The sequence below is a fragment of the Rhodococcus sp. NPDC003348 genome, assembly GCF_053589375.1.
The window spans coordinates 1-57,671 of record NZ_JBSFRT010000035.1 but is presented as its reverse complement, the minus strand read 5'-3'; the positions used below and the strand labels follow the sequence as shown (position 1 = coordinate 57,671).

The window sequence follows — 57,671 nt, the reverse complement described above, 5'->3', positions numbered from 1 at the left end:
CGACCGGCGTCACGCCGAGCGAGAGCAGGATGTCGGCGTCCTGCGGGGACAGCGGCACGGCACGGGTGGGCGCCGCCTCGACGGTCGAGTCACCGAACTTGCCGGACACCGTCACCGGGAACTGCGCGGCATCGGAGGCACCGGTCGTCGTGGTGTCGGTGGTGTCGGAGTCCGAACCGCACGCGGCCACACCGAGCATGACGGTCGCGGCCGCGAGCGCGGCGCCGATCCGTCGGGTCCATCGAGTGTTCATCTTCTTTCCCTTCGTCCTGCCCTTGATCGTGTGGTGACACGGGTTCGTGTGGTGACACGGGTTCGTGTGGTGATACGGGGTCGTGCAGTCGTTCACGAGTGAATTCCGGTCTGGTCCAGGTCGGCAGCGAGATCACCGAGCGACGCCGCCGCGAACACCTGTGCCGCCTCGGCGTCGATACCCACCGCCCGCAGGCGGCTCAGCAGTGCCATCACGCCGATACTGTCGCAGCCGAGCGCGAACAGGTCGTCATCGACGCCCACCCGCTCGACACCGAGCTGCTCGGCGACGAGGCGGCACAGCAGCTTCTCCGTCGCGGTGCTCGGTGCGCGGTGGTCACCGGCCGACCGGATCTCCGGGCGCGGCAACGCGGACCGGTCGAGCTTGCCGTTCGGGAGGGTGGGCAGTGCGGGCAGCACCACGAACGCGGACGGCACCATGTAGTCCGGCAGCACCGCGCTCACGCGGCGCCGCAGGGCCGCCACGTCGAGGTCCGGTCCCGCCGCGACCAGGTAGGCGACCAGCACCGCCGATCCGGTGTCGGTCCGGGCCTGCACCACGGCGTCGGCGACGGCCGGATCCGCGAGCAACGCGGCCTCAACCTCCGCCGGTTCGATGCGGTACCCGCGCACCTTGACCTGATCGTCGCTGCGGCCCCGGTACTGGATCGAACCGGCAAGGCCGTGCTCCTCGTCACCGGCCAGCCACCGTGCCCGGTCGCCGGTGCGGTACATCCGGGCGCCCGGCGCACCGAACGGGTCGGCGACGAAACGCTCGGCAGTGCGGCCGGATTCGCCCCCGTAACCGCGTGCCAGGCCGTCCCCGGAGAGGTACAGCTCGCCCTCCACGCCGATCGGAACCGGCCGCAGCCACGCGTCCAGGATGTGGGCACGGGTGTTGCCGACGGGCCGGCCGGCGACCGGGACGGCACTGTCGGACGATCGCGCCACGAGCGCGTCGACGGTGCTCTCGCTGGGTCCGTACAGGTTGTACGACTCGGTACCCCCGAGTGCGCGCAGGCGATCCCACAGCGGCTGGGCGACGGCCTCGCCGCCGAAGCCGAGCGAGGCGGGCACCCGGTCGCCGTCGAGCAGACCGGCGTCGATCAGCTGGGCCAGGTGCGAGGGGGTGACCTCGACGAAGTCCCATTCCTGGGTCTGCGCCTGCAGCAACATCTTCCGCGGGTCCCGCTGGGTCACCTCGTCGACGAGGCACAGCGCATGTCCGTCGAGCAGCCACAGTTGCGGCTGCCAGGACGCGTCGAACGCGAACGACCAGGCGTGTCCGACCCGCAGCCGCTCCCGCCCGGACCGGCGCTGGGTCGGCCGGTACAGGTCGGTGCGGTGGCTGTGGAACAAGGTCACCAGGCCGCGGTGCAGCGCGACGACGGCCTTCGGCACGCCGGTGGAACCGGAGGTGTGCACGACGTACGCGGGGTGCTCCGCGCGCAGCGGCGCGATCCGGTCACGGTCACTGACCGGCGCCGGGTCCTGCTCCGCCACTCTCGCAACAAGATCGGCGTCGTCGAGTTCCAGCACCGCGGCGCCGGTGGCCGGAACCTGCGCGGCCAGCGCCGCGGTCGTCAGCACCAGCACGGGTGTGCTCGTCGCGAAGATCGCCGCGGTCCGCGCGGCCGGGGCCTGCGGGTCGCACGCGAGGTACGCACCGCCCGCGGTGAGCACCGCCAGCATCGCGGTCAACGCATCATCGGTGCGCGGAAGCATCAGCGCCACCGGCACTTCCGGTCCGACACCGTGCGCGATCAGCAGGCGGGCGAGCCGGTACACCCGCTGCGCGAGCTCCCCGAACGTCCACTCGTCGCCTCCGGCGAACAGGGCCGCCTCGGCGTGGTACCGCTGGGCGGCGTCGGCGAACAGGGCGGGCACGGTGGTGGCCGGTACGTCCATCGGGTTGGTGTTCCACCGCCGGGTCGTCGCCTCCCGGTCCGCGGCCGGGATCGCGTCGATCTGCGCGAGCCGGTGATCGGCGGGCCGGGTGGCCAGCTCCCGCAGCACCTGCGCGAGTCCGGCGGCGAGCCTTTCCGCGGTGCTCCGGTCGAACAGGTCAGAGCTGTACTCGACCATGCCGACGACGGTGTCGGTGCCTGCGTACTCCACGAAGTCGAAGGACAGGTCGAACTTCGCGGTGGTGACCTCGATCGGCTCCGGCGTCAGGCCGGCGTCCCCGCCGAATCCCTCTCCGGGGTTCGGCTCGGTGAGGTAGACGACCATGGTCTGGAACAGCGGATGCATCGACCGCGAGCGGGCACCCGCGCCGAGAACCGCGTCGGCGACCTGCTCGAACGGCAGGTCCTGGTTCTCGAACGCCTCCAGGTCGGTCTCGCGGATCCGCCCGAGCAACTCGCCCACGGTGGGGTCGCCGGACAGGTCGGTGCGCAGCACGAGGGTGTTGAGGAAGAAGCCGACCAGATCCTCGAGCCGGCTGTCCCCGCGACCCGACACCGGCGTGCCGATCGGAATGTCCGTGCCCGCACCGGACTTGTGCAGCAGCACCGCGACCGCGGCCTGCACGAGCATGAACATGCTCACCCCGTGGGCACGGGCGACCTCACGGAGTCCGGTGACCACATCGGGCTCCAGCGCGAGGTACACCGCACCGCCCCGATAGCCGAATCGCGCGGGCCGGGTGCGGTCGGTGGGCAGGGTCAGTTCCTCGGGCAGCCCGGCGAGGGTCTGCCGCCAGTACCCGGCCTGGCGGGCGGCGACGCTCTCCTCATCGGCGCCGTCACCGAGCAGGTCCCGCTGCCACAGGGTGAAGTCGGCGTACTGCACCGGCAGCGGTTCCCATTGCGGGGCGCGACCGGCCTGCCGCAGCGCATACGCGGTCATCAGGTCGGTCAGCAGCGCCCGGGTGGACCACTCGTCGGTCGCGATGTGGTGGATCACCAGCACCACAACGGTGGCCTCGTCGGTCTCGAGCACCGAGACCCGCACCGGTGCCTGCGTTTCCAGGTCGAATCGGTACCGGGCGGCCTCCGCGGTCGCGGCGGCGACGTCCTCGGCGCGGACGCTGCGCCGCTCCAGGTCCACCTCGACGTCGTCGGCGGGCAGGATCACCTGCTGCGGCTGTCCGGCGACCTCCGGGAAGACGGTGCGCAGCGGTTCGTGGCGGATCATCAGGTCCCGCACCGCTTCCGCCAGCGCGACGCCGTCCACCGATCCGGACACCCGCCACGAGATCGGGACGTTGTAGGCGCCGCCGTCGGCGCCGAGACGGTCCAGGATCCACATGCGCTGCTGCGCGTACGACAGCGGCAGCACCGCGGGTCGCTCGCCGACGACCAGTTCCGGACGTCCGCCGCCCTGCGCGCGCTGCGCGAGCGGCGCCAGCCGGGCCACGGTCGGCGCCTCGAACACTGCCCGCACGGGCAGATCCACCCCGAGCTCGGAGCGCAGTGCGTTCACCAGACGGATCGCGGTCAGCGAGTGCCCGCCGAGCGCGAAGAAGTCGTCGTCGATGCCGACGGACTCCACACCAAGCGCCTCGGCGAACAGCGCGCACACCCGTTCCTCGAGCTCCGTGCGCGGGGCCCGCGACTCGGCGACGGCATCGAAGGCGGGCCGCGGCAGCGCCTTCCGGTCGAGCTTGCCGTTGAAGCTGACGGGGACGCTGTCGATCGCCACGATCACCGCCGGGACCAGGTGGTCCGGGATCACTCCGACGAGCTCGCCGCGCAGCGCGGCGGGATCGAGGGCGGCGCCGGTCGCGGGCACCACGTACCCGACGAGGACGGGCGCACCGCCTGAGTTCTCCGCCACCGCCGCGACGGCACGCGCCACCGACGGACGCGCCTCGAGTGCCGTCTCGACCTCGCCGAGTTCGATGCGCAGGCCGCGAATCTTGACTTGGTCGTCGATCCGGCCGAGGTACTCGAGCTCACCGGATGCCGCCCAGCGCACCAGGTCGCCGGTGCGGTACAGCCGGGTACCCGGCTTTCCGTACGGGTCTGCAACAAAGCGATCGGCCGTCAGCGCGGGCCGGCCGAGGTAGCCGTCGGCGACCTGCACGCCGCCGAGGTACAGCTCGCCGGACACCCCGGACGGAACCGGTCGCAGCCGCGAGTCCAGCACGTAGAGCGCGACATTGGTGCCCGGTCCACCGATCTCGCAGGCGCCGACGGCGCCGGCGCGCGAGGACAGGTCCGGGGCGAGGGTGACCTCGACGGCCGCCTCGGTGGGGCCGTACAGGTTGTCGATCGTGGCGGCGGGCAGCGCGGCCGCGAACCGCTCGACGGTCCGGTACTGCAGCGCCTCACCTGAGCACACCACGCGGCGCAGGTTCGTCCCGGCGAAGCCGGATTCGGAGAGCACCTCCTCGAGCATCGACGGCACGAAGTGCGCGACGGTCACCGACTGCTCCTGCAGCAACCGCACCAGGGCGGCGGGATCACGGTGGTCGTCGGGCCCGGCCACCACCGTGGTGGCGCCGGTGACGGTGGGCCAGAACAGTTCCCACACCGACACGTCGAACGTCGCCGGCGTCTTGAGCACCACCCGGTCGGTGACCTCGAGCGGCAGCCGGTCCTCGACCCAGCGCAGCCGGTTCACCACCGACCGGTGGGCGACCACGACGCCCTTCGGGTTTCCCGTGGAACCGGACGTATAGATGACGTACACCGGATGTGCGGGGGTGAGCGGTCCGCGCCGGTCGGCGTCGGTCACCGGCGCATCCGACAGGTCCGCGAGGCGCGCCCGCACCGCCGGGTCGCCCAGGTCGGTGCGCGCGGACGCACCGGGCAACGTCGTGGCCGCGGTGGCCAGCACCCGCACCGGGTTCGCATCACCGAGGAGGTACTCGATCCGCGCGGCGGGCAGGCCGGTGTCGATCGGCAGGTACGCCGCACCGGACTTGACGACCGCGTGGATCGCGACGACCTGGTCGATCGAGCGGGGTACCGCGACCGCGACGAGCTCACCGGGGCCGGCGCCGTCGGCGATCAGCAGCCGGGCCAGGCGATTGGAGCGGGTGTCGAGGTCGGCGTGGGTCACCGCCTCGTCCCCGGACGTCAGGGCCATCGCGGTGGGGTCGAGTTCGGCTCCCCGCGACAGCATCTCGGCGAGGGTGACGTCCTCGTACGCCGCGGTCTCCCCGACGCCCTGCGTCAGCCTGCGCCGCTGCTGGTCCGCGTCGAGCAGGGACAGGTCGGCGAGCCGCACCGCCGGATCCGCAGCGACGTCGGCGGCGGCGCGCTGCAGCACCGACAGGATCATCTCGACCACCGGGTGGTCGAACAGGTCGGTCGCGTACTCCGCGACGACCGTGACGTCCCCGGTGTCGGGTGCCTCGACGAACGTGACGTTCAGATCGAACTTGGCCCGGACGTTGGACAGCTGCTCCCAGGTCGTGGGCACCCCGAGCAGGTCGGGCAGCACCGCCGGACGCTGGAGGTAGCTGACCATCACCTGGAACAGCGGGTTGCGGCCCTCCACGCGGGCCGGGGCGAACTCCTCCACGAGTCGCTGGAACGGCACGTCCTGATGCGACATCGCCGCGAGGTCGGCCTCCCGCACCCGGTCCACCAGGTCGCCGAAGCTCGGGTCGCCGGACAGGTCGGTGCGCAGCACGACGGTGCCGACGAAGAAGCCGACGAGGTCGTCGAGCGCGCTGTCGGACCGGCCGGACACGGGGCTGCCGACCACGACGTCGTCGCCGGCGCCGAGCCTCGACAGCACCGCCGCGGTGACCGCGTGCAGTGCCATGAACATGGTGCCGCCGTGGGATTCGGCGATCTCCCGCAACCGGCGCGCCACATCCGCCCCGAGGACGGCCGTGGCGTTGCCGGCCCGACCGGTCGGTGCCACCGGCCGCGGGCGGCTGGTGGGCAGCGTGATCTCCTCGGGCAGGCCCGCCAGCGCCGTGCGCCAGTACACGAGCTGTCCCTCGACCCCCTTCTCGCCGAGCACGTCCCGCTGCCACAGCGCGTAATCGGCGTACTGCACCGGCAACGGGGTCCAGTCCGGCGCCGCACCGCGGGTGCGGGCGAGGTAGGCCCGGGTGAGGTCGCCGAGCAGCGGCGCGTCGGACCACTCGTCGGTGGCGATGTGGTGCAGCACCACCACGATCACGGACCGCTCCGGCCCCTCCCTCAGCAGGCCGACCCGCAGCGGCACGTCGGTGCGCAGGTCGAAGTTCGCGGTCAGCCGCTCGAATGCGACGGCGTCGACCGTGTCGGCGGTGACGTCCACGACCTCGAGGTCACCACCCGCGGGCAGGATCACCTGGTGCGGCTCGCCGTCGGTGACGGCGACGACGGTGCGCAGGCTCTCGTGCCGGGCGGTCAGGTCGCGCACCGCGGCGGCGAGTGCGTCTGTGTCCACCGCGCCGTCCAGGCGTGCGACGTGCGCGTAGTGGTAGGCCAGGCTCTCGGAGACACCCCCCGTCGCTCCGCTCGCCCCACCGGAGACCTGCGCCAGCATCCAGAGTCGTTCCTGCGCCGCGGACAGCGGGATTCGGTCGGGGCGCGGGCCTGCGGTGATCGCGGGCAGCGCGCTCGCCGCGGCCGGGAGCAGGCGGGCGATCTGGGCGGGGGTCCGGGCGTCGAACAGGTCCCGAATGGTCAGCTGCACGTCGAACTCCGCCCGCACCCGGCTCACCACGCGCATCGCGATCATCGAGTGGCCGCCGAGCTCGAAGAAGTCGTCGTCGGCACCGACCTTCTCCAGGCCGAGCAGTTCGGCGAACAGGGCGCACAGCACCCGCTCCGCCTCGGTCTCCGGTTCGCGGCTGCCGGCGGTGGCCCGCATCTCCGGGGCCGGGAGCGCCTTCGCGTCCAGCTTGCCGTTGACGGTCATCGGGATCGCGTCGATCGCCTGCAGGCTGGCCGGCACCATGTAGTCGGGCAGCTGCGCACGCAGGTGGTCGAGCAGCACACCGGCGACGTCGCCGTCGCCGGATGCCGGAACCACGTATGCGGCAAGCCGTTTCATTCCCGACACCAGCGGGTCGTCGACCGCGACCACGGCCGCGGAGGCCGCCGCCGGGTGCGCCTCGATCACCGACTCGATCTCGTGCAGTTCGACGCGGTAGCCGCGGATCTTGACCTGGTCGTCGATGCGGCCGAGGTAGTCGATGACTCCGCCGAATCCCCCCGTCGCTCCGCTCGCATGGTCCGCGCGGCGGCGCACGAAGTCCCCGGTCCGGTACATCCGCTTGCCGGGCTCGAACGGGTTCGCGACGAACCGGTCCGAGGTGATGTCCACGCGACCGAGGTAGCCGCGCGCCAGTCCGGCACCGGAGATGTACAGCTCACCGGCGACGCCGTCGACGACGGGCCGGAGCCACGGGTCGAGGATGTGGCCGTGGGTGGCCCGGATCGGGGTCCCGACGGTGGGGGTGGCGCTGTCGTCGGTGCCGGCACCGAGGGTGTTGATGGTGTACTCGGTCGGCCCGTACAGGTTGTAACCGAGGGTTCCGTCGGTGTCGCGCAACCGGTTCCACACCGAGTCCGGTACTGCCTCGCCACCGAGCAGCACCAGCGGCGGCCGGTGCGCGGCGGCGCCGTCCGGACCGGGGCCCTCGTCGAGCAGGCCCTCCGCGAACAGTGCGGTGGCGTAGGTCGGTGTCACGTTGACGACGTCGATCCGCTCACGGTCGCAGTACCGCACCAGGGCCTGCGCGTCGCGGCGCAGGTCCTCGTCGCAGATGTGCACCTCGTGGCCCTCGACGAGCCAGAGCAGCTCCTCCCAGGACATGTCGAACGCGAAGGAGACTGTGTGCGCGACCCGCATCCGGCGGCCGTCGACGCTCGCGACGACCGGGTCGAAGATCTCGTCCTGGTGGTTGCGCTGCATGTTGGTCAGGCCCCGGTACGGGGTGACCACGCCCTTCGGCTTCCCGGTGGACCCGGAGGTGTAGATGACGTACGCCGGGTGATCGAGCCGGTGCGGCTTGCCGGGCGCGAACGCGCCGAGTTCGGCGTCCGTGAGCCCCTTCTCGTCCCAGTCGCGCGGCTCGTCGAGCCGGATCGCGGTGTCGGGGTCGAGGTCGAGCCGCACCGCGACCGCGGTGGTGGTGACGGCGAGGGCCGGCCGGGCGTCCGCGAGCACCACCTTCAACCGCTCGTCGGGCTGGTCCAGTTCGAGCGGCAGGTAGGCGGCGCCGGCGCGGAGCACCGCGAACAGGGCGACCACCATGTCGACGGTGCGCGGCAGCCCGAGTGCCACCACGACCTCCGGCCCGGCGCCGCGCCCGATCAGGTGCCGGGCCAGGCCCTCGACCCGGCGGGCCAACTGTCCGTAAGTGACCTGCTCCCCCTCGAACACGAGCGCGGTCTCGTCCGGGATCTGTGCCGCCTTCGCGATCAGCATCTCGGCGATCGTGGCGTCCTCGACGGCGGGCAGCGGCGTGGCCCACGCGGTCCGGGCCGCGGCCGTCTCCCCGGCGCTGCGGGCCGGGACCGACGCGACGAGCCGCTCACCTTCGCGGGCAACGATTTCCAGCAGGTTCACGAACCGGTCGTGCAGGCCGTGGGCCCGAACGGCGTCGACCACGTCGTGGCGGTAGTCGATCTTGACGTGCAGTCGCTCGCCCGGGGAGACCACCACCGCCAGCGGGTAGTGGGTGTGGTCGAGGCTGTCCTCGGCGACGATGTCGTGCTTGGCGGACTGCGCGGCCATCTCGGACGCGTTCTTGAAGTTCTGCAGCACGAACAGCGTGTCGAACAGTTCCGCGTGCCCGGTTGCGCGCTGGATCTCGCCGAGGCCCAGGTACTCGTGCTCCATCCGATCGACGTACTCGTCCTGCATCCGCCGCAGCAGCTCGGCGAGGGTCTCGTCCGGCCGCAGGGCGACCCGCACGGGCACGGTGTTCAGGAACATGCCGAGCACCCGGTCGAGGCCGACGATCTCGGTGGGCCTGCCGGCCACGGTCGAACCGAACACCACGTCGGTGCGACCGGATTCGGCCGACAGCAGCAGACCCATCACCGCATTCATCAACGCGTTCAACGTGACTCCGCTGGTGCGCGCTCGTTCGCGCAGCGCAGCGGTCAGGTCCTCGTCGACGTACGACTCGATCCGCGTCGGCACCACCGGGGACCGGCCCTTGGTCGATCCGGCGACCAGGGTGGGGGTGTCGAAGCCGGCGAAGGCGGCGCGCCAGGCGGCGGCCGCGGCGTCGGGCTCCCGGGCGGCCAGCCAGGTGAGGTAGTCGGTGAAACCGGCCTCGGGTGCGGTCACCTGCTCCCCCGCGTACCGGGCGAGCAGCTGGTCCACGAACAGGGCACCGGACCAGCCGTCCCACAGGATGAACTCCCGGTTGACCACCAGGCGGTCGACACCGCCGCCCAGGTGGATCAGCAGCATCCGCCACAGCGGCGGCGCCGCCAGGTCGAACGGCCGGGCGCGGTCGGCGGCCATCAGTTCCTGGGCGCGGGCCTCCTGCGCATCGGCCGGCAGGTCGGACAGGTCCGCCTCCGTGAACGGGACCTCGACGCCGGTGCCGATGAACTGCACCGGCTCCGCCAGCCCGTCGTTGGTGAAACCTGCTCGTACCGTGGGGTTCTCGTCCAGCAGTGCGGCGGCGGCAGCACGCATCCGGGAGATGTCGATGCGGTGCCCGAAATCGAGGGAGAACTGCGCGGTGTAGATGTCCTGGGCGGCGTCGAAGACGGACTGGAAGAACAGACCCCGCTGCAGCGGGGACAGCGGCCAGATGTCCTCGACCAGCACGGGACTGACGGCCTCGATGCGGTCGATCTCGTCCTGACTCAGGTCGATGTGCCGCAGGTCGGACGGGGTCAGCCGGGCGGAACCGGTGCCGCCCTCGGCGAGCGCGACGAGGTCGGCCACCGCCTCGCCCCACAGCTCCGCCAGCCGCTCGAGTGCCGCGTCGCCGAGTCCGCGATCGGACTCGAAACGCACACGCGCCCCGCCGTTCCCGTCGGGCCGGATGCACACGTCGAGGACGCCACCGGCGATCCGGTCTCCTCCGGTGCGGATCGACACCTGTGGCGCGGGCAGCGCGGCCAGGGCGGGTCCGGCCTGGACGTTGGCGTACCGCAGCATCGGCCAACCGACCGAGCCGGCGGAGCGGATCCGTTCCTTCGCCGCCCGTAGGGCACCGAGCGGGTCGTCCTCGAGCACGAGGCGCGCGGGTGCGGTCCAGTCCAGCGGTCCGACGGTGCGGCTGAGGTCGTCGCCCTCACGTCCGTCGTGCCAGAGGTCGACGGACAGTTCCGTGGCGCCGGCGGCGCGCTCGTCCCAGCGGGCGACGGCCAGTGCGACGGCCGCGGCCCACACGTCGGCGGCGGCCCCCTTCACGAGGGCGGGCACCGCCGCGGTGGCGGCGGCGAACTCGGCGGCCGAGAGTGTCACGTCGACACCGGAAGCCGCGCCCGTCGCGGTCGTGGACACTGCCGTCGGGGACACCAGGTCGGCGCCGGGCGCGAGGACCGACATCCAGGTCGTCAGCTCGGCGAGCCGGGTCGGCGCAGCGGCCTCGGCGGCGAATCGCTGAGCGTGGGTCTTGAGCGAGACCGCGACGGCGGGCAGGGTCACCGGGCGGCCCCGGTGCATTGCCCGCAGTGCGGTGGCGACGTCCTCGGCGACGACGTCCCAGGATCGTTCGTCGATCAGGCCGGCGGGTGCGAGCAGCACCAGTTCGCCGGCCCCGCCGGTCGCCCAGGCCACGCTCAGGACGCGGCCGGCCGCCGGGTCGGGCACAACCCCGTCGAGCGCGGTCAGTTCGTCGATCGCCGCGCCGGGGTCCAGGTCGCAGGTGTGGACGAGCGATGCGGCGTCGACGGTGTCGGGCACCGCGAGCAGCCACAGGATCGGGGCCGGGGCGGTGAGCGTGGCGCGCAGGGCGTGGTGGTGGGTGACGACGGCGTCGACCGCCGCCACCAGCTGGTCGCGGGTCAGGTTCTCGGGCGCCGGGATCCGCAGGCTGCGCAGCGTCGCGGTGACCGGCACCTGCGCGTCGCGTCGCTTGGCGAGCGCGGTCGGCAGCGCCAGCGGTCCGGTGCCGTCCTCGTCGTGGGGTGTGGTGGAGACGGGCGCGCCTGCGGGCAGCGACCACACCGGCTCGTCGACGTCGGAGAGAAATGCGTCGACGAAATCGCTGAGCGCGTCGGCGATCTCGGCGCATCGCTCCGCGTTGCCGGGGTGGCTGCGGAGGCCGATCTCGATCGGCTGCCCGGACTTGTGCAGCAGCACGATGAACTCGAGCTCGCCGACCGGGCCGGAAGCGAGCATGTGGGCATCGGACTCGCGACCGATCACGTGCCGCGAGGTCGAGGTGGGCATGATGTTCACGCCGACGGCCGGCGGACGCCAGTGCGGATCACGGGCCGCGAGGGCCGCGCCGATGTGCTCGCCGCGGTAGCGGCCGTGCTTGAGCAGCGCCCAGGTCTTGGTGTCGACGGCGGCCGCGACGTCGGCGATGCGGGCGTGCGCGGGGACGTCGAACCGCATCGGCAGCACGCTGGCGACCATGCCGGGGATCGTCCGCAGGTCCCGGCTTCCGCGTGCCGTGGTTGGCATCGACAGCACCACGTCGGAGGTGTTCGTGGCGCGGGCGACGTAGGCGCCGAGCAGGCCGATCATCAGGACGGGCAGGCGCAGTCCGTGCGCCTTGGCGTAGGCGTCCAGGCGGGCGCGCTGGTCGGTGTCGACGGTGACGGTGGTGTGGGTGACGCCGGGGGCAGGCGGATGCTCGGCCTCGATCAGCCGCGGGACGGGCGGCAGGTCGCCGAGTTCGGTGAGCCAGTGCTCGCGGTCGGCGTCGATCTGCTGCCCGCCGGTGTACTCGAGGTCGGCCTGCACGAAACGCTCGAGCGCCCACTCGACGGACAGGTCCGGGACCGCCCCCTCCGAGTAGGCGCGGGCGATCCGGGCGAGGACCAGCGCGATACCGATGCCGTCGTTCACGATGTGGTGGTACTGCTGGTAGATCCGCATCTTCTCGTCGCCGAGCAGGTGCACGGCGAACGTGAACAGCAGATCCGTGGCGAGATCGACGGGGGTCGCCATCGCCGACTGCATCCATGCCGCCGACGCTGCCTCCGGGTCGGCCTCGGCGCGCAGGTCGAGCACCTCGACCTGCCAGTCCCGATCGGCGCGCGGGATCTGCACCAGGACGCCGTCGGGGTCCACGTCGAAGTTCACGTGCAGCGTTTCGGCCTGGTCGAGCACCCCCTTGATCGACGTCAGGACGCGATCGAGGTCGAACTCCCCGACCGTCTCGGTGTACATGCCGGTGTTGTAGAGGTGGCCGACGGAATCCAGCTGGTGGCCGAAATAGATGCTGCGCTGGGCCGCTGTCACCGGATACGCCGACTGCACTGTATTTCTCTCCACCATCTCGCGCCGCGCCGGACAGGTCGACCGGCCACAAATTCTGGTTAGCCTATCCAAACTAGTGGACGGTACTCAATCCCACCCGGTCGATCGCCCCGATTGCCGACGCCACCGCGTCTGCAATCGTGCGAGCGTCCACCTCGGTCACCTGGGCGGTGTCGTGGTCGACCCGCACCGTCGCGGTCGATTCGCCGAAGGTGACGACAACGTCCAGCACGCGGGGATCGACCACGGCCGGCGCCGGATCGGCGGCATCGACCACCCGCAGGCTCACCTCGGGGCGGGCCAGGGCCGCGAACACGGGCGCGGTCTGCGCATTGAGGTAGCGGAGCAGGGCGTACCCGGCGGCCGACGGCACTGCGGCGAGCGCGGCCCGCACGGATTCAGTTGCCGCATCCGCGACGCGCACCGGCACCCCGACCTCGAACGGGCCGACGGTACGCGCGCTGTCGGGCTCCTCCGCGCCGTCTGCGAGTGCCTCCCGCGGCAGCTCCACGGTCAGCTCTGCGCCTGCCCCGCGCCAGGACTCGACCGCGACGGTCAGGGCCGTCAGAGCGAGCGCCTCCCGATCGGGGTCCGGCACCGTCGTCGCCTCCGCGGCGACCACGACCGTCACCCGGGCGCCCATCGGTGGCAGCGCGGGCGCACCGATGCGCAACGAGCCGCCCGGTGCGAGCACCTGGGCCCAGTGCGTGAGCTCGCCCATCAACGCGGGGTCCTGGGCCCGTTCGTTGATCCGGTGCGCGAGTCCGAGCGCGGTCGCCGCCGGACGCGCCACCGTGCCGCCGCGCAATGCGGCCTCGAGGTCCTCGCGCAGCACGGCCAGCGATCGACCGTCCGCGGCGAAGGCGTGCACCGCGACCACCAGCGTGCCGGTGCCGGCACCGCTGTCGAGCCACGCGGCCGCGAGCACCCGTCCGGCCTCCGGGTCCAGCCCGGCCACCAACTCCGTTCCGGCCGTGGCGATTCGCTGCTCCAGATCGTCGGCCGAGACCTCGTGGTGGCGCACCTCGACATCGGCCGCCGGGGCCGTGTCGAGCGACCACAGCACCGACGCCACCCGGGTCAGCCGCAGCCGCAGCGCGTCGTGTGCCGAGATCAGTGCGGCGACCGCGGCCCGCACGTCGTCGTGGCCGACGCCGGCCGGGGTGGCCACGGACAGGACGGCACCGATCCCCGTGGGCTCGGCCCCGGTCTCACGCGCCCGGTGCACCAGCGCGGTCACCGGGAGCGGCCCGACGTCGGCGGGGTCCCGGGGACCGCTCCCGGCCCCGTCGACGCCCGATCCGCCCGCCTCGAACGCGGCGACACGGGCCAGCGCCGCGGGCGTGCGCCACTGGAAGATCTCCCGTGGCCCGAAGGTGACGCCCCGCCGGGCGGCCGCGTTCACCACCTGGATGGAGATGATGCTGTCGCCGCCGAGCAGGAAGAAGTCGTCGTCGGCACCGACCTCGTCGAGACGCAGCGCCTCCGCGAACAGCTCGCACATCACCGTCTCGGCGGGGCCGTCCGGCGCGCGGCGCTCCGCAGCTTCGGGCAGGGCGGGTTCCGGCAGCGCCTTGCGGTCCAGCTTGCCGTTGGCGGACAGCGGCAGCGCGTCGAGCACCACGACCGCGGCCGGGATCATGTGGTCCGGCAACGAGATCGACGCCGCCGCGAGCAGATCCGGGACCGCCACCGCGGCGCCCGCTGCCGGCACCACGTAGGCGTACAGCCGGCCGGAGCGGGCCACGACGGCGGCCTGCCCGACGGAGTCGTGAGAAAGCAGGACCGACTCGATCTCCCCGAGTTCGACGCGCTGGCCGCGCAGCTTGACCTGCCCGTCGGCGCGGCCCAGATAGTCGAGGGCCGAGCCGTCGGGGGTGGCACGCCAACGCACCAGGTCTCCGGTGCGGTACAGCCGCTCCCCCGCCGGGCCGTGCGGGTCGGCGACGAACCGGTCGGCGGTCAGCGCCGGACGGTCGTGGTAGCCGCGGGCCAGTTGCACGCCACCGAGGTACAGCTCGCCGACGACGCCGGGCGGGACCCGGCGCAGCCGCTCGTCGAGGACGAGCACCCGGGTGTTCCACACGGGGCGCCCGATCGGCACCCACCCCGGCCCGTCCTCGTGACGCGCCTCGATCGACGCGGCGGTGACGTCGACCGCCGCCTCGGTCGGGCCGTACAGGTTGTGCAGCTGCGCGTCGATCAGGGCGTGGAAGCGGTCGCGGTGCTCGGGGGTGAGCGCCTCACCGCTGCACAGCACTCGCGTCGGCTTCGGGCGCGGACCGCCGGCCTCGGCGACGGCGTCGAGGAACGCCGCGAGCATCGACGGCACGAAGTGCACCGTGCTCACCGCGTGCCGGTCGATCACCTCCCGCAGGTACTGCGGATCGCGGTGGCCGTCGGGCCGCGCCATCACCAGGGTGGCGCCGGTGATCAACGGCCAGAAGAACTCCCACACCGACACGTCGAATCCGGACGGGGTCTTCTGCAGCACCCGGTCGGCGGGGGTCAGACCGTACTCGGCCTGCGTCCACGCCAGCCGGTTCGCGATGGCCCGGTGCGACACCAGCACGCCCTTCGGGCGGCCGGTGGAGCCGGAGGTGTAGAGCAGGTAGGCGGCCGCGTCGGGACGCACCGCCGGACGGGACCGGGCCGGCGCCGGGTCGCGCAACGCGCGACCGTCGGCGTCGATCTCGAGTACCGGCGCGGCGTACTCGACGGGCGCCACCCCCGGGCCGAGCAGCACCAGCGCGGGCTGGGCGTCGGCGACCATGTATGCGAGCCGTTCCGCCGGGTAGCTGTCGTCGAGCGGCAGGTACGCCGCCCCGGCCCGGTGAATCGCGAGCAGCGCCACGACCAGTGCGGCGCTGCGACGCACCGCCACGGCGACCACGCCACCGGCCGCCCCGGACAGCTGTGCCGCGAGCGCGTCGACCGCGGCGTCGAGCTGCGCGTACGTCAGCTCCTGCCCGGTCTCGTCGACGATCACCGCAATCGCGTCGGGTGTCGTCGCTGCCTGCCGCGAGAACAGCTCCGGCAGGGTCGAGTCGTCCAGGGCGACGGTCCGCCCCGACTCGGCCGCGAGGAGTGCCGCGCGATCGGCGGCGGTCAGCGGGTCGAGGGCCGACAGGTGCGCATCGGGGCGGGCGGCGATCTGCCGCAGCAGCGCGGCGAGCCGCTCCGCGAACGATTCGACGGTCGCGTGGTCGAACAGGTCGCTCGCGTACTCGATCCGCCCGCGGAAGCCTCCTGCTTCGGATGCGGCGAGCTCGAAGGTGAGGTCGAACTTGGAGGTACCCGTCTCCACGAACACCGGCGACGCGTCGAGACCCGCCATCGCGATCGGGTCGATCGCGTCGCGGTACTGCACCAGCACCTGGAACAGCGGCTGCCGCGACAACGACCGGGCCGGCGCCATCCGCTCCACCAGCTGCTCGAACGGAACGTCCTGGTGCGCATAGGCGTCCAGGTCCGCCGCCCGGATGCGACCGAGCAGTTCGGCGAACGTCGGGTCGCCCCCGAGGTCGGTGCGCAGGACCAGGGTGTTGACGAAGAAGCCGACGACCCGCTCCAGCGCGGAGTCGGAGCGGCCCGCGACCGGAGAGCCGACGACCACGTCGTCGCCTGCGCCGAGTTCGCGCAGCAGCACCGCGACCACGGCGTGGGTGAGCATGAACCGGGTGACCCCGGCCGCAGCGGCCACGGCGTCGAGCGCGCGCACGGTGTCCGGCCCCACCTCGAACGCGACCGCGGAGCCGCGGTAGCTGGACACCGCGGGCCGGGACCGGTCGTACGGCAGCGTCAGTTCCTCCGGCTGCCCGGCGAGCACCGACGCCCAGTGGTCGAGTTGGGTGGCCAGCGGAGACGTCGGGTCGGCCGGGTCGCCGAGCACCTCGGGCTGCCATGCACTGAAGTCCCGGTACTGCACCGGAAGCGGCCCGGGCAGTGCGACGTCCGCACCGGACAGGTGCGAGTAGGCGGCGGCGAGGTCGGCGATCAGGGGCCTCGCCGACCACTCGTCGGCGGCGATGTGGTGCACCAGCAGCATCAGGTGCGCGTCATCGGGCGAGGTGCGCAACAGCACCGCCCGCAACGGCAGGTCGGTGGCGATGTCGAACGCGTACCCGGTCGCGTCGGCCAGGCGGGCGGGCACGTCTGCCACGTCCACGTCGGTCACCGTCAGCGGCACCTCGAGATCGGCCACCGGCAGCACCCGCTGACATCCGATGTGGCCCTCGCCTGAGGTGAAGACGGTGCGCAGGCCCTCGTGCAGGGTCAGCAGCAGCGTCAGCGCGCCGCGCAGCGCGTCCACATCCACCCGGCCACGCAGTCGCATCGTGAACGGGATGTTGTAGGTCGCGCTCGGTCCCTCCAGCTGGAACAGGAACCACAACCGGCCCTGCGCCGCCGACATCGGGGACAACTCCTCGTGGTCGCGGCGGACCAGCGGAGCCCGAGTACCTGCCGCCGATGTCTCCGCGGCCAGGCGCGCCGGGGTGCGCAGGTCGAAGACCTCCCGGATACTCACCTCCCGGCCGATCCGGGTGCGGATCGCCGACGAGAGCCGGGTCGCGAGCAGCGAATTGCCGCCGAGCGCGAAGAAGTCCTCGTCCGGACCGACGGACGGCAGGTCGAGCAGGTCCGCCACCGCTGCGCAGAACGCCCGCTCGGTCTCGGTGGCCGGTTCCCGGCGCTGCTCGGACCGGGTCGGCGCGGGCAGCGCGTCCCGGTCGACCTTCCCGTTGGGAAGCGTCGGCAGCGCGTCCAGCACCACGAAGGCGGCCGGGATCATGTAGTCCGGGAGCAGATTCCGTAGATGTGCGCGCAGCTCGGCATCGCCCGGGTTCCCGACCGATCCGGCCCTCGACACGTACCCGACGAGCTGGTCGGCTCCGGTTGCCCCGGTCCGCAGCATCACCAGTGCCCGGTCGACCGCGAGGTGCGTGGCCAGTGCGGCCTCCACCTCGCCCGGCTCGATCCGGAACCCGCGCAGGCTCATCTGGTTGTCGGCGCGGGAGACGAACGCCAGTTCGCCGGTGTTCGTGCGCCGCACCAGATCCCCGGTGCGGAACAGCCGTCCGCCACTTCCGGTGGGGTCGGCGACGAACCGGGCGGCGGTCAGGTCGGGCCTGCCGAGGTAGCCGCGCGCGAGCTGCACACCGCCGACGTACAGTTCGCCGACCACCCCGTCCGGTACCGGGCGCAGGTGGGCGTCGAGCACGTGTTCCGCGACGCCGGGCACAGCCGCGCCGATCAGCACCCGCCCGGGATCCGTTGCAGCCCACACGTTCACGTCACCCGCGACTTCCGAGGACCCGTAGGAGTTGTAGACGGTCACGTCCTCGCCGGCCAGGGCCTCGATCACCCGCGGCTCGAGCGGTTCACCGCTGAGGAACCAGGTCCGCACGCCCCGACTTGGCGGCTCGGCCACCGCGGCTCCGCGTTCGCCGAGGACGGCGGCCAGGCTCGGCACCGCGGTCACCTGCGTGACGTGGTGGGCGGCGATCATTTCGGCGAGCGCGCGCGCGTCCCCGGCGCGCTCGTCGTCGGCGAGCACGAGGCGGGCCCCGGACAGGAGCCCGGCCAGTAGTTCGGTGGAACCGTCGATGAAGCTCAGCGAGCTCTTCGCCAGCCGCACGTCCCCATCCACCGGTGCGAAAAGGTCACGCTGCCAGGACAGCCGGTTGGTCAGGGCCTGGACGGTGCCCGGCACCCCCTTCGGGGTGCCGGTGGACCCGGACGTGTACACGACGTAGGCGAGGTGCGCGCCGTCAACGGGGACCGCGCGCTCGGCGTCGTCGATCGCCCCGGCGGGCAGGTCGGCGGCCGCGAACTCCAGGTCACCGATCGACACGATCGGCGCACTGCCGGCCAGCGGGGCGATCAGCGAGGCACTGGCCGCGTCGACGAGCACCAGCGCCGGCGCGGCGTCGGTGAGCATGTGCGCGATCCGGGCGGGCGGGTAACCGGGGTCGACCGGGAGGTAGGCGGCACCGGCGGCGATCACCGCACGCAGGGCCACCACCGTCGCCGCGGTGCGGGTGGCGGCGACGGCGACGACGGCGTCCGGTCCGATGCCCCGGCCGATCAGCGCCCGGGCCAACCGGTTCACGCGCGCGGCGAGGTCGCCGTAGGTGTGCTCGGCGCCGCCGGCGACGAGTGCCACCCGCTCGGCGAACGCGCGGTCGGCGTCGTCGAGCAGCGCGGGCAGCAGGGTGGTCGGCGCGGTCCCGACCGGCGCGGTGAGCGCGGCCCGCTCGGCGGGCAGCAGCACGTCCACCGCGTGCACGGCGGTGCCGGGATGGACGGCGAACGTCTCGAGCACCGCCCGCAGGCGCTGCGCGAGCGCCTCCGCGGTACCGCGATCGAACAGGTCGAGGGCGTACTCGACCCGGACGTCCAGTCCACCGGTCTCGGGATCACTGCCGAGCTCGACGAATTCGAAGGTGAGGTCGAACTTCGCGGTCCCGGTGGAGATGTAGGACGGGTCGACGTCGAGGCCGGGGAAGGTCGGGGCCACGTGCGGGGTGCGGTGCTGGACGAGGGTCTGGAACAGCGGGTGCCGAGCCAGGGACCGGGTGACCCCGGCGGCGTCGACGACGTGCTCGAACTGGGTGTCCTGGTGCGCGAAGGCGTCGAGGTCGGTGCGCCGCACCCGGTTCAGGACCTCGGTGACGGTCGGGTCGCCGCCGAGGTCGACCCGCAAGGCGACGGTGTCGACGAACAGGCCGACGAGGTCCTCCACCCCGGCGGCACCGCGACCGGCGACGGGCGCGCCGAGCACGATGTCCTCTCCCCCACCGACCTTCGCGAGCAGCACCGCGACCGCGGCCTGCACGGCCATGAACATCGTGGTGCCGGTCGCTGCGGTCAGCGCCTGCAACCCGGCGAGCACGTCCGCGCCGGCGTGCAGCCACACGTCGTCGCCGCGCTGCGTCGGCACCGGGGGCCGCGGCCGGTCGTACGGCAGCGTCAACTCCTCCGGCGCACCCGCGAGTGTCGCCCGCCAGAAGTCCAGGGACGTGGGGTTCTGCGGGGCCTCGTGCTGCCAGACCGCGAAGTCCGCGTACTGGACGCGGCCGGGATCGTCGGGCAGGTCGGCGCCGGCGTAGCTCGCGGCCAGGTCCGCCAGCAGCGGACCCGCCGACCACTCGTCCCCGGCCAGGTGGTGGATCACCAACAGCAGCACCGAGTCCTCGGGTGCGGTGCGCAGCAGATGGGCGCGCAGCGGGATCTCGGCGGTCAGGTCGAAGGGCACCCGGGCGGCCTCGCGCAGTGCCGCGTCGAGATCGGCGGCGGCGACGTCGGTGACGGCCAGCGGCGCCGCGGTGCCGGGCGGCAGGATCCGGGCCGCACCCGATCCGTCGGCGTCGACGACGACGGTGCGCAGCACCTCGTGCCGGGTCACCACCGCGGCCAGCGCGCGGGCCAGCGCGTCCTCGTCGACCCGGCCGCGGATCCGCAGTGCGAACGGCACGTTGTAGGTCGCGGACGGTCCGTTCGCCGTGTGCAGGAACCACAGTCGCTGCTGCGCGGCCGACAGCGGCATCGTGTCCGCACGTGGCGCGACGGTCACCACCGGCGCGGCGGGCGCCGCCGACTCGACGAGGGTGGCGAGTCCGGCGACGGTCGGGGTGTCGAACACGTCCCGCAGGGACAGGTCGACCCCGAGCGTGCCCGCGATCCGTGCCAGCAGCCGGGTCGCGGACAGTGACGAGCCACCGAGGGTGAAGAAGTCCGCGTCGACACCGGGGGCGTCGAGCCCGAGCAGGTCACCGAACATCGCCGACAGCGCCCGTTCGGTGTCCGAGTCGGCGCGACGACCGGTGTCGACTCCACCGAAGTCGGGTGCAGGCAGCGCCTTTCGGTCCACCTTCAGATTCGGGGTGAGCGGGAACTCGTCGAGCACGACCAGCACCGACGGCACCATGTAGCCGGGCAGGGCGTCGGCGAGGTGGGCGCGCAGCGCCGCGGCGTCCACGCTCGCGCCGTCCACGGCGGTGACGTAGCCGACCAGGTGCATCGTCCCGGTCGCGTCGGGGCGGGCGACCGCAACGGCGGCGGCGACCGTGTCGAACGCGGCCGCGACGGTCTCGATCTCGCCGAGCTCGATCCGGTGTCCGCGTACCTTGACCTGGTCGTCGCCACGACCCAGGTACTCGAGATGGCCGTCGACGCTCCAGCGCACCAGGTCGCCGGTCCGGTACAGCCGGCCCGAACCGGCCGGATCGGCGACGAAGCGCGCAGCGGTCAGGTCGGGGCGGCCCCGGTAGCCCCGCGCGAGTTGCGTTCCGGCGACGTACAACTCGCCGACGACGCCCACCGGCACCGGCTGCAGGAAGCGGTCGAGCACCACCGCAGCGGTGCCCGGGTAGGGGCGCCCGATGGTCCCGGTCCAGTCCCGGTCCCCGGGTACCGGTGCGCTGGTGCACCACACGGTCGCCTCGGTTGGGCCGTACATGTTGGTCACCGAGCGGGCGCGGGCAGCGAGACCGGTCGCGACGGGGGCGGGCAGCGCCTCGCCGCCGACCAGGACCGCGACGGCCGACAGGTCCGCAGCGGGATGGTCGAGGACCGCGCCCCACAGCGACGGCGTGGCCTGCATCGCGGTGACGGACTCGGTGGCGAGCAGGGACCCGAGCGCGGCGGGGTCGCGCGCGGCGTCCTCGTCGGCGAGGACCACCGTGCCACCGGCGCACAGCGGCACGAACAGTTCCAGGACGGCGATGTCGAAGGACAACGTCGTGACCGCGAGCAGCCTTGTGGCGGAGTCGATTCCGGTGAGGCCGGTGGCGGCGTGCACGAACCGGGCCAGTGCCCGCCGATCGAGCACGACACCCTTGGGGTTTCCCGTGGAACCGGAGGTGTAGATGACGTAGGCGGTGTTCGCGGGGATCGGGGCACCGGCGCTCCGCGCGGAGCGACCGTCGCCCGTCCATGCTGGGACGCCGTCGGCGACGGTGCCGACCGTGGTGCCGGCGGGCACCGCGACCCGGTCCGTGAAGTCACCGGCGGTCAGCACGATCGCGGGCCGGGCGTCGGCGAGCATGTACTCCAGTCGCGCCGTGGGGAACTGCGGGTCGAGCGGCACGTAGCCCGCGCCGGTACGCAGCACTGCGAGCAGCGCCACCACCACATCCGCGGTGCGGGGCAGGGCGAGCGCGACCAGCGACTCCGGTCCGGCCCCACGGGCCGCGAGATCGGCGGCGAGGGCGTCGACCCGGTCGGCGAGGTGGCGGTAGGTCAGCCGCTCGGTGCCGGCGACCAGGGCGGGGGCATCGGGTCGGGTGCCGACCTGCTCGTCGAACCGCGTCAGCACGTCCGGGCATTCATCGGCGGCGACCGTGCCCGCCCAGTCGAACGGAACCGACTGCGGCGACGAGGGTTCGAGGAGCGACACCCGGGCGAGGGCAGGGTCGGCACCGACCGCGGCGTCCAGCATCCGGGCCAGTCCGGTGGCGTGCCGTTCCACGTCCGCATCGGTGTACCGCGCGGCGTCGGCGTCGATCTGGATCTCGAGCTCACGGCTGTCGTCGAGCCGGCGGACCACGAACGTGATGTCGCGCACCGGCCCGCGGGCCAGCGAATGCACCGTGGCGGTGGCGCCGGTGAAGCGCAGCGAGTCGCCGAACGGCTTGATGTTGACCGTGGGGCCGACCGGGCCGGCGGCGGTCGCGGGCAGACGCAGGTCGCGGTGGATGTCCTCGGCGCGGTAGCGGCTGTGCGGTGCGGTCCGGGCGATCGCCGCGCGCACCGCCCCGGTCAGTGTCGCCACCCCCGCCCCGGGGTCGACCGGAACCCGCAGTGGGGCGATGTTGACCGCGGTGGTCAGCACCTTCGCCGCGGCGGTTCCCATCCGGTTCATCGAGGGGAAGCCCAGTGTCACATCGAGTTCCCCGGTGGTCCGGGCCAGATAGGCGGCGATCACCGCGGTGACCGCGTCCACCCAGCCACCTCCGGCGGCGCGGCCGATCTCGTCGAGCCGGTCCCCGACCTCGGCGCCGACGGTGACGGCCCGCTGCCGCAGCCGCCACGCCACCGCAGAGGCGGGTGGAGCCGGGGCGAGCGCGGGGGTCGGCGCGTCGGGGGCGCCGCGCAGTTCCGCGGCCCAGAAGTCGCGGTCGACGGCCATCCGCTCGGCGTAGGCGGCGTCCTCGGCGACGACCTTCGCGATCGGGTCCAGACGCGGCGCCGGGGGCTGCGCTCCGGCCGCGAACGCGTTGTACACCGCGGCGATCCGCCGCCCGAGCAGGCTGTACCCGTAGACGTCGAGCAGCAGGTGGTGGGCGCGCAGGAACAGCGCGTGATGGTCCACGCCGAGAACGTGGACGGTGGCGCCGAATGCGGGCGCCGCGGCGGGGTCCATCGGTTCCCGCAGCCGGGTGCGCATGTCGACGAGTGCCGCGTCCAGCCCGTCGGTCGTCACGATGCCCGTCGGCGTGCCCGGCCATCCGCCGGGCACCTGGACCACCTCGCCGGCGACGGTGTCGATGCGAGTGCGCAGCTCCGGCGACTCGTCGACGACCCGGTCCACGGCCCGGGCGAGGAGATCGGGGTCGAGGGGGCCTGCGATCTCGATGCACTGGCCGGTGACGAAAGTCGGGTTCTCCGGGTCGAGCTGCTGTGCGAACCACATACCGGCCTGCGCGCACGACAGCGCGTACTGCACACTCGACTCCACCGACGGCTCCTCGCGATCACTCAGTGAAAACCCGGGGGTCCACCACAGACACCTACAGGTTAGGATTACCTACCCTACCCAAGGCGAGTTTCGGTCAACGAAAGGACCCAGCGCATGCCGGTGACCACCCCGTCCAGGCGGCTCGATCTCCCGATCGTCCTGCGCGAGTTGCGGGTCGTCCGCACCACCGAGGTGACTCCGCGGATGCGCCGGATCACCGTCGGCGGCGAGCAGCTGGAAGGCTTCCGCTCCGGCGAGTTCGACGTGACCGCGTTCCGCACCGAGGGCGCCGACGACTACGTGAAGATCTTCTTGCCGGAGGAGGGCGAGACCGAGCCCGTGCTGCCCGAGCAGCACGACGGCCACCTGCACTGGCCTCGCAAACCCGCACCGGTCGCCCGCGCCTACACCGTCCGCCGATTCGACCCCGTCACCGGCGAACTCGACCTCGACTTCGTGGTGCACGGCCACGGCGTCGCCGGGAACTGGGCACGCGACGCGAAGCCGGGCGACGTGCTGCACCTGGCCGGACCGAAGGTCTCGACCATCCCGCCGACCGGCGCGGACTGGTGGTTGCTGGCGGGGGACGAGACCGCGTTGCCCGCGATCGGCCGCTACGTCGACACGCACGCCGATCCCGCGATCCTGCACGCCGTCGTCCTCGTGGACGGCCCCGAAGAGGAGCAGGCCGACCTGACCGGTGTCACCTGGGTGCACCGTCGCGAGGGCGTCGCCGACGCGAAGCTGCTCGCCGATGCGGTGCGGCAGATCGCCCCCGCCACCGGTGAGGGATGGATGTGGATCGCCGGGGAGGCCGCGATCGTGCGGGAGTTGCGCGCGGTCGCCAAGGAGCTCGGGGTGCCGAAGCAACTGCTCGACGCCTCCGGGTACTGGCGCGCACCGGTCGCCGGCGCGCTCGCCCGGGTACGGGCGCTCCGCGATCAGGCCGTCGAGTCGCTCGACCACCGGCGGCGCGAGCACGCCTGACGGCCTGCGCGGCCGGATCCGCTCAGCGGGTGGCGAGCTGATCCACCGCGCCGGGCACGGGCTCGGCCGGATCCGATCCGAGTTCGACGATGCCGTTGCTCGCGTCGACGTGCACGACCCGGGGCACGAAGTCCGCGGCCTCACGGGTGTCGACGTGCCGGTAGGCCATGATGATCACCAGGTCACCGGGTGAGATGAGGTGTGCCGCAGCACCGTTGATGCCGATCACGCCCGATCCGCGGGCACCGGCGATCGCGTAGGTCTCCAGCCTGGCGCCGTTGTCGATGTCGACGATGTGCACCTGCTCACCCTCGAGCACGTCGGCGGCATCCATCAGGTCCTCGTCGATGGTCACGGAGCCGACGTAGTGCAGGTCGGCCTGGGTGACGGTGGCACGGTGGATCTTCCCGGAGAGCATGATGCGGTTCACGACCGATAGGTTAGCCTAAGCGAAGTAGAGTGCGACAGGGGTTGGCTCAGGCGCCACCCCGGCGAGGAAACAGGTGATGACAACCGCCGCGGCCACGAACCCGGCCACCACACAGGACGCACCGCACCCGACCGGGCCGCATTTCGTCCTGTCCCGGCCGCACGGCACCGTCAGCGGGCATGGGGTGGCCGACACCACCATTGACCCGAACGACGCGGTGGCGCGCCTGCGCGCGGGACGGATCCCCGCGATCGTCGGGGCGCTGCCGTTCGACGTCCGCGAACCGGCCGCGCTCACCGTGCCGCACCGCCTCGACGTCACGTCGGCGCCGCTGCCCGTCGCCCGCCCCGACGCCGCCGTGCCCGCCGTGTCGATCCGGCGCCGCGTCCCGTCCCCCGCGGACCACGCCCGTCGGGTCGCCGACACGGTCGCGCTGCTCCGCGAATCCGCGCTCCGGAAGGTCGTTCTCGCCCGTGCCGTCGAACTCGACGCCGCCGCACCGCTCGACCACACCACGATCCTCGAACGCCTCGTCGCCGCGGACCCCGCGGGGAACGGCTTCTCGGTGGACCTCAGCGCAGCCGGCGAGGCGCACCGGGGCGTGCGCCTGGTCGGGTCCAGTCCCGAGGTGCTGATCCGGCGCCGCGGCGACCTCGTCACCTGCCATCCCCTCGCCGGGTCCGCACCGCGCCATCCCGATCCGGAGATCGACGCGGCCCGCGGCCGCGCGCTGGCGGCCTCGGCCAAGGACCTCACCGAGCACGCCTACGTGATCGACTTCTTGCGCGCCGCCCTCGAGCCGCTGTGCACCGACATCGACGCCCCGCGCAGTCCGGTGCTGACCAACACGCCCCAGCTGTGGCACCTCGGCACCCCCATCCGGGCGACGCTGCGCGACCGGGCCGTTGGCGCGCTGGAGCTCGCGCTCGCGGTGCACCCCACGCCCGCGGTGTGCGGCACCCCGACCCCGGAGGCGATGCGCACGATCCTGGCCGTCGAGGGCAGCCGCGGTTTCTACGCCGGCACGGTCGGATGGTGCGACGCGTCCGGCGACGGCGAGTGGATGGTGACCATCCGCTGCGCGCAGATCGCCGCGGACGGCCTCAGCGCCACCGCACACGCCGGCGGCGGGATCGTCGAGGCGTCCGACCCGAAGAGCGAACTCGACGAGACCACAACGAAATTCGGCACCATCATGGCGGCACTCGGCGTCACCGCCTGACCGCTCCTCGTCAGGCGGTGGCCGACTCGGCCTCCGGATCCGCCACCGCCGTGGTCGCGTCGATCGCGGAGACCACCTCCGCCGTCGTCGGCACCCGCCCGGCCCGCTTGGCCACGTATTCGAGCGCCATCAGGTGCTCGTCGCGAGTGAAGTCGGCGGTCGCGTCCAGCACCAGGAACGGCGCGACATCGCTCATGAACGCCTCGGTGGCGCTGAGCATGCACCCCATGTGTGCGTAGACCCCGGTCACGATCAGCTGGTCGCGACCGAAATGCCCCAGCAGCTGCCGGAGGTCGGTGCGCTGGAACGCGGAGTACCGCCACTTGGTGACCTGGATGTCGGACGGCCGCGGGGTGAGTTCGTCGATCACCTCGGTGTCACGGCCGGTGGCCATGCCGACGCCCCAGAAGTCGGCGAGGATGCCGCGGCGGGACGGGTGCTGATCGCCCGGCTGCATCGTGTAGATCACCGGGATTCCGGCGCGTGCACAGGCATCCCGAATGGCGGCGATGTTCGCCACCACCGAGCTGATCGGCTCGGTACCCGGCTCGTAAGCGTCGATGAAGTACTTCTGCATGTCGTGGATCAGCAGCGCGCAGCGCGAGGAGTCCAGCGCCCAGTCGACGCGGTCGGCGGACACTTCGTCGCGGCCCGGCAGCTGGTACGGCGCGATCGGAGGAATGGCCATCCGGTTACTCCTTTGTCGTGTTCGGTGGTCGAGTTCGGTTGTGGCGGTTCACATGTCGAGGGTGGCGCCGCCGTCGACCCGAAGATCGTGCAGCGTCACGTGCCGGGCGGCGTCCGAGCAGAGGAACAGCACCGTCTGCGCGATGTCCTCCGGCTGCGCGAGGCGACCGAGAGGTATCCCGAGCCGGAACGCGGACGCGTCACCGGCGATCACGGCGGCGGATTCGTCCTCGCGCGACCACATGCCGCGCAGCATCGGGGTGTCGGTTGAACCGGGAGAGACGATGTTGCACCGGACTCCGTGCGGCGCGAGCTCGAGACCGAGGCTGCGCAGGTAGGCCGTCGCCGCGGCCTTCGACGCGCCGTAGGCGGCCATCGAGGTGCGCGGGGTCGGTGCGGCGTTCGAGGAGACCCCGACGATCACGCCCGGCTGCGCGCCCGCGTCGGCGGCGGCCACGAAACGCCGGGCCGCTTCGCCGGCGACATTGCGGGTGCCGGTCGCGTTGACCGCCATGCAGATGTCCCAGTCGTCGCCGCGGTCCAGCCCGGAGCCGGTGCGCAGGACGCCGGCGGCGTGGACCAGAATGGAGACCGGCCCGATCGCGTCCTCGGTCGTGGTGAATCCGGCGGCGACCGCGTCGGCGTCGGTCACGTCGACGGCGAGGATCCCGCCCGTGCGCAGGTCGGCCTGCTCGTCACCGGCGAGGTCCCACCGTGCCACGGTCGCGCCCGCCTGCTCGAACACCCGCGCCACGGCGGCCCCGATGCCACCCGCGGCGCCCGTCACGAGCACGGACCGTCCGGTCACTCCATCCACCACCATGAGCCTAGGCTATCCTTAGCTTCGCTTTGCCGCGCACGCGGTGTGCGCTTCGCGAGATGGGAGTCCAGTGATGTCGGTGTCCTCACGGGGTCCGGTCGAGTTCACGCCGTGGCCCGACGAGGAGGCGAGCCGCTTCCGCGACAACGGCATCTGGGCCGGGCGGACATTCGATCGGGTCCTGCGCGACACGGTGGCCGCGCGCGGCGACGCGGTCGCGGTGATCGACGCCGAGACGTCCTGGACGTACACCGAACTCGACGCCCGGGTGGACGCCCTGGCCGCCGGGCTCGCCGACCTCGGCGTCGTTCCACGCGACCGGGTGATGGTGCAGCTGCCGAACCGGGCCGAGTACGTCGCGACGGTCTTCGCCCTGTTCCGGATCGGCGCACTACCGGTGTTCTGCCTGCCCGCGCATCGCTCCGCGGAACTGACCGCGCTGGCGGCGGCCTCCGAGGCCGTCGCGATCGTCGTCGCCCACCACCACGAGGGCTTCGACCACGCGGCGCTCGCCGCCGAAGTCGCGGCCGGATCGCCCTCGCTGCGCATCGTCGTCTGCGTGCCCGATGCGGGCGCCGCGGCACCGGAGGGAACGGTGGCCTTCGGCGGCCTCCGCGGCGAGCCGCGCATCGAACACCGCGGCGAGCCGCGCATCCGACACCGCGAGCCGCGCGAGTTCCCGGCGGTCGATCCCGGCGCGGTGGCGTTCCTGCAACTGTCGGGCGGCAGCACGGGAATCCCGAAGCTGATCCCCCGCACCCACGACGACTACCTCTACAGCGTGGTGCGCAGCAACGAACTGTGCGGCGTCACCGAGGACACCGTGTACATGGCGACTCTGCCTGTCGCACACAACTTCCCGATGAGTTCCCCGGGCATCCTCGGCGCGGTCGCGGCCGGTGGGACGATCGCGCTGACGCCGTCGCCCAGCCCGTCCGCGGCGTTCGCGATGATCGAACGAGCCGGCGTGACGATGACCGGACTGGTGCCGCCACTGGCCCGGCTGTGGACCGAGGCCGCCGAACGCGGCCACCCGCACGACATCTCCACCCTGGCCACCGTCCAGGTCGGCGGGGCGCGCTGCCCCGACGAGTTGGCCGCCCGGATCGGCCCTGCGCTCGGCGCCCGGTTGCAGCAGGTGTTCGGGATGGCGGAGGGCCTCGTCTGCTACACCCGGCTCGACGATCCCGACGAGGTGGTGACCACCACCCAGGGCCGGCCGATGTCGCCGTTCGACCGGATCCGTGTGGTGGACGAGAATGACGAGGATGTCCCCGCGGGCACCGAGGGCGCACTACTGACCAAGGGCCCCTATACAATTCGCGGCTACTACCGCAATTCCGACGCCAACGCCCGGTCGTTCACCGCCGACGGCTGGTACCGCACCGGCGATGTGGTCCGTGTCGACGCGGGCGGGAACATCACCGTCTGCGGCCGTGCGGTGGACCGGATCAACCGGGGCGGAGAGAAGGTGTCCGCGGAGGAGGTCGAGGAGCACCTGCTGGCACATCCTGCGGTGCGGGACGCGGTGGTCGTCGCGATACCCGACGAGTATCTCGGCGAGCGCACGTGCGCGTTCGTGCTCGCCGCCGACGAGGCGAATCCGCCGAAGACCGGGCAGATCCGGGCGTTCGTGCGCGAACGCGGGCTCGCGGCGTGGAAGATCCCCGACAAGGTGCAGGTGCTGGAGTCGTTCCCGGAGACCGGCGTCGGCAAGACCAGCCGCAAGGAACTGCGGCGGGTGCTCAGCGCCCGCTGAGCACGCCGGTTTCCTGCACGGTCACGCCTCGATGGCGATGACCGCACCGGGCTGCAGCCATCGGATCAGCCAGACCAGCGCGGTCTCGTCGATCGCGACGCAGCCCTCGGTGGGCCGACCGTTGGCGACGTGCAGGAAGAACGCGCCGCCGGCGCCGGGGATCCGGTCCTTGTTGACGCCCATCACCACCGCGTACCGGTAGGCCGGGATCTGCAGTTGCTCGGCGGAGTCCTCGTCGAACGCGCACGTGCCGGGCACGCAGACCTGATGGGTGTTGTAGGTCGGACTGTCCAGGTCGCCGTCCCACCAGTCGTCGGGGCCGACGGTGCGGTACGGGAGCCCACCCCCGGGGAACGGGGCCGTGCCGAACGCCTCGTCGAGCGTGAACACACCGGTCGGGGTGGCGGGGATGCCGTCCCGGGCGCGGTCGGCGAACCCGTCCGCGCCGACGGTCGCGGGCAGCGCCGGGGAGACACGGTGCCAGCCGACCGGGGACCGCTGCCACGCCTCGACCGTCGCCTGCGAGCCACCCGTGCCGCCCACCGCGACCACCTGGCTGGCGCCGCCGACCCGATCCGCGAACCAGGGCCCCTGCGCGGCCGCCATCGGCGCCGTCAGCAGGGCGAGCACCGTCGCCACAACGGTCGAGAGTATGACGTACATCACACTGCGCACACCACATCCTGACCGGCGGGCATCGCGCCGTCAAACGCTGCAGCGATTCGGCGCCGCCGGCACGGCGTCATCGTCGGCGCCGCGTCATCGTCGGCGCCGCCGGCGCAGCGTCATTGTCAGCGGCGCCGGCGCAGCGTGATCCTCAGCGGCGCCGGCGGAGCGTGAAGTGGAAGTACTCGTTCAACATCCACGCCTGGCTGCGGTTCACGATTCTGCCGTCGTTGTCGCAGGTGAGCTCCTCCATGTACATCGCCGGATGCCCGGGCGCCACATCGAGCGCATCGGCGATACCGGAGTCGAGGGCGACGGCCGCGAGGGTGCAGTCGCTGTAGGCGACGTCGAGTTCCGGCTTGGCGAAGAGGAGGTCGAGCACCGACCCCTCGAAGGCGCGGGAGAGTTCGTCGCGAGAGAGCACCGCTGTGGGCACCGCGTCGACGATCCATCCGACCCGGCTCTTGCCGTACAGCTTGACCCGCTCCACGTAGACGAGACCCGTGCCGGGCTCGAGCCCCATCGCCTCGGCGATGTCCTCGTCCGCATCCTGTTCGTGGATCCGCAGATTGGCGCTCGTGACGGTCTGCCCCTGCTTGGCGGCGTACGCCTCGAACGAGCACAACTGCGACAGCCCGGACGAGAGCGTGTGCGGCCGCGGCAACACCAGACTGCCCTTGCCGTGCTTGGGTTCGATGTAACCCGCCTCGCTCAGGCCGGCGAGCGCGGCGCGCACCGTGATGCGAGACACCCCGTACCGCGCGCACAGCTCGGACTCGGCCGGCAGGTAGTTACCCGGCTCGACGGCTCCGGACAGGATCAGCTCGCGGAGGATCGCCTCCCTGATCTCGGTCGCAAGGCTCCTCCTGCTCCCTTGAACAGTGGTGGGCGGCAACGACTCCGAGCGGCGTGGCGAACGGGAATCTCGAGGCATGCCGACAGTGTCGCACACGTAACAGGGCGTTAACGGACATCAGTCGTAAGTCGTAATACAACTAGTACAGATTGATCTCCGAAGGGAGAGCAATGAGCGTAGACATGGTGATCACCGGGGCAACGGTGATCGATGCACATCGATTCGACGTCGTCGACGTCGCCGTCGCGGACGGGCGGATCTGCGCCATCGGCGACGGCCTGGCCCGGAAACACGGGGCCGGTGCCCGCATCGTCGACGGCACCGGCCGGTACCTGATGCCGGGTTTCATCGACATGCACGCCCACAGCGCGATCCGGCTGTTCTCGGATCCCGAACTCGCCGCGAAGATCTCGTCCGGATTCACCACCGAGCTGATCTGTCCGGACGGACTGGGTCCGGCGCCGGTCCGAGCCGAGGGGCGAGACGGCCGCCGCCGCTATCTGGCCGGCCTCGAACCCGGAACCGCCTCGTGGGAGTGGGAATCGTTCGCCGACTACCTCGGCGCGGTCGATGCGGCGCGCCCTGCCACCAGCATCGTCTCCTGCGTCCCCCACAGCGCGGTCCGCGAGGTCGTCATGGGCAACGTGGCGCGCGAGGCCACGCTCGACGAGTTGCACCGGATGCGCGACCTGGTCGGCGATTGCCTGGCCGCGGGCGGCGCCGCCGTGTCGTTCGGCCTCATCTACGCCCCCGGCCTGTACGCGAACACCGAGGAACTGACCGTCGTCGCGGACGCCGCGGCCGAGTACGGCGTGCCACTGATCCCCCACATCCGCAACGAGGCGGATCAGGTCGTGCAATCCGTCCGGGAGTTCGTCGACGTGTGCGAACGGACCGGCGCGCCGCTGCACCTGTCCCACCTGAAGATCATCGGGAACGCGCACCTGCTCGACGACCTGATGAACCTGATCGACGAGGCCGCCGACCGCATCGACATCACCTTCGACCAGTACCCCTACGGAGCGGGCAGCACCCTGCTGTCGGCGCTGCTCCCGCCCTACGCGTTCGAGGGCGGCGCCGACGCGCTGTTGTGCCGGCTGGGCGATCCGTCCGAGCGCCGGCGGATGGCCCGGGACATGCGGACCGGGCTGAGCGGCTGGGAGAACATCCTCGGCAGCGTCGGCCCGGGTCGGGTCGACGTCACCCAGGCCACCGGTTCCCGGTCCACCGACGTCGGCCGCACGATCGAGGAGATCGCCGACGAAGGGCACACCAGCCCGGAGGAAGCGGTCTTCGATCTACTCGTCGACACCGAGCTCGACGCAGCGATGATCGACCACTACGCGGCCGAGGAGACCGTCCGCTCGATCTTCGGTCACCGCCTCGCGATGGTCGGCTCGGACGGCGTGTTCAACCAGTCCCCGCATCCGCGCCTGTACGGCACCACCGGCCGGGTCCTCGGCCGCTACGTCTTCCGCGATCACCTCGTCCCGGTGCAGGAAGCGGTGGCCCGGCTGACCAGCCGACCCGCCGAACGGCTCGGGCTGCACGACCGTGGACTGGTCGCCGAGGGCCTGCGAGCCGACCTCGTCCTCCTCGACCCGGCCGCCTTCGTGGACCGGGCCACCTTCGCAGACCCCACCGCGGGCCCCGACGGCATCGACCTCGTGGTCGTCGGCGGAGAAACCGCGTGGGAGAACGGCGCCCACACCGGGACCCGCAACGGAACCGTCCGCACGAGCTCGGCCTGACACCGGCCGCACCCAACCCGAACTAATCCACCCCGAGATCGGAGACACCAGTGAACACCCCCACCCACCATGCCATCGACGAAGACGCGATGATGAACTTCCTGCTGCGTTACATTGCCGCACAGAGCTATTCGACGGAGGAGGGTGCCGCAGCCGAGGTCCTGCGCGCCGAGATGGAGCGACTCGGCTTCAACGTCGACGTCGACGACTGGGGCAACGTCATCGGCACGCTCCGACTCGGCGACGGCCCCACCGTGCTGATCGACGGCCACATGGACACCGTCGTCGTCACCGACGAAGCCGAATGGAAGCACAGCCCCTGGGGCGAGGTGGAGGACGGCCGGCTCTACGGCCGCGGCTCGATGGACATGAAGGGCCCCACCGCCGCCGCCCTCTACGGACTCGCCGCCCTCAAGGACGGGTCCATCGGCACCCTGGTGCTGTCCGGAACCATCGGCGAGGAACTCGCGGAGGGACCCGCCCTGGTCAAGGTGTGCGAAACCGTCCGTCCCGACTACGTCATCACCGCCGAGGCGACGAACCTCGCCCTCAACCACGGCCAGCGCGGCCGCGCCGAGATCCTCGTCAACGTGCACGGCAAGTCGAGCCACTCGGCCCACCCGACCGCGGGCATCAATGCCGCCGAGGTGATGGTCGACGTCATCGCCGCGCTGCGCGAGATCACCCCGCCCACCGACCCGACCCTCGGCCCCGGCATCCAGGTCCTCACCGACGTCATCAGCCGGCCGTATCCGGGCCTGTCCGTCCAGCCCGACCTGTGCACCGCGACGTACGACCGCCGCCTGCTCGTGGGCGAGACCGAGGCGAACGTGCTCGACCCGGTCCGTGCCATCGTCGATCGGGTCTGCGCCACGCACGGCACCACCGGCGAGGTCCGGATCGCCACGGACGACTACACGACCTACACCGGAACCCCCGTCGTGTGCCCGAACTTCGCGCCCGCCTGGCTCACCCCGACGGACTCGGATCTGGTGGTCGTGGCCTCCTCCGCCCTGCGTGAGATCGGGTTGCCCGACGACCTCGGCGTCTACAAGTTCTGCACCAATGCATCGGGTTCGGCGGGCGTTCTCGGCATCCCCAGCATCGGGTACGGCCCCGGTGAGGAGGACCAGGCGCACACCGTCGACGAGTCGGTCCCCGTCGCGGACCTCGCGCGCGCGGCCCTCGGCTACGCGGCGATCGCCGAGGCGATCGTGACGTCGCTGCCGGGCGGTGCGCGATGAGCGTCACCGTCGTCAACACCGCACTCTCCCCCGCCGGCGTCGACCCGATCGACCCGAGCGACATCCTCCGATTCCACCGCGACCTGGACGGATACGAGACCACCCCGCTTCTCTCCCTCCCCGCGGTGGCCGAATGCCTCGGCGTGCGGACCGTCTGGCTCAAGGACGAGTCGTCACGACTCGGACTGCCCGCCTTCAAGATTCTCGGCGCGTCGTGGGCGGTGTTCCGGACCCTAGCCGACCTGACGGAACTCCCGTGCGGGCCGGAGACCGGCCTCGACGACCTGAGAATCGCACTCGAGACCCGGCGCGCTTCCCACCCCGACCGGACCCCGACCACCCTGATCGCCGCGACCGACGGAAATCATGGCCGAGCGGTCGCCCGCATGGCCGCGTTGCTCGGCCTGCGGTCACGCATCCTCGTCCCCGCCGGAACCGTACCCGCCCGGATCACGGCCATCGCAGAAGAAGGCGCCGAAGTCGTTGTGCACCAGGGCAACTACGACGAGACCGTCCGTGCGGCGGCGGCACAGGCGACGGCCGGGCACATCGTCGTCTCCGACACCGCCTGGGAGGGCTACGACCGGATTCCCCGGTGGGTGATCGAGGGCTATTCGACCATTGCGGCGGAAATGCTCGAGCAGCTCGACGGAGCCGGCGAGCCGGAGCCGACGGTCGTCTCGCTCCAGGTCGGTGTCGGAGCCTTCGCCTCGTCCATGGTGCGGGCACTCGTGCCGCGGGGTGTCCGGGCGATCGCCGTCGAGCCCACCGCCGCGGCGTGCCTCGCGCCGAGCCTCGAGCTGGGCCGTCGCACGGTCGCGGACGGCGACCTCGACTCGATCATGGCCGGCCTCAACTGCGGGGAGGTATCCCCGCTCGCGTGGCCGGAACTGCAGGCGGGCGTGACCGCGTGCGTGACCGTCGACGACGACGCCGCCCGCGAGGCGATGCGGCTGCTGCACGCCGAAGGCGTCACGTCGGGTGAGAGCGGTGCCGCCGGGCTCGCCGGTTTGCTTCGGGCACCCGAACTGCTCTCGCCCGACGACGTCGTCCTGCTCGTCAGCACCGAGGGCATCACCGACCCGGACGCCTACAGCGACATCATCGCCTCGAGCGCGACCCGCACAGGAGCCTGACGCCATGTCTCAACCGATCGCCTTCGTCGGCGGTGACGTCGCCTCCGAGTCCGGTCTGACGCGCGCCGACCTGCTCGTCGACCACGGCGAGATCATCGCCGTGGGATCGCTTGCCGGACATGACATGTCCAACTACCACGTCGTCGACTGCACCGGCCGCGTCCTGCTGCCGGGCGGAGTCGACGTCCACACCCACATGCAGTCCCGCTCGTTCGCCGCGGTCACCTCCGACGACTTCTACTCCGGCACGATGGCGGCCGCGGTCGGCGGCACCACGACGATCGTCGACTACGCCCCGCAGCTGCCGGAGGCGAGCGTCGCGGAATCGGTGCACACCCACGGCGAGGCGGCCGCCGGGCGGGCGGTCATCGACTACGGACTGCACGCCTGCGTCACCCGGCTCTACGACGGGTTCGAGAAGGAGTTCCGGTCCCTCGCCGATTCGGGTGTCACGAGCGTGAAGACGTTCATGGCCTACCGCGGGGCGCTGATGCTCGACGACGGCGACCTGTTTCGCGTTCTCTCGCGCGCCGGACACAACGGCATGCAGGTGTGTGTGCACGCCGAGAACGGCGACATCATCGACGTCCTCGCCGCGGACCTGGTCAAGCAGGGGATCCGCGGGCCGGAGGGCCACCTGCTCTCCCGTCCCCCGGCCACCGAGGCCGAGGCCGTCGCACGCGCGATCCGCATCGCGGGCATGGCCGATGCGCCGCTGTACTTCGTGCACATGTCCACCTCGGATTCGGTGGACCTGATCGGCGAGGCGAAGCTGTCGAACCGCCCCATCGGCGGTGAGACCTGCACGCACTACCTCACCCTCGACCCGGAGATCTACTACCGGCCGGACTTCGAGGGCGCGAAGGCCGTGCTCACCCCGCCGCTCCGCGAGGAGCCGCACCGCAAGGCACTGTGGACCGGGCTGTCGTCGGGCGTTCTCGGCATCGTCAGTTCCGACCACTGCCCCTACTGCTTCGACGGACAGAAAACACTCGGCCGCAACGACTTCCGTGAGATCCCCAACGGCGGCCCGGGTGTCGAGCACCGCATGCTCGTGACCTGGTCCGAGGGAGTGCGGGCCGGCCGCATCGACATCGGCACGTTCGTCACGATCACCGCCGCCGAACCGGCACGCCAGTTCGGTATGTATCCCCGCAAGGGCGTCCTGGCCCCGGGCGCCGACGCCGACCTGGTCGTGTTCGATCCCGGGGGAACCACCGCGGTGTCCGCCGCGACCCAGACCCAGAACGTGGACTACACGCTCTGGGAGGGCTGGGAGCTGCACGGGCGCATCGAGGCCGTCTGGTCACGCGGCGAGCTCGTCGTTTCCGGCGGCGTCCTCACCGACACCGGACGCCGACCCGGACGCGGGCGGTTCGTCGCCCGCCGTGCGGTGACCTGACCGGCGCGCGTCCCACTCGCCCGCTCCCACCCGACATCGAAAGAGGAAACATGACCACCGACCTCGAGGCACGCCTCGCCACAGTGGAAGCCCACAACGCCATCGAGAACCGGATGTCCGCGTACATCCACAGCTGCGACATCACGAAGAACGTCGACGACATCGTCGGCCACTTCACCGACGACGCGGTCTGGGAGGGCGTCGGCCGCAACGTCGAGTTCGGCCGCTCGACCGGCAAGGCCGCGATCGCCGACAACTTCCGGAGCGTCCACGTGCGCCAACCGTTCACGATCCACTACCTCACCAACCCGGAGATCCACGTGGACGTCGCCGCAGGCACCGGCACGGGTCGCTGGCTGTGCTTCGAACCGTCGACGATCCGAGGCGGCACCATGCCGGTGTGGATCGGGCTGCGGTACGAGAACGACTTCGTTCTCCGTGACGGGCAGTGGCTGATCGACCATCTGCGAGTCGACACCCTGTTCGCCACCCCCTACGACAAGGGCTGGGGCGTCGAGATGTTCACCCCGGTCACCGCCACCGAGCCCCGCTGAGCCCACCGCCACCAGACATCGAAAGAGGAGCACACCGTGTCGAACTCCGTCGTGCACGAACCCGTCATCCGCCAGGCCGACATCCCGATCATCGCGCTCACCGACCTCCATTCCCCCGACCCCGCGGTCCGCCGAGCAGTCGGTGAGCGGATCGACGAGGCCAACCGCCGGGTCGGCTTCCTGGTCATCACCGACCACGGCGTGCCGGCCGACCTCATCGCCGAGATGCACACCGTCTGCGAGGACTTCTTCGCCCAGAGCGAAGACGTGAAACTTCCTGTCCGGCAACCCGACCCCTCGATCAGCCGCGGCTACATGGCACCGCACGCCCGATCACTGGCCGCGTCCGGCACCGGAATGGGCGAGAAGGACTTCGTGGAGTACTTCGCGATGGGACCGACGCACCGGACCGGCACGGGCATCTTCGACCACCACAACCTGTGGCCGACGCACGACGACCGGTTCCGCGAGGTCTGGACGGCGTACTTCGAAGCGATGGAGTCGCTGACCACCACCCTCCTGCGAGGCTTCGCACTCGGACTCGACCTGGACGAGAATTTCTTCGACACCTACTGCTCGGATCACTGCTCGGTCCTGTTCGCCAACGGCTTTCCCCCTGTCGACGCCCAGCCCGCTCCGGGAACCACGCGGCTGGGCGCGCACACCGACTACGGCAGCGTGACGATCCTCTATCGCAACGAGAACCCGAGCGGCCTCCAGGTTCTGCAGGACGACGAGTGGCGGCACGTCCCCGACATCCCCGGCTCGTTCGTGGTGAACATCGGCGACCTGATGGCCCGGTGGACCAACGACCGGTGGGTCTCGACGGTGCACCGGGTGGCCAACCCGCCTCGGATCGCGCTGGGCCGCCGGCGGCTGTCGGTTCCCTTCTTCCACCAGCCCGACGCCGATGCGCTGATCGAGGCCATCCCGACCTGCGTGGGCGCGGACGGAGCCCGGTACGACCCGATCACCTCCGGGGACAACTACCTGCTCAAGACCGCGCGATCGACCGCGGCCTGAGGCACGAGGGCACCCGAAACGATTGAGAGGCAGTCCATGTCCCGGATTCTCGTGATCAATCCGAACTCGTCGCAGACCATGACCGACACGATCCGGCGGAGCGCCGCGTCCGCCTCGGACCGCTCGCACACGATCACCGTGACGCACACCCCGGGCGCCCCGACCGCGATCGACACCGCACTGGACGAGCGCCGTGCCGTCGAGGCCGTGCTGGCGCTCCCCCAACTCGAGCACCTGGACGACTTCGACGCCATCTGCATTGCCTGTTTCGGCGATCCGGGACTCGAGGTGCTCCGGACGCTGACATCGAAGCCGGTCATCGGTATGGCCCAGGCCGCAATGACTTTCGAGGCAACGGCATACGGCAGCTTCGGCATCGTCGCCGCCTCCCAGGATGCCGTCCCGATCATGGAGCGACTCGTCGCGTCCTACGGACTCGGCCCCTGGTGCCGCGGCGTGACGGCCGTCGGGGTCGGGGTCGGGGAGCTGTCCGCGAACCCGGACCGGCACCTTCCTGTGATCGAGGAGCGGTGCGGTGACCTCATCCGTGATCACGGCGCGGCGAGCATCTGCCTGGGGTGTTCCGCGCTCGGCCCGGCCGGGTCACAGCTGAGCGCGAGGTTCGGGCGACCGGTTCTCGATGCCGTGCCGCTCGCCCTGTCCGTCGCGACGACCGCGGCACGGCTCTGATCCCGATCCGGCGAAATCATTTCCCGCGCAGGTACATCCGCGTCACACATCTTTAACAGACAAATGTTGACATACAACATACGTCCTACCGGACGGTTCACCCTCTTCGCCTTCTGACGCCCCGATCACGGGTTCGCGTCGCCTGTTCCGGCAACCACGACACGAGGTTCCCATGACCGACAGCTTGACACCGGTGCACGTCCACCCTGCGGCCCCACCATCGACCCCCGACCCGGCACCCATCTCCCGAACCGATTCCCGGCTCTCCAGTGACGACCTGCTCCCCGTCCCCGCAGCGAAACGTACGTGGGGCGCATGGAACTTCACCGCCCTCTGGCTGGGCATGGTGCACAACATCTTCGGCTTCACCGTCATCGGCAGCATGATGGGAACCGGCCTGTCCGCCTTCCAGGCACTGACCGCGGTCTTCATCGCCTGCCTCATCCAGCTCGTCTTCCTCACCCTCACCGGGCGCGTGGGCAGCCGGTTCGGCATCCCGTTCCCGGTGTGGGCCCGCGCGGCCTTCGGCACCTACGGCAGCAACATTCCCGCCGTACTTCGCGGCATCACGGCGATCTTCTGGTTCGGAATCCAGAACTATCTGGGCGCCTCCGTCCTCAACGCCCTGTTCGGCGAGGTCTTCCCCTTCTGGGCAAGCCTGACCGAGCACGACGTCTTCGGGCTGTCGTTGAACCTGTGGATCTGCCTGCTGGTGTTCTGGTCGGTCAACTTCATCGTCATCCGGCACGGCATCGAGACCATCCGCAAGTTCGAGTCCTGGGCCGGTCCCCTGGTTCTCGTCGTCATGGTCGGCCTGGTCGTCTGGGCGTTGAAGGTGGGCAACGGTCTCGGACCGGTCTTCGACTCCCCCTCCGACTACCCGACCGTCTCGAACTTCGTCGCCTTCGGACTGATTCCCGCCGTCGCCGTCTTCATGAATGCCGGCTTCATCACGATGATCCTCAACTACCCGGACATCTCGCGCTTCGCGAGATCCAATCGCGCCCAGGCCATCGGCACCTTCGTCGGCCTGCCGGTGGGTACGTTCGTCTACTACGGCATGGCGGCGATCATCGTCTCCGGCACGCAGGCCGCCTACGGCACCGCGATCTGGGATCCGGGCGAGGTCCTGACCGCCATCGGCAATCCCTTCGTCACGATCGTCGGCGCCATCCTGCTGACGGTCGCCACGATCTCCGTCAACATCCCCGCCAACCTCATCTCCCCTGCCTACGACCTGGTCAACCTGTTCCCCCGCCGGTTCACCTTCAAGAGCGGTGCGGTCGTCGCCATCCTGCTGGCGTTCGCCTACTGCCCGTGGGTGTGGATGCGTGACGCCGATTCGCTCTACTCGTTGCTCGACAACCTCGGCACCTTCCTCGGCCCGGCGACCGGCATCCTGATCGCGGACTTCCTGTTGCTGCGCCGCGGCCGCCTCGACGTCGACGCGCTCTACGACCCGAACGGGCGGTACCGCTACTTCAAGGGATTCAACCCGGTCGCGATCGGCACCCTCGTCGCCGGCACGGTGTGCCTGATCCTGCTCAAGTTCGTCGAAGCCACCAGCAGCCTCTACACCTACAGCTGGTTCCTCGGACTGGCCTTCGGATTCGTGGTATACAGCGCGGTCTCGTTCGCCGTGCGCGGCCGCTCGGCGACACTCGACGCCGGACTCGAACCCGCAGGCACGCTCGGGACCGAGGCCGCGCCCGCCAAGCCGGAATGAGACAGGGACACCCGACCATGCGAATCAAAGTGATCGTGCCCTTCCCGTTGGACAAGGAAGCCATCGCCCGCCGAGCCGCGCAACTGTCACCCACGATGCTCGGCCCCGACGTCACCGTCGACTACGTTCCCGTCCGCAACAGCGGCGTCCTGGCCGACAGCGCCTACGACAACCTGCTGATCGAGTTGTTCGTGGTCGAGGCCGGCATCGGCGCCGAGGCCGAGGGCTACGATGCCGTGTGCATCGACACCGCATCGGATTCGGGTGTGGCCGTGCTTCGTTCACGACTGTCGATCCCGGTCATCGGCCCCGGTCAGGTCGCCGCCCACATGGCGAGCCTGCTTGGCCGGCGCTTCTCCGTCGTCAGCACGTTCGAGCGGTGGGCGGACAACTGCCGCAAGAACCTGGTGACCTACGAGATGTCCCACAAGGTCGCCTCGATCCGATCCCTGTCCTCGGAGACTCCCGACGTGTCGAGGCTGCTGACCGACAAGCCCGAGGTGATCGACGCTCTGGCGACCCTTGCTCACTCGGCCGTCGTCGACGACGGCGCCGACGCCATCGTCCTCGCGAGCACCACGATGCACCAGGCCGCGAGCACGCTGGCTGATCGGCTTACCGTCCCGGTGATCGACCCGGGACCGTGGTCGGTGCGACTGGCCGCCGACCTCGTTCTCCTCGGGGTGTCGCACAGTCGAACCGCCCACGCTGCACCAGCCAGGCACCAGGACGAACTCCTGTTCGCGCTGCCCGGGGCGCCGGGCTTCGAGCCGGCTGCGGTCACCGTGCACGGGAGTGCAGCCCACCCCAGGGGTGGTGGGGAGGCACCTGACCACTGACGTGCGTGTGGTCGTACGGCTCGCACGGTTGCCCGTCCCGCGGGATCGACGGGACGGGCAACCGAATTCGGCCACGAATGCGGAGATCTCCTGGAAGGATCTGCTCCGCAACCCGACACCCGATCCGCTCCGGAGGCCGGCATGGACTCACCAGCACTCGACAGCACCGACGGGGTCGCGGTCGTCGAGACCTTCCTCACCGACCTCGCCCACGGCGACGCCGACGCGGCACTGGCGCTGATCGCCGACGACATCGAGTGGACCAACGTCGGGTTTCCCACCCTCCGTGGCGCTCGCCTGGTCGGGAGGTCCATCCGCTCGATGAACAGCCCGTGGCTGAAGTTCGACGCGATCATGCACAACATCGCCGCGACCGACGGCGTGGTGCTGACCGAGCGCACCGACCTGCTGACCGTCGGACCGGTCAGCATCGAATTCTGGGTCTGCGGCACGTTCGAACTACGCGACGGGAAGATCACGGTCTGGCGTGACTACTTCAGCGTCCGCGACCTCGCTCGCGGCACCGCTGTCGGCATCGTCCGAGCGGCACTCGGCCGCCGCGGCGGCCGCTCGCACGGGTACCTGGGTCGAGCGGACACAGGGCGATAGGGTGAGCCGGCACTGCAAGGGGGGCCGTGCCGTTCGCCGCATCGCGGTTGCCGCTGCCGTCGCTGCAACGCTGATCACAGCGGCGGTTCCCGCGGCCGCGCAGGTCGCCCCGACCGGCGGCGTTCCACTCGACGTGCCGACACCGGACGAGGTCTTCAACGGCTTCACCCTCGGAACGTTCCGGCACGGTGCGCTCGCGACGCCACAGGAGAACTTCGACGGCCTGTTCGCGTCGGATCCGTTCTTCGTCGAGCCCGAACTGCTCGGCACCGAAACGCCGGGCACATTACTCAAAGCCGAGCCGTTCGACGTGCTCTTCAGCGGGGTCGAGCCGGGAAACATCGCCGCGTGGAAGACGATGTACGTCACCGAGACCCTCGAGGGCGAACTCGATGTCTCCACCGGCGTCGTGATGCTTCCGGAGGACGGCCGCGACAACCGCACGCGGTCGATCGTCGCGTACCAGGAGGCAAACGACTCCGTCGGAGCCGGCTGTCATCCGTCGGCCCAATGGTCGGGCGGTGCATTCAGCGAGGCCTCGGCCTGGTCCGCCCTGGGTCCGCTCGCACTGATGTGGGGTCGCGGGCTGGGCGTGGTGATCTCCGACATCGGCAACGACGCCGATCCGAATCCACACGGGGTGTTCGCCGGACGCTACGCGGCCATGGCGCTGCTCAACGGCGTTCGCGCCGCGTACCAGGTTTCGGAGGCCTCGCTGAATCCGGCCAATCCGGTCGGCATCTTCGGCATCGCCGGCGGTGGCGTCGGCGGGGGCTTCGCCGCCGAGTACCAGCCCTGGTACGCGCCGGAGATCAATGTTCGGGCCACGGTCCTCGAGGCGATGGCGGCCGATCAGCGCAACTTCGTCAGGTTCGCGTCCGGCGGCCTCGGGTCGGGATTCGTCCTGGCCACGTTGCTCGGCCTGGAAGCGAAGTACCCACAGATGCAGATCGACGAGAAGCTCACGCCCGCAGGCAAGATCCTTGCCGACACGTTCCGCGGTAGCTGCCAGGTCCTCTACTTCGCGACACCGTTCCTGCCGACACAGGCGCTCTTCAGGTCGGGTGAGCATCCCGCGGACATCGCGGACTTCCTGCCCGTCTACGCGGACAACAGGCTCGGCGACGGTGGCGCACCGACGTCGAAGGTCCTCGTCAGCTCGTGCGCCGACGACGACTCGTTCATGGTGGTGACACCTGCGTCGGACTCCCGAGATCTCGTCGACCGGTACCGCGCGGGAGGAGCCGACGTGCGATACCACCCCCTCGAGTGCGGCACGGACGTACTGCTCACCGACCCCTACCGATGGGGCACCGAGTTGTTCGGCATGCACACCGTCGACTGGCTCGCCACCGAACTCGGGTCCTGACAACCGGTGCCCCAAAACGACTTCCGTGGTCGACCGCTGCCGACGAACCGAAAGGAATCGTATGCCGCTCCCTCGCGTGTCCGCCCGAGTCCTCGCCGGACTGTTCGCGCCCGCGATCGTCGCCTGCTCGATCGCGCTCCCCCCGCAGGCGAGCGCGGACGACGTCTCGCAGTACCTGAACCTGCCGATGCCGAACCGCACGTTCGACCGCGGCCCGGGCGGAGTCAACCCGCAACTACCGACCGACGTCGGCGCGCTGGCGGCCCTCGTCGACGCGGCGCGGTCGTCCGGCAGGCCCGCGAGCTCGTACGCGGGGCTGCTGTTCCAGTACCGGCTGGCGCAGGCCACCACCGACGCCGGCATCGACCTCGCCGGATGGGACCCGGCTCGAGGCTTCCCGATGAACCGCTCCAACATGATCCGGTCCTACCGGTACTACGAGGACTTCCAGCTCGCCCACCGCGAGCTCCAGTGGGCGGGCATGGGCGGACAGGTCGGCGCCGACTTCGGCGGCGGCATCGCCGACATCGACCTGGTCTCCGACATCTACAGCCTCCCAGGGTTGCAGCAGATGGCGAGCACGGTGATCAACCAGGCCGTCGCGGTGGCCGGGCCGCAGGTCGTCGACCGGTTGCCACAGGGGTTGCGCGATCTCGCGAACTCGGCCGGCAGGATCACCCCGACCGACCTGCGCTGGTTCACCGAGCAGGTCGTGGTGATGCAGAAGGCGATCTTCGCCGACCTGATGCCCATGCACTACGCCTACACCCACGACGGCCTCGCCGGGATCGACGAGTTCCACGATGCCGGGCTGATCCCGGAGGACGTCCGCGAGGCGTGGTACGCCATCGCCTCCGGGGAACCCGACCGTGTCGCGGACGGCAACATGAGCCTGCTGCGGCGTGAACAGCGAGATGTCGTCGGCGCCAAGTGGGACGAGGTCCGTGCCTACGGCGCCGGCGTCGGCAGCGCACTGACCTACGTGATGACGCTCGCCGGGTCCCCCTCGGTGGCGGGAGTGCCACCGCTGCGCAGCCACCGGTCGATCGAAGTCGAGACAACCCTCCCCGACGGGCGAACCGCCACGCTGCACACTCCGCTGCCCGGCTGGGACTGGTCGGTCTACGACCAGCGCTGGCGGTACGTCAGCACCGAACTGCTGCCGCGGTACCGGACCATGGTCGAGAACGACTGGCCTGCACTGGAGAGGATCCTGCGCACCCCGTACGACGTCCAGTTCGAGACCGGTCGCGCGACGTCCCGGATCCCGGCGATCCTCGCCGACGTGGCGGCAGCCACGTACGTCACCATCGGCTGACCACCGGCCCGGGCTCGCGCGGGGCATGTCGCCGGTACCCGCACGAGCCCGGCATGCGCTACGGCGTCGGCCCGAACTCCTCGAGCATCTCGGTGACGAGTGCCGCGATCGGGGAGCGTTCGCTTCGGGTCAGGGTGATGTGCGCGAAAAGCGGGTGCCCCTTCAGCTTTTCGATCACCGCAGCCACACCGTCGTGCCTGCCGACCCGCAGGTTGTCGCGCTGTGCGACGTCGTGGGTGAGCACCACTCTCGATCCGCTGCCGAGCCGGGACAGCACGGTGAGCAGCACGTTGCGTTCGAGCGACTGGGCCTCGTCGACGATCACGAACGAGTCGTGCAGCGACCGTCCACGAATGTGGGTGAGCGGCAGCACTTCCAGCATTCCGCGGCCGATGACCTCGTCCATCACCTCGGGGCTGGCGAGGCCGTCGAGGGTGTCGAAGACGGCCTGCCCCCACGGGCCCATCTTCTCGCTCTCACTACCCGGCAGGTAGCCGAGATCCTGACCGCCGACCGCGTACAGCGGCCGGAACACCACGACCTTGCGGTGCGTGCGGCGTTCGAGCACCGCCTCCAGGCCGGCGGTCAGGGCGAGCGCCGACTTGCCGGTGCCCGCCTTGCCGCCGAGCGAGACGATGCCGACGCTCTCGTCGAGCAGCAGGTCCAGCGCGATCCGCTGTTCGGCGGAGCGCCCGTGCAGGCCGAACGCCTCCCGCTCCCCCCGCACCAGCTGCACCCGCTTGTCCGGGGTGACCCGGCCCAGAGCGCTCGATCGGCCACCGAGGAGACGGATCCCTGTGTGGCACGGAAACTCCCGCGCCTCGTCGAGGTCGACAACCCCTTCCGCGAACAGCTCGTCGATGCGCTCGGAGGCGACGTCGAGTTCGGCCATCCCGGTCCACCCGGAGGGCACCACGTCCTGTGCGTGGTACTCGTCGGCCGGCAGACCTACGGCACCGGCCTTGACGCGCAACGGGATGTCCTTGCTGACCAGCACCACGTCGCGCCCCTCGGCGGCCAGGTTCAGTGCGCAGGCCAGGATCCGGGAGTCGTTCGAGTCGGTGCGGAAGCCGACCGGCAGCACGCTCGGGTCGGTGTGATTCAGTTCGACCTGCAGGGTGCCGCCGTCGGTGCCGATCGGCACCGGTTGGTCCAGCCGACCGTGCTCGAGTCTGAGATCGTCGAGCATCCGAAGCGCCTCGCGCGCAAACCATCCCAGCTCGTGGTGGTGGCGCTTGCCCTCCAGTTCACTGATCACGACCAGCGGCATGATCACGTCGTGCTCGGCGAACCGGGTGACGGCCCACGGATCGGAGAGCAGGACCGAGGTGTCGAGGACGTAGGTGCGGACGGAGCGGTTTGCGGTCACGGTGGCTCCTACACCTGCACGGCGCCCGCGCAGGCGGCGGTTCGCTGGGCCGGTCGGTCCGGGTGGGTCTGCGACCCACGGGGACCGGGCGCCGGTCCCCTCGCCCTGAACGAAGTCAGTCACGACTCGAACCTCCCGGACGGGCAACTTCCCCTGTCACCCGTTGAACGGAACGCTACGTCCAACTCACACGCCCGTGCGGCAGCAACACGGTGAACGTTGGGTTAAGCGGGCCCCCGGATCACCGGGCCCGTCCGGCGACGGCTCCGGAACTCGACGCATCCCCACGGAACGCCGAAACGGCCCACACCCCGAGGGGTGCGGGCCGTTTCGGCGGTGACAACTAGACGTTCTTGGAGAGCATGCCCCAGTCCTCGAGCCCGTCGTAGAGCGGGAAGTCGAGGGCCAGCTTGGACACCCGCGCGCGCAGGGCGGCGACGTCGGAGTCCTGACCGTTCGCGAGGGCGGTGGCGATGATGTCGGCGACCTCGGCGAACTCGGCATCGCCGAAGCCACGGGTGGCCAGCGCCGGGGTGCCGATTCGCAGGCCCGACGGGTTCATCGGCGGGCGCGGGTCGAACGGCACGGCGTTGCGGTTGACGGTGATGCCGATCTCGTGGAGCAGGTCCTCGCCCTGCTGGCCGTCGAGCTCGGAGTTGCGCAGGTCCACCAGCACCAGGTGCACGTCGGTGCCGCCGGTGAGGACGGAGATGCCGTTACCGGCGACGTCGGAACCACCGAGACGCTCGGCGAGGATCTTCGCGCCGGCGAGGGTGCGCTCCTGCCGGTTCTTGAACTCCTCGGTGCCTGCGATCTTCATCGCGACGGCCTTCGCGGCGATCGCGTGCATCAGCGGCCCGCCCTGCTGGCCGGGGAACACCGCGGAGTTCAGCTTCTTGGCCCACTCCTGCTTGGCGAGGATCATGCCCGAGCGCGGACCGCCGAGGGTCTTGTGGACGGTGGTGGAGACGACGTCGGCGTGCGGCACCGGCGACGGGTGCAGACCGGCGGCGACGAGGCCGGCGAAGTGCGCCATGTCGACCCACAGCTTGGCGTCGATCTCGTCCGCGATCGACCGGAACGCCGCGAAGTCGAGGTGCCGCGGGTAGGCGGACCAGCCTGCGATCAGGACCTGGGGACGCTCGGCGAGGGCGATCTCGCGGACCTTGTCCATGTCGACGACGTGGGTGTCCTCGCGGACGCCGTACGACGCGACCTGGTACAGCTTGCCGGAGAAGTTGAGCTTCATGCCGTGCGTGAGGTGACCGCCGTGCGCGAGGTCCATGCCGAGCAGCTTCTCGCCCGGGTTCATCAGCGCCATCAGCACCGCGGCGTTGGCCTGCGCGCCGGCATGCGGCTGCACGTTCGCGAACTCCGCACCGAAGACGGCCTTGGCGCGCTCACGCGCGAGGTTCTCGACGACGTCGACGTGCTCGCAGCCGCCGTAGTAGCGGCGGCCGGGGTAGCCCTCGGCGTACTTGTTGGTCAGCACGCTGCCCTGGGCCTGCAGCACCGCGCGGGGAACGAAGTTCTCCGAGGCGATCATTTCCAGGGTGTCGCGCTGACGGGCCAGCTCACCGTTCATTGCCGCGGCGACCTCGGGGTCGAGTTCGGCGAGCGAAGCGTTGTTCACGTCGGTGCTGGGCACAGCGGTCATCGAGGGATCTCCAAGCGAAAGGCCGGGCAGGGGCAGGTCTCATTGTAGGGCCAGGTCAGTGACCCCCAACCACGGGTTCCCGGGAACGAGACCCGCGGCACCGTCCCGATCGCCGGGACGGGCCGCCGGCACCGGCACGGCCGCGGTTAACGTCCACGGCGATCCCACCCGCCACCGACCTCGGGAGCACACGGATGACCCTCGACGATCTGCTCGCCGAACGCGCGATCACCCGCGCCCTGACCTTGATCGCCCGTGCGATGGACGACCGCGCCTGGGAGGCCCTCGACCACCTGGTCCTCCCGGACGCGACCGCGAACCTGGGCACCGGCGAGCTGGATGGTCGCGTCGAGATGGTCTCAAGCATCCGGTCGTTCCTGGACGCCTGCGGGCCGACGCAGCACCTGCTCGGCAATGTCGTCGTCGACGTCGACGGGGACACCGCGACCAGCCGCGCGTACGTCTCGGATCTGCACCTCGGAACCGGTGAGCGCGCGGGCGTGACCTTCCAGACCCTCGGCGACTACCACGACACCTGGGTCCGGCGCGGCGACGCGTGGCTGCTGGCCCGCCGCGTCAAACTCTCCCGCGGGCACGTCGGATCCTTCGCCGTCCTCGGCCCCGGCCCCGAGGGCTGGTCACCGCGCGGCTGAGGGCGCCACCCGCGACGCTCCACAGACGGCGGCCTGCTGCGGAGCGGCGAGGTTGAACAGGAGGTTCCCTCCGGGGCCGGACGGCACAGCCAGCGCGTGCCACCCCGACTTCCAGCGGGCGAAGCCGCCGGTGCGCCGCAGCGCGGCCGCGAGTCGACGCGCGTCGTGGTGCCAGCGAACCACCACTTCGTCGGGCCATTCCAGTCGGATCAGACCGTCGGACTGCACCACGGCGAGGACGTCGATCGACCGCTCGTCCTCCCAGCTCTTGCGGGCGTGGATGAAGTGCACCTGGTGACCGGGCCCGTAGCTGGTGCAGCGGTGGTCGACGGCCGGAACGTCGTTGGACGGATGGGGCATGTGAAACTCCCGAGTTCCTCGGGCCTCCCGGAATCCCGGGGGCGCTCGTGCCGGCACCGGTCGGTGTCAGCCACTTCGTCACCCGAGCCACCCGCGAGCGTGGGGTTGGCGGCCGTCCAGTCGGGGCTTGGCGACGGCACTCGTGAAGCGGCCCCAGTGTATGCGACCGGACCCCGGTCAGCGCAAAACGGACGGGATGAGCGGCTCGTCGAGCAGCCGCCGGAACCGTTCGGAGCGCTCCTCGGCGTTCCCGCCGCGGTCCAGCCACGATCCGAGCAGGCGATACCCCTCCACATAGGTGGAGGTGTAGGCCCGCCACAACGGCGACGACAGGAACCGCAGGGACTGCCGGGCCCGTTCCGGGGTGGTGAGGTTCCACGTCTGCAGGAACTGCGCGACGTCGTCGTGCGAACGACCCCGATCGTGCAGCAGCAGCGCCGCGTCCTGCCGCACCCCGAGCAGCTTCGAGGACGCGTTCGACAGCGCCTCCGCACGCTCGCCGTCGAACCGCAGCCCGAGGTCGGCGTAGATCTCCTGCGCCCACTTCCCCCATCCCTGCCCCTGGGTCACCCCGCCGGCTCCGCTCCCGCGCCCGACGATCGCACCGAGCGCGAGGTCCGCGAGCCCCTCCGCCATCAGGCACTGTGGGGTGTTGACCAGGAAGATGGTGTGTTCGATCTGGCCGGCGTCGACCAGGCCGGCTTCCTTGCGGCAGTGCTCGGTGTGGTGTCCCGGGTATGCCTCGTGCGCGATCAGATGCGGCAGATTCGCCATGTGCTGCTTGAGGTCCGAGTTGATCGCGACCTTGGACCGGTAGTTGCCGAGGTAGTAGTTGAAGCCCGACCAGGGCTTGTCGCCGACCACCTCGTACTCGACGCGTTCGGTCTCCGGGAGCGGGTAGCGGGCCCGCACCAGGTCGCGCAGTGCGGACGAGAACGCCTCGACGCAGTCGGCGAGCCGTTCCGGTGGGATCTCGTCGGCCGCACGGTGCGCCTGAAGTCGCTGGGCCAGCGGCTGGTTCCCGTCGCCGGCGAGCACCTCGTCCATCGCCCGGTGCGCGTCCCGGTAGTCCTCGACCGACCCCGGTTCGATCCGCACGTCGAAGTAGGCGTGAACCTCGTCGACGAAGCCGATCTTCTCCCCCGCGAACGTGCGGGCCGAGCATTCGAGTGCGCGCAGATGGACGCCGAGGAACTCAGCGCGATCGGCGGGCAGGTCGACGTTCGGCAGTTCGCCCCGCAGGTGCGCGGCGCGGCGGGCCAGTTCGCGGGGCTCCGGAGGCGGCGCGTTGTCCACCTGACGCCGCAACGCCGGGTCACCGGTGAAGGCGTCGACGAACCCCTCCTCGATGCGATCGAAACCGAGTCCGAGCAGCAGATACTCGCGTACGAAGGTGGCGGCGTCCATACCTGTGAACCCTAGTGTCCGGACCCGGCGCGGCGCTCCGGTGTGGGGACGCGCACAATTCCCCTATGCAGATCGAGGCCGGGACGCGCGCATGGCGAGGGTGAGCGAAAGCAGCCCGTACGTCGAATTCGACCGAAAGCAGTGGCGGACACTGCGCAAGTCGACACCGCTCGTGCTCACGGAGGAAGAGCTCCAGGGCATGCGCGGCCTCGGCGAGCAGATCGACCTCGACGAGGTCGCCGAGGTGTACCTGCCGCTGTCCCGGCTGATCCACCTGCAGGTCGCCGCCCGGCAGCGCCTGTTCGCCGCGACCGCGACGTTCCTCGGCGAGAAGCACCCGGACCGGCAGGTGCCGTTCGTGATCGGGGTTGCCGGGTCGGTCGCGGTCGGCAAGTCCACCACCGCCCGCGTCCTGCAGGCCCTGCTCGCCCGCTGGGACCACCACCCTCGGGTGGACCTGGTGACCACCGACGGGTTCCTCTACCCGACAGCGGAACTGACCCGGCGCGGCATCATGCACCGCAAGGGTTTTCCGGAGAGCTATGACCGACGCAAGCTGCTCCGCTTCGTCACCGAGGTCAAGTCGGGGGCGGAAGAGGTTGCCGCGCCGGTCTATTCGCACCGGTCCTACGACGTGGTGCCCGGCCAGTACCACCTGATCCGCCAGCCCGACATCCTGATCCTGGAGGGACTGAACGTCCTGCAGACCGGGCCCCGGCTGATGGTCTCGGACCTGTTCGACTTCTCGATCTACGTCGACGCGAAGGTGGAGGACATCGAGCGCTGGTACATCAAACGGTTCCTGGCGCTGCGCAAGACGGCGTTCGCGGACCCGAACGCCCACTTCCACCACTACTCGAACCTGTCCGACGCACACGCGACGATCGCCGCCGAGGACATCTGGAACTCGATCAACCGGCCGAACCTGGTGGAGAACATCCTGCCGACCCGCCCCCGCGCAACCCTGGTGCTGCGCAAGGACGCCGACCACTCCATCAACCGGCTACGACTGCGGAAGCTCTGACCCGCTTCCGGCCGGCGTCGATCTCCTTCGTCAGGTCACGAACGTAGCGAGCGAAGTCGACCTGAATGGTGTGCCGCGGCGCCTGGTAGTACTGGGCGAGGCTGGCACCCTCGTCGGCCTCGACGATCCGGTTCATCTCGGCGACGGAGGGCAACGCGTATGTGCCGGCGAGGATTCCGGCGACGAGTTTGCTCTGCTGCTCGGCGAGGTTGACGATCGTCGGCGATGCCTGCGCCAGCCCCATGAAGAACAGGTTGTCCACCCCGGGCCGCACGATCCGCTTGAACAGCGGGAAGCGGTGCCGCGCATCGGGTTGCAGCGCCGGATCGTCGAAGAACGGGAAGCTCATCTGGTACCCGGTCGCGCAGATGATCACATCGGCGGGGATCCGGCGTCCGTCGACGAGCCGCACGTGGTCACCGTCGAGGGCCTCGATCGCCGGGACGCAGGTCAGGTCCCCCGAGCCCGCCTTGGCGAGGAAGTCGACGCTGACCGACGGGTGCGCACCGAGCGGCTCGTGGTCGGGCGTGGGCAGACCGTAGTCCTCCATCCGGCCGAGCGACTTCTTGATCTTCCTGCGCGCGATGGACAGTCCGAGCTTGCGCGGCATCCACGGCGGCATCATCATCTTGTCCGCCGGCTTGCCCTCGCGGTACTTGCTCAGCACCCACACCCCGCGGCGGGCCGAGACCCAGACGTGCTCGGCGATCGAACGATGTGAAAGTTCGGACGCGATGTCCAGTGCCGAATTCCCCAGTCCGACGACGACGACCTTCTTGCCGCGCATGTCCACGGGGTCGAACGGGCTCCGGTACTGGTGACTGTGCATGATCGTCCCGGCGAACCGACCGGGGTAGTCCGGCATCCGCGGGTCCCAGTGGTGACCGTTGGCCACGACGAGCGCCTCGTAGGACCGGCTCTCACCGTTGTCGAGGGTGACCGTCCAGGTGCCGTCCGCCTGCCTGCGGGCCGACTCGACCCGGGTGTTGAACGTGATGGTCTCACGCAGACCGAAATAGTCGACGTAATCCCGGAAGTAGCCGTGCATCAGCGTGTGGTGCGGGAAGTGCGGCCAGTCCTCGGGGACTGGGAAGTCCTCGAACTGAAGTCGGGTGGAGGACGTGTCGATGTGCAGGCTCTCGTAGCAGGCCGAGCGGCCCGTGGGATTCCGGTAGTACCAGTTGCCACCGACCTCGTCCGACTCCTCGAAGCAGTCGTAGGAGATGCCGTGGTCCTTGAGCCGTTTGGCCGTGGTGAAGCCGGAGCAGCCGGCACCGATGATGCACACCCTGGGCATTGCCGCCATGAAATTCCCTCCCTGGAACCCCGTGCCGTTCGTGAACCTGCGACGATCAGGACCGGTGGTACCCGAGGGCCTGTGATCTGCGCCATACAAGCCCACTCGCTGACGTGCTGTCAAGCGAAACCGGGAAACTCGCCTTGCCCGATGGAGGTCGGAGGAGCCGATGAACGAGACGAAGGGCGGTCGCCGGCCGACCCGGCGGGACGAGCAGCGACTGCGGACGCGGGCCGCCCTTCTCACCCACGCCCACGCCCTGTTCACCGAACACGGCTACGCCGCGGTGAAGGTCGACGACATCGCGTCCGCCGCGGGGTGCAGCCGGGCCACGTTCTACCTGCACTTCACCAGCAAGGCGGACGTGCTGAGGACGGTCGGGGTGCAGGGACATTCACCGCGCCCCGAGGCCGTGTACGAGGACCTCGACGACGTACTCGCGACGGGCTCGCGCGCCGAGTTCACCGCGTGGCTCGAGCGCGCACTCGACTGGTTCGACGCCCACCGCACGATCCTGCCCGCCTGGGACGAGGCGATCGCACTCGAACCCGACCTCCGGGAGATCGCCCGGGACGCCTATCGCGCGCTACCCGACGCCATGCCGTCCTACCTGTCTCGATGGCCCGAGCCGCTGCGCGACGAGGCACGGCTGCGGATCGAGCTGCTCGTGGCGCAGCTGGAGCGGTTCTTCACCCGATGGGCCGTCCACGGCACCCTGGACATTCCGCGAGATGATGCAGCAGCGGTGCTGACCGACATCTGGTTCCCGGCGCTCACGCCCCGAATCGACGATGCCTGGCCGCGTAGTCCCGGAGCGCGCGAAGGAAGTCGACCCGACGGAACTCGGGCCAGTACGCCTCGGTGAACCAGATCTCCGAGTAGGCGCTCTGCCACAGCAGGAAGCCGGACAGTCGCTGTTCACCCGAGGTGCGGATCACCAGATCCGGGTCCGGCTGACCGGAGGTGTAGAGGTGTCCGTCGATGCCCTCGACGGTGATCGCGTCGACCAGCTCGGCACCGTCTAGCCCCTCGGCCTGCTTCTGCCGCACCAGGGACCGGACCGCGTCGGTGATCTCCTGCCTGCCGCCGTAGCCGACCGCGACGTTCACGTGGGTACCCGTGCGGCCCGTGGTCCGGTCGGCGGCTTCGCGCAAACGGCGGGCCGAGTCCTCGGGCAGCAGGTCGAGGGTGCCGACGATCTTGACGGACCAGTTCTGGTCGGGACCGGAGATCTCCTCGACGACATCGGTGATGATCTCGATCAGGGTGTCGAGCTCCTCCGGGTCGCGGCGCAGGTTCTCGGTCGAGAGCAGGTAGATGGTGGCCATCTCGATCCCCGCCTCGCCACACCAGCGCAGCAGGTCGGCGATCTTGAGTGCACCCATGCGGTGGCCGTGCGCGACATCGGTGAAGCCGTTCTCCCGCGCCCACCGGCGATTGCCGTCGCACATGACGGCGACGTGCCGAGGTCGCTGCATCCCGTCGAGCTGCCGTGCCAGGCGACGCTCGTAGATGCTGTACAGCAGGTTCGAGACCATCACCTGGACATCACCACCGTCTCCTCCGCCGAGTTCCCGAGCAGCCCGCCTTCTCCGCCGAGTTCCCGAGCAGCACGGGAGGCCACATTACGCCGGGCCGGCGAGCCGTCGTCGGGCGCCGGTGCCCCTCGCGCCGTAACCGCGGTCTCATTGCGGTCGCGGCGGCACTCGACAGGCGTACAGTGACCGGAAAATCCCTAACCTACGGTTCCGTAGGTTAGGTTCCGTCGACACCGGGAGCACCGCATGACCGTGCTGGACCACCCGCTCGCACCAGTCAAACCCCGACTGCGTGGCTGGATCCACCTCTGGGCGTTCGCGGTGGCCGTCGTCGCCGGTGCGGTCCTGGTGGCGTGCGCGGCGACCGTGTCCCCCCGAGCCGCCCTTGCGACGGCGATCTACGCGGTGACGGTGTGCGGGGTGTTCGGCGTCAGCGCCGCGTATCACCGCGTGCACTGGTCGACGGTTCGGGCGCGGACCTGGATGAAGCGGGCCGACCACTCGATGATCTTCCTGTTCATCGCAGGCAGTTACACGCCGTTCGCGTTGCTCGCCCTGCCCGCCGACTCCGGCAGACCCCTACTGGCCGTGGTGTGGGTGGGGGCGCTCGCCGGGGTCGCCCTGAAGATGTTGTGGCCCACCGCTCCCCGCTGGGTGGGCGTACCGCTGTACCTGGTGCTGGGCTGGGCGATCGTCCCGGTCGCGGGAGACCTGGTGCGCCAGGTGGGGTGGGCGCCGCTGGTGCTGCTCGCGGTGGGCGGCGTGCTGTACAGCGTCGGCGCGATCCTCTACGCCACGAGGTGGCCGGATCCGTGGCCCGCGACGTTCGGTCACCACGAGTTCTTCCACGCGGGCACGGTGGTCGCCGCACTGTGCCACTACATCGCGGTGTGGCTGGTGGTGTACGCCTGACCGCGACCGGTTCAGCCGGTCCGGGCGATGAGCGTCCGGAGGTGGGCGGTGAACTCCTCCCCCGACACCGGCAGTGCCTCGACCTCGTCGCCGCCGCGCACGAGATAGCGTCCGTCCGCGAAGTCGATCCAGTGCACGACACTGCCGTCCTCGGTGGGCCGCCAGTCCACCGCCGGGCCGTGGTGGACGCCGATTTCACCGACACCGGTGCGCGGCCGAGCGAAGAAGGTCCGCAGGTTCTCCTCCCGGTCCCGACCACCGACCTGGCGCAGCAGCAATCCCGCGGCCGGCGACGCCCCCGCCCGCCGGGGCGTCACGCCCCGACCCGACCCGCGAGCGGTCGCGGGTACAGCCGCGACGACGGCCTCGGCGACCCTCGCTGCCGGCCCTGACGAGACCAACACTTCCCCGCCACAGTCGAGGTCGGTTCCCGGCAACTGCTGGGCCACGACTCCCACTTCGCCGCCGATCCCTGCATGGAGGCGAGTCACCGACGCGAGCGCGGCGCCATGGAAGCCGCACACCTCGACCCGCACGGTCGGGGCGAGCAGCACCGACAGCGCCGCGTGGAGTTCCTCGTCGAGCAGCGTGCGGATTCTCCGGGCCGCGTCGCGGCGGGCACGATCGTGCGCGGCCACGGTGACGGCGTCACCACGGAACTGCATCGGATAGGGCAGCCGATCCCGCCCGTGCAGTCGCCACAGCAGATCGAACTCCAGTGCGGTGAACCGCCACCGGCCGGCGATCGCCGCGGTCATGCGCCGACCCGAATCGGACACTGCCACTGTCAACCCCTCTGATTTCTCGAAGCCCGGACCACGCCTTCGCCAACGACGAACAGTCCACTCACACCACTCAGACGCAGGGCGGGCGCGATCGGTTCCACGATTGCAACGACAAGGCGACGCTCCACAGCCGCGTGGGGCGCCCCGAACGCCGTGGCATCGACACCGCGAACACGCTGAACCCTTTGCCTGCCACGGGTTTCGCACGCCGTTCGCTCATTCGCGGCTACCCTGGCGCTGTCCGGGAGTCCGAAGGGAGCACTTGTGACATCGTTTCGCCGGCAGCCGGCACCTGCACGCCTGGCACCGCAGGACGCCGAGTACTACTACAACGAATTCGAACGGCACCGCTCGAATGTCGTCGCGATCTACCTGTTCGAATCCACCTCGGACACCGCTGTCGGCACGGCCGAGGTGACCGCCTGGATGCGCGAGCGACTCGGGCAGGCCCGCATGTTCACCCACCGGATCCGCCGCGTCCCGTTGGACCTCGACCTGCCCCGCTGGGAGCGAGATCCGGGCGTGGACGCGAGTCGGCACGTGACCGTCGAACCGATCGACGGCCCGGGGTGGGAGCCGTTGCGGCGCAGGATCTCCCACATCGTGGGTTCGCCGCTCGACCTGACGCGGCCACCATGGGAGCTGCACGTGATCACGGGGATCACCGACATCGACGACTCCCCCGGCCGAATGACCGCGGTGGTGCTCAAGTTCCATCACAGCGCCGGCGACGGCATCGCCACGCGCGACCTCGGCCTGCGCCTGTTCGGGCCCGCTCCGGAGGCCACTCGGCCTCCGACCCCGGCCGGCACCGGCAGCGGCAGCGACGTGACCGAATTCGCCCGGGCCGCGGCCACCCTCCCCGGACAACTCGTCCGGTTCGGGCGAGGTCTCGGCGACACCCGCGCGGCCGCACGCCGGGTGCGCGAACTGTCCGCTGCCGGCGAGATCGTCGAACCTCTCGCATCCAGGCCCGCGTGCCGATTCAACGGCAGGATCACCCCCGACCCCACCTTCGACCACGTGCGGCTGCCGCGCCGGGCGATCGATGCCGTGCGCGCCGAAACGCCCGGCGCGACGGTCAATGATGTCCTACTCGCCACGGTGTCGGGGGCACTCGCGGGCTACCTGGCCGAGGTCGGCGAATCCCCTACCGGATCGCTCGCGGCGATGGTCCCGATGTCGCTGCGCGGGACGGCGGCCGGAGCCGGGGCCGACACCGACGGACCTCGGGCCACCCACCTGGCGCTGATGTCGGTGGACTTGCACACCGGCACAGCCGATCCGCTCACCCGCCTGCACGCCATCATGACCTCCGCGCGCAACGAGAAGGCCCGACACGGCAACGAACATGTCCGTCGAGCGTCCCGGCGGATCGAGAGCAGCCCGGCCTGGCTGCTCAGCTTGGCCGGGCATGCGCGCCGCATCGCGCCGAGTTCCGGCGCGACGGTGGCGCTGCACAACACGATGGTGAGCAACGTGCCGTGGGCGGGTACCGACCTGACCTTCCTCGGCGAGCCCCTGGTACGGATCCTCGGCGTTCTCGGCGTCGTCGACGGCTCCGGGTTGCGTCACCTGGCCGTGACCTCGGACCCGGGTGCCGTCGACCTCACCTTCACCACCGACACCGCGATGATGGCCGACACGCGGCCGTACAAGCGCCTGCTCACGACCTCGCTGAACGACCTGGTCAGAGCGTCGATCGTGTGATCGACACGACACGCCGAAAATATTTACGTTGCTGGTCTTTACGTTGTATACGGAGAGTTGTTACCGTGCCGTTGTTACGAAAACAAACCGGTCGTAACGATCCATACGGTGCGTGAGCCCGTGGATTGCGAGATTGCGCACCGCCGTCCGAAGGTTCGACTCGAGGAGGCACACGTGGGTTCTCTTTCCGACATCATCATTGCCATCATTCCCGGACTGGGATCGATGATCGCAGCCGACGGGCTGTCCGAAGTATTCCTGGGATCGGTCGAGGGCAGCATCGGCACGCCGCCCGCATAACCTGACCGGACGTCGCAATCACCGCTCGCGGCAAAATAATTCATCTGTTTCGCAGCGTGTTCACACGAGGGCGGCAGAAGGCTTCCCTCGCTCAAATTCGAGGAGCAGCATGGGATCGATCAGCGATGTTCTCGGCCCCCTGGTCACCAGCGTCAACGACTCGGGGATGAAGGTCATCAACGCGCTCATCTCACTGAGTGGCGGCACCCCCGGCGCGGGCAAGTAGCACGAGGTCCGGCGCGGACCCGCGCTCCCCCCCCCCCGGGGCGGCCCCCCCCCCCCCGGGGGTCTGGTAACCCAGGTAATCAGTTTAATCCCCCCGCCCTGGGGGTTTT

36 protein-coding genes and 1 riboswitch (1 of these 37 running past the window's edge) are annotated in these 57,671 nt (G+C 70.8%); of the genes, 21 read left to right on the top strand and 15 right to left on the bottom strand.

Annotated elements, in window-relative coordinates; all coding sequences use genetic code 11:
• The 3 genes from ACWDU4_RS20975 to ACWDU4_RS20965 form a co-directional block, all read right to left on the bottom strand.
• Positions 1-253: the start of an ABC transporter substrate-binding protein gene (locus ACWDU4_RS20975; protein WP_450115850.1), read on the bottom strand. It extends 794 nt beyond the left edge of the window; only the first 253 of its 1,047 coding nucleotides appear in the window; it begins with the start codon at positions 251-253; the stop codon falls past the left edge of the window.
• Between the two features lie 92 nt (positions 254-345).
• Entirely contained in the window at positions 346-12,555 is a 12,210-nt protein-coding gene (locus tag ACWDU4_RS20970; RefSeq protein WP_450115849.1) for an amino acid adenylation domain-containing protein, read from the bottom strand.
• A 73-nt stretch (positions 12,556-12,628) separates the two neighbouring features.
• Positions 12,629-23,236: an amino acid adenylation domain-containing protein gene (locus tag ACWDU4_RS20965; protein ID WP_450115848.1), complete on the bottom strand. Its 10,608-nt coding sequence runs from the start codon at positions 23,234-23,236 to the stop codon at positions 12,629-12,631.
• Between the two features lie 114 nt (positions 23,237-23,350).
• Here ACWDU4_RS20965 and ACWDU4_RS20960 point away from each other — a divergent pair, with 114 nt between their 5' ends.
• Positions 23,351-24,223, top strand: a complete 873-nt coding sequence (locus tag ACWDU4_RS20960) for a siderophore-interacting protein (protein WP_450115847.1) — start codon at positions 23,351-23,353, stop codon at positions 24,221-24,223.
• A gap of 22 nt (positions 24,224-24,245) precedes the next feature.
• Here the strand turns inward: ACWDU4_RS20960 and panD are convergent, their stop codons facing one another.
• Positions 24,246-24,641: an aspartate 1-decarboxylase gene (panD, locus tag ACWDU4_RS20955; protein WP_450115860.1), complete on the bottom strand. Its 396-nt coding sequence runs from the start codon at positions 24,639-24,641 to the stop codon at positions 24,246-24,248.
• An 88-nt stretch (positions 24,642-24,729) separates the two neighbouring features.
• On the opposite strand from panD, the gene ACWDU4_RS20950 reads away from it, so the two are divergent.
• Positions 24,730-25,875 (top strand): isochorismate synthase, encoded by a 1,146-nt coding sequence (locus tag ACWDU4_RS20950; RefSeq protein WP_450115846.1) that lies wholly within the window; start codon positions 24,730-24,732, stop codon positions 25,873-25,875.
• Between the two features lie 10 nt (positions 25,876-25,885).
• Here the strand turns inward: ACWDU4_RS20950 and ACWDU4_RS20945 are convergent, their stop codons facing one another.
• The gene (locus tag ACWDU4_RS20945) at positions 25,886-26,563 is read right to left on the bottom strand and encodes an isochorismatase family protein (protein ID WP_450115845.1); all 678 of its coding nucleotides are present in this window, start codon (positions 26,561-26,563) and stop codon (positions 25,886-25,888) included.
• Positions 26,564-26,611: 48 nt separating this feature from the next.
• The gene (locus ACWDU4_RS20940) at positions 26,612-27,385 is read right to left on the bottom strand and encodes an SDR family oxidoreductase (RefSeq protein WP_450115844.1); all 774 of its coding nucleotides are present in this window, start codon (positions 27,383-27,385) and stop codon (positions 26,612-26,614) included.
• 70 nt (positions 27,386-27,455) lie between these two features.
• On the opposite strand from ACWDU4_RS20940, the gene ACWDU4_RS20935 reads away from it, so the two are divergent.
• A complete protein-coding gene (locus ACWDU4_RS20935; RefSeq protein ID WP_450115843.1) occupies positions 27,456-29,141 on the top strand; it encodes a (2,3-dihydroxybenzoyl)adenylate synthase in 1,686 nt (561 codons plus the stop codon).
• A 21-nt stretch (positions 29,142-29,162) separates the two neighbouring features.
• On the opposite strand, the gene ACWDU4_RS20930 is transcribed toward ACWDU4_RS20935, so the two are convergent.
• The gene (locus tag ACWDU4_RS20930; protein ID WP_450115842.1) at positions 29,163-29,804 is read right to left on the bottom strand and encodes a L,D-transpeptidase family protein; all 642 of its coding nucleotides are present in this window, start codon (positions 29,802-29,804) and stop codon (positions 29,163-29,165) included.
• Between the two features lie 154 nt (positions 29,805-29,958).
• Positions 29,959-30,741 (bottom strand): GntR family transcriptional regulator, encoded by a 783-nt coding sequence (locus ACWDU4_RS20925; RefSeq protein WP_450115841.1) that lies wholly within the window; start codon positions 30,739-30,741, stop codon positions 29,959-29,961.
• Positions 30,742-30,833: 92 nt separating this feature from the next.
• On the opposite strand from ACWDU4_RS20925, the gene ACWDU4_RS20920 reads away from it, so the two are divergent.
• The 12 genes from ACWDU4_RS20920 to ACWDU4_RS20865 all read left to right on the top strand — a co-directional run bounded on the left by ACWDU4_RS20920 (position 30,834) and on the right by ACWDU4_RS20865 (position 44,324).
• The gene (locus tag ACWDU4_RS20920; protein ID WP_450115840.1) at positions 30,834-32,414 is read left to right on the top strand and encodes an N-acyl-D-amino-acid deacylase family protein; all 1,581 of its coding nucleotides are present in this window, start codon (positions 30,834-30,836) and stop codon (positions 32,412-32,414) included.
• Between the two features lie 50 nt (positions 32,415-32,464).
• The gene (locus ACWDU4_RS20915) at positions 32,465-33,658 is read left to right on the top strand and encodes a YgeY family selenium metabolism-linked hydrolase (protein ID WP_450115839.1); all 1,194 of its coding nucleotides are present in this window, start codon (positions 32,465-32,467) and stop codon (positions 33,656-33,658) included.
• On the top strand, positions 33,655-34,794 hold the full coding sequence (locus ACWDU4_RS20910) for a diaminopropionate ammonia-lyase (RefSeq protein ID WP_450115838.1): 1,140 nt from the start codon (positions 33,655-33,657) through the stop codon (positions 34,792-34,794). The genes ACWDU4_RS20915 and ACWDU4_RS20910 overlap by 4 nt, the downstream gene beginning before the upstream one ends.
• Positions 34,795-34,798: 4 nt before the next feature.
• Positions 34,799-36,196, top strand: a complete 1,398-nt coding sequence (gene hydA, locus ACWDU4_RS20905) for a dihydropyrimidinase (RefSeq protein WP_450115837.1) — start codon at positions 34,799-34,801, stop codon at positions 36,194-36,196.
• A gap of 50 nt (positions 36,197-36,246) precedes the next feature.
• Entirely contained in the window at positions 36,247-36,750 is a 504-nt protein-coding gene (locus ACWDU4_RS20900) for a nuclear transport factor 2 family protein (protein ID WP_450115836.1), read from the top strand.
• Between the two features lie 36 nt (positions 36,751-36,786).
• Positions 36,787-37,773, top strand: a complete 987-nt coding sequence (locus tag ACWDU4_RS20895) for an isopenicillin N synthase family dioxygenase (protein WP_450115835.1) — start codon at positions 36,787-36,789, stop codon at positions 37,771-37,773.
• Between the two features lie 36 nt (positions 37,774-37,809).
• Positions 37,810-38,463 (top strand): aspartate/glutamate racemase family protein, encoded by a 654-nt coding sequence (locus ACWDU4_RS20890; protein ID WP_450115834.1) that lies wholly within the window; start codon positions 37,810-37,812, stop codon positions 38,461-38,463.
• 172 nt (positions 38,464-38,635) lie between these two features.
• Positions 38,636-40,189 (top strand): NCS1 family nucleobase:cation symporter-1, encoded by a 1,554-nt coding sequence (locus ACWDU4_RS20885; RefSeq protein WP_450115833.1) that lies wholly within the window; start codon positions 38,636-38,638, stop codon positions 40,187-40,189.
• A 17-nt stretch (positions 40,190-40,206) separates the two neighbouring features.
• Positions 40,207-41,028 carry an aspartate/glutamate racemase family protein gene (locus ACWDU4_RS20880; protein WP_450115832.1) on the top strand — a complete coding sequence of 274 codons (822 nt, stop codon included), beginning with the start codon at positions 40,207-40,209 and terminating at the stop codon, positions 41,026-41,028.
• A 141-nt stretch (positions 41,029-41,169) separates the two neighbouring features.
• Positions 41,170-41,637 carry a limonene-1,2-epoxide hydrolase family protein gene (locus tag ACWDU4_RS20875; RefSeq protein ID WP_450115831.1) on the top strand — a complete coding sequence of 156 codons (468 nt, stop codon included), beginning with the start codon at positions 41,170-41,172 and terminating at the stop codon, positions 41,635-41,637.
• Position 41,638: 1 nt separating this feature from the next.
• Complete coding sequence (locus tag ACWDU4_RS20870; protein ID WP_450115830.1) at positions 41,639-43,006, top strand: lipase family protein; 1,368 nt, start codon at positions 41,639-41,641, stop codon at positions 43,004-43,006.
• Positions 43,007-43,067: 61 nt separating this feature from the next.
• Positions 43,068-44,324, top strand: coding sequence for a hypothetical protein (locus ACWDU4_RS20865; protein ID WP_450115829.1), 1,257 nt, complete (start codon positions 43,068-43,070; stop codon positions 44,322-44,324).
• Between the two features lie 58 nt (positions 44,325-44,382).
• On the opposite strand, the gene ACWDU4_RS20860 is transcribed toward ACWDU4_RS20865, so the two are convergent.
• Entirely contained in the window at positions 44,383-45,693 is a 1,311-nt protein-coding gene (locus tag ACWDU4_RS20860) for a PhoH family protein (RefSeq protein ID WP_450115828.1), read from the bottom strand.
• A gap of 343 nt (positions 45,694-46,036) precedes the next feature.
• Complete coding sequence (gene glyA, locus ACWDU4_RS20855; RefSeq protein ID WP_450115827.1) at positions 46,037-47,350, bottom strand: serine hydroxymethyltransferase; 1,314 nt, start codon at positions 47,348-47,350, stop codon at positions 46,037-46,039.
• A 194-nt stretch (positions 47,351-47,544) separates the two neighbouring features.
• Between glyA and ACWDU4_RS20850 the strand changes: the two genes are divergently transcribed.
• Positions 47,545-48,003 (top strand): nuclear transport factor 2 family protein, encoded by a 459-nt coding sequence (locus tag ACWDU4_RS20850; RefSeq protein ID WP_450115826.1) that lies wholly within the window; start codon positions 47,545-47,547, stop codon positions 48,001-48,003.
• On the opposite strand, the gene ACWDU4_RS20845 is transcribed toward ACWDU4_RS20850, so the two are convergent.
• On the bottom strand, positions 47,989-48,363 hold the full coding sequence (locus ACWDU4_RS20845) for a hypothetical protein (RefSeq protein WP_450115825.1): 375 nt from the start codon (positions 48,361-48,363) through the stop codon (positions 47,989-47,991). The genes ACWDU4_RS20850 and ACWDU4_RS20845 overlap by 15 nt on opposite strands.
• 38 nt (positions 48,364-48,401) lie before the next feature.
• A riboswitch (SAM riboswitch) is annotated at positions 48,402-48,511 on the bottom strand.
• Between the two features lie 29 nt (positions 48,512-48,540).
• A complete protein-coding gene (locus ACWDU4_RS20840) occupies positions 48,541-49,770 on the bottom strand; it encodes a DUF885 domain-containing protein (protein ID WP_450115824.1) in 1,230 nt (409 codons plus the stop codon).
• A gap of 91 nt (positions 49,771-49,861) precedes the next feature.
• Between ACWDU4_RS20840 and coaA the strand changes: the two genes are divergently transcribed.
• Complete coding sequence (coaA, locus tag ACWDU4_RS20835; protein ID WP_450115823.1) at positions 49,862-50,794, top strand: type I pantothenate kinase; 933 nt, start codon at positions 49,862-49,864, stop codon at positions 50,792-50,794.
• Here the strand turns inward: coaA and ACWDU4_RS20830 are convergent.
• Positions 50,766-52,100, bottom strand: coding sequence for a flavin-containing monooxygenase (locus ACWDU4_RS20830; RefSeq protein WP_450115822.1), 1,335 nt, complete (start codon positions 52,098-52,100; stop codon positions 50,766-50,768). The genes coaA and ACWDU4_RS20830 overlap by 29 nt on opposite strands.
• Before the next feature lie 160 nt (positions 52,101-52,260).
• Between ACWDU4_RS20830 and ACWDU4_RS20825 the strand changes: the two genes are divergently transcribed.
• The gene (locus ACWDU4_RS20825) at positions 52,261-52,956 is read left to right on the top strand and encodes a TetR/AcrR family transcriptional regulator (protein ID WP_450115821.1); all 696 of its coding nucleotides are present in this window, start codon (positions 52,261-52,263) and stop codon (positions 52,954-52,956) included.
• Here ACWDU4_RS20825 and ACWDU4_RS20820 read toward each other — a convergent pair.
• A complete protein-coding gene (locus ACWDU4_RS20820; protein ID WP_450115859.1) occupies positions 52,865-53,629 on the bottom strand; it encodes an isoprenyl transferase in 765 nt (254 codons plus the stop codon). The genes ACWDU4_RS20825 and ACWDU4_RS20820 overlap by 92 nt on opposite strands.
• A 246-nt stretch (positions 53,630-53,875) precedes the next feature.
• Here ACWDU4_RS20820 and trhA point away from each other — a divergent pair, with 246 nt between their 5' ends.
• Complete coding sequence (trhA, locus tag ACWDU4_RS20815) at positions 53,876-54,541, top strand: PAQR family membrane homeostasis protein TrhA (protein WP_450115820.1); 666 nt, start codon at positions 53,876-53,878, stop codon at positions 54,539-54,541.
• Between the two features lie 11 nt (positions 54,542-54,552).
• Here trhA and ACWDU4_RS20810 read toward each other — a convergent pair whose 3' ends face one another.
• Positions 54,553-55,299: an ESX secretion-associated protein EspG gene (locus ACWDU4_RS20810; protein ID WP_450115819.1), complete on the bottom strand. Its 747-nt coding sequence runs from the start codon at positions 55,297-55,299 to the stop codon at positions 54,553-54,555.
• Between the two features lie 291 nt (positions 55,300-55,590).
• On the opposite strand from ACWDU4_RS20810, the gene ACWDU4_RS20805 reads away from it, so the two are divergent.
• Both ACWDU4_RS20805 and ACWDU4_RS20800 read left to right on the top strand, forming a co-directional pair.
• Complete coding sequence (locus tag ACWDU4_RS20805) at positions 55,591-57,036, top strand: wax ester/triacylglycerol synthase domain-containing protein (RefSeq protein ID WP_450115818.1); 1,446 nt, start codon at positions 55,591-55,593, stop codon at positions 57,034-57,036.
• 108 nt (positions 57,037-57,144) lie between these two features.
• The gene (locus ACWDU4_RS20800) at positions 57,145-57,336 is read left to right on the top strand and encodes a hypothetical protein (protein WP_450115817.1); all 192 of its coding nucleotides are present in this window, start codon (positions 57,145-57,147) and stop codon (positions 57,334-57,336) included.
• Positions 57,337-57,671: the final 335 nt, after the last annotated feature.

Excerpts from the sequence above, each read along its gene's own strand:
- ACWDU4_RS20960 (WP_450115847.1), top strand. The coding sequence starts at position 23,351 with ATGCCGGTGACCACCCCGTCCAGGCGGCTCGATCTCCCGATCGTCCTG.
- panD (WP_450115860.1), bottom strand. The coding sequence starts at position 24,641 with ATGCTCTCCGGGAAGATCCACCGTGCCACCGTCACCCAGGCCGACCTG.
- ACWDU4_RS20950 (WP_450115846.1), top strand. The coding sequence starts at position 24,730 with ATGACAACCGCCGCGGCCACGAACCCGGCCACCACACAGGACGCACCG.
- ACWDU4_RS20945 (WP_450115845.1), bottom strand. The coding sequence starts at position 26,563 with ATGGCCATTCCTCCGATCGCGCCGTACCAGCTGCCGGGCCGCGACGAA.
- ACWDU4_RS20940 (WP_450115844.1), bottom strand. The coding sequence starts at position 27,385 with ATGGTGGTGGATGGAGTGACCGGACGGTCCGTGCTCGTGACGGGCGCC.
- ACWDU4_RS20935 (WP_450115843.1), top strand. The coding sequence starts at position 27,456 with ATGTCGGTGTCCTCACGGGGTCCGGTCGAGTTCACGCCGTGGCCCGAC.
- ACWDU4_RS20930 (WP_450115842.1), bottom strand. The coding sequence starts at position 29,804 with ATGTACGTCATACTCTCGACCGTTGTGGCGACGGTGCTCGCCCTGCTG.
- ACWDU4_RS20925 (WP_450115841.1), bottom strand. The coding sequence starts at position 30,741 with ATGCCTCGAGATTCCCGTTCGCCACGCCGCTCGGAGTCGTTGCCGCCC.
- ACWDU4_RS20920 (WP_450115840.1), top strand. The coding sequence starts at position 30,834 with ATGAGCGTAGACATGGTGATCACCGGGGCAACGGTGATCGATGCACAT.
- ACWDU4_RS20910 (WP_450115838.1), top strand. The coding sequence starts at position 33,655 with ATGAGCGTCACCGTCGTCAACACCGCACTCTCCCCCGCCGGCGTCGAC.
- hydA (WP_450115837.1), top strand. The coding sequence starts at position 34,799 with ATGTCTCAACCGATCGCCTTCGTCGGCGGTGACGTCGCCTCCGAGTCC.
- ACWDU4_RS20900 (WP_450115836.1), top strand. The coding sequence starts at position 36,247 with ATGACCACCGACCTCGAGGCACGCCTCGCCACAGTGGAAGCCCACAAC.
- ACWDU4_RS20890 (WP_450115834.1), top strand. The coding sequence starts at position 37,810 with ATGTCCCGGATTCTCGTGATCAATCCGAACTCGTCGCAGACCATGACC.
- ACWDU4_RS20885 (WP_450115833.1), top strand. The coding sequence starts at position 38,636 with ATGACCGACAGCTTGACACCGGTGCACGTCCACCCTGCGGCCCCACCA.
- ACWDU4_RS20880 (WP_450115832.1), top strand. The coding sequence starts at position 40,207 with ATGCGAATCAAAGTGATCGTGCCCTTCCCGTTGGACAAGGAAGCCATC.
- ACWDU4_RS20875 (WP_450115831.1), top strand. The coding sequence starts at position 41,170 with ATGGACTCACCAGCACTCGACAGCACCGACGGGGTCGCGGTCGTCGAG.
- ACWDU4_RS20865 (WP_450115829.1), top strand. The coding sequence starts at position 43,068 with ATGCCGCTCCCTCGCGTGTCCGCCCGAGTCCTCGCCGGACTGTTCGCG.
- glyA (WP_450115827.1), bottom strand. The coding sequence starts at position 47,350 with ATGACCGCTGTGCCCAGCACCGACGTGAACAACGCTTCGCTCGCCGAA.
- ACWDU4_RS20850 (WP_450115826.1), top strand. The coding sequence starts at position 47,545 with ATGACCCTCGACGATCTGCTCGCCGAACGCGCGATCACCCGCGCCCTG.
- ACWDU4_RS20845 (WP_450115825.1), bottom strand. The coding sequence starts at position 48,363 with ATGCCCCATCCGTCCAACGACGTTCCGGCCGTCGACCACCGCTGCACC.
- ACWDU4_RS20840 (WP_450115824.1), bottom strand. The coding sequence starts at position 49,770 with ATGGACGCCGCCACCTTCGTACGCGAGTATCTGCTGCTCGGACTCGGT.
- coaA (WP_450115823.1), top strand. The coding sequence starts at position 49,862 with ATGGCGAGGGTGAGCGAAAGCAGCCCGTACGTCGAATTCGACCGAAAG.
- ACWDU4_RS20830 (WP_450115822.1), bottom strand. The coding sequence starts at position 52,100 with ATGGCGGCAATGCCCAGGGTGTGCATCATCGGTGCCGGCTGCTCCGGC.
- ACWDU4_RS20825 (WP_450115821.1), top strand. The coding sequence starts at position 52,261 with ATGAACGAGACGAAGGGCGGTCGCCGGCCGACCCGGCGGGACGAGCAG.
- ACWDU4_RS20820 (WP_450115859.1), bottom strand. The coding sequence starts at position 53,629 with ATGGTCTCGAACCTGCTGTACAGCATCTACGAGCGTCGCCTGGCACGG.
- trhA (WP_450115820.1), top strand. The coding sequence starts at position 53,876 with ATGACCGTGCTGGACCACCCGCTCGCACCAGTCAAACCCCGACTGCGT.
- ACWDU4_RS20810 (WP_450115819.1), bottom strand. The coding sequence starts at position 55,299 with ATGACCGCGGCGATCGCCGGCCGGTGGCGGTTCACCGCACTGGAGTTC.